Genomic DNA, 57,671 nt, shown 5'->3' with positions numbered 1-57,671 from the left:
GCATCCACGTTAAAGCATCAACTAATGCCACACAAGCACCTGTAATAGAAGCAGTTCGTGTACCGCCATCTGCTTGAATCACGTCACAATCGACGACTATCGTGTTCTCACCCAATAGTTTTAAATCAAGTGCGGCGCGTAAAGAACGAGCAATTAAACGCTGAATTTCTAACGTACGTCCGCCTTGCTTGCCACGAGCGGCTTCACGATCGGAACGAGTGTGGGTAGCACGCGGTAACATGCTGTACTCAGCCGTAACCCACCCTTTTCCCTGTCCTTTCATAAAACGCGGCACACCTTCGGTAACTGAAGCGTTACACAATACCTTTGTGTTACCAAACTCGATCAATACCGACCCTTCTGCGTGGCAGGTGAAATTACGGGTAATAGTGACCGGACGAATTTGGCTTGCGGTTCTGTCGTTTGGGCGCATGGATGACTCCTTTAAATTATTTGCGCGCATTATACCGAAATGGTCGTCAGGGTTCTTAATAAAATACGCCTTAAATAACACTTATCGACCATTGAAATTTGGCCAACCTATGTTAGCTATCGCGCATTGCATTCACAGGGGTATAATGGCACTAAGATTTAATTAAGGAACGAACCTAATGATATACAGCATGACCGCATTTGCCCGCCGCGAACTCAAAGCACAGTGGGGTACAGCCGTATGGGAAATCCGCTCTGTTAACCAACGCTTTCTTGAAACCTACTTTCGCCTGCCGGAGCAATTCAAAAGCCTTGAGCCTATTTTACGAGAACGTTTTCGCAAGCAGCTTCAGCGCGGAAAAGTAGAGTGTGCATTGCGTTTTGTGGCCAACGATGCCGCTGTGGGTAAACTCAGTTTAAATGAAGACCTTGCTCGCCAAGTAATGAGTGCTGCCGACTGGGTACAATCTCACGGGCAATCTGCTGGGGTTAATCCGTTAGACGTACTACGTTGGCCAGGGGTAATTGCCGCAGAAGAAGCGGATATGGAAGGTATTCAGGCCGAAGTACTTACCGAATTTGACGCGACTCTTGGTGACTTTATTACTGCTCGCGCTACCGAAGGCAGCAACCTGTGCGCCATGATTGAGCAGCGTCTTGACGGCATTGAAGTTGAAGTAGATAAAGTAACTAAGCATATGCCTGAGGTTATTCAGTGGCAACGGGATAAAATTCTGGCACGCTTTGAAGAAGCCAAAGTTGAACTTGATGCCAATCGCGTTGAACAAGAAATGATTATGCTCGCGCAAAAAGTCGATGTGGCAGAAGAACTCGACCGCTTAGTTTCACATATTGGCGAAACGCGTAAAATCTTAAAGAAAGGTGGTCCGGTAGGTCGCCGTTTAGATTTTATGATGCAAGAGTTTAACCGTGAATCTAACACCTTAGGCTCAAAGTCTATCAATAGCGACATCACCCAATCAGCGGTCGAGCTGAAAGTTTTGATAGAACAAATGCGTGAGCAGATTGCTAACATCGAGTAAATAAACCCGTTATTTTTACAACTGAGCCTCTACTTTAGAGGCTTTTTTTACGTTTAATTTTGTCTAATGGCAATGAATTTCGAGTTCCGTCAATTTGTATCCACATTTGACGTATTTGTGCACTGTGGAGCTTAACGGGTTTGTATACACTGGCGATAACAGTTATAGGAAGAGCACAAGTAGATGAAGCAAGTACATTTCAGTACGATCAGCGAATATCACCAATTCGCGGGAAGAAAAGCACCTGAGCATCCGCTTTTTTCTATATCTGATACACATACCTCCCCACACAATACTGCGAACACTAGAGCAGATAATTGTATTTTTAGCAGTGATTTCTATGTTATTTCTCTGAAAAAAGTCATCTCAGGTAACATATTTTATGGCAAAAAAAAGTACGACTGTCAAAGCGGAACTATGTTATTCATGGCCCCAGAATAGACGATCAGTGCGAATAGCGTTAGCCTTGAATCTAATGGAAAAATGATACTATTTCACCCAGATTTTATTCGTGGCCATGATATATATTCACGAATTAAAAAGTATTCCTTTTTTAGCTATGCGGTAAACGAAGCTCTGCATTTATCGCCTAATGAAGAAGCTTTGATCGCCAAGATAATCAACAATATATCGGACGAATGCCAAAACGGACACGACGAATTCAGCCGCGACATCATTCTGGCACAATTGTCAGCGTTATTAAGCTACGCAGAGCGTTTTATCGTCGCTAGTTTGCGCTCAGAAGTGAGTCACAATCGTCTATTTTCAACCAATTCATTGCCTGCTTTGATGCGCTTTGTGTCGAGCAAGAAAAAACGCCCGCCGTTAATGAAATATCCACCCTCATGGGAATGACACAGCGTTATTTAAACAATGGACTAAAAGTTGCCACGGGTAAATCAGCCAAAGAGAGTATGCAGTTGCACTTAATCGACCGCTCAAAAGACTTATTGTTAGGTACAAGCCGCTCTGTAGCGAGCATTAACGGCCATGTCGTTAACATCACATCAGTAGGTGGGTTAGTTGGCCAACCATTCAATGAATTTTACTGTGCTGCGAAATTTGCAGTTGAAGGCTACGTAGAATCGGTATCAACGTATATAACGCCCAACTTTGGCATTAATTTTACCAATGTTGAGCCAGGGGGTATTCAGTCAGAATTTGCTAACAATGCACTGGCACAATTCCAAGGCGCTGGTAGCATTACGGATGATGAATACCGACCTATTTTAGAAAAGTATATTGCTGTTGCAGGCAGCCGTACAGCTGGGGTTTATCAAACATCGGAAGAGGTGGCTAAGATTGTCACTGATTCTATTAACAGCCCAACCCATTAGAATACGTACTTCACCGTGGTCTGAGCAGTTCTGCACTTTGAAGACCGACAATGATCCTACTGGTTTAAAACAACAGCAGCAGGTGATCAGCCGTATGCTTTAAGCAATTATGTTGGGCTGTTTTATCAGTGTTAAAACAGCCCACAATTTCATCATCAATAACAGTAACCTCTGTATGTGTTGGCTAACCTAACTAGGCGCCGTTAAATGAACGTATCCCATCATTCAACGCGCATGTACCGCTTCAATAAACGCATTCTTATGTTTCATGTGGAACACGCTTAGCAGCTAGTCAGCAAAGTTGAATTCAATAAATTAACCCTATTCATGCGCTATAGATACAAGCGTTGGTCGTGCAAACTGCATCTTCTAATGGGAACGCTCGGGTAATTTTTTGTTTTTTTAACAACCTATCTGAATATATAAGCCGCAATTCCACTAACGAAATGGTTCTTTTATCGTCAACATTGCTCTAGTATGCGCGCACTGTGAATTGCGCTGGTATTTAGTCAGATTTGACGCAGTCAACAGTATGGGAAATTACACTTTAGTCTATGTCGAATTTTTTAACACTGGTGGTAATAGAATATAGAAAGATATTTTAATCGATTGATTTTTAATATTTTTTATCATTTGGCTTATTATATGCTTTTAGCTTTTTAGCACATTGTAACCGCGTTTCATGTGGGAAAATCCTACGTTGTGGTTGCGTACTTAAATTGAACGATAAATTACTGGTTTAGATGTACAGATGTCTTGTTTAACACGAAAATTACAACAGCAACTCACCCGTTATATTCAACGTAATAGTAATGCGTTAGCTGCCGATGATGCAGAGCAAATTCGCAACGCGTTAGTCAGCAAAGGAGTGTGTCCTTCTGATGTCACAACGGATCAGGTAAAAGTGATTCTACAGGGCGTGCGGAGTAGCTAAATAGCAATAGACTCGTTGAAGTAACGATTGAAGTCTAACTTAAATTCACTGGCCATAACCGCCTTATCAACACGGTACTGTGAGTGCAGTAGATCAATTTCTGCTGGTGGCAAATAATGTCCGCTACGAACAGAATAAAATACTTTCACTCTGGGTTTCAGAGGATGGTTTTCATTCTGTTTAATCACCACAGCAATTTTTTCACTGGATAATTTCACCAAACTGCCTACCGGGTATACGCCGATACATTTAATAAATTGCTCGACCAAATGCTGGTCGTACTTAATCGGTGCGTCTTCATGCAATATTTTTAGCGCTTTTTGCGATGGCATACCTGCCTTGTAACAACGATCTGCTGTAATCGCATCGTAGGTATCCACTATGGCTATCATACGCCCAAATTTGCCAATTTCATCACCTCGCGCACCATCAGGGTATCCGTAACCATCGAGCCTTTCGTGATGCTGAGAAATGGTTTCTATCATGCGCTCGGGAATACCCATATCTTCAAGTACTCGCACACCAAAATAAACGTGATCTCGCATCACGACCATTTCCTGATCAGTTAAACGACCTGGTTTATGTAAAATATCGTCTGGTACTTTTATTTTGCCAATGTCATGTAGAAATCCAGACAAAGACAATTCTTGCACCTCGTCTTCAGGCATATCTAAGTAATTAGCAAAATTAGCCAATAAAATGGCCACATTTAACGAGTGCTCTAACAAGTAACTGTCTTTTTCACGAATTTTTGTCATGCACAATAAAGCGTTGGGATTACGGTCGATTGAGGAAACCAAGTTTTTGGTAAATTCCTGTGGAATAGCAATATCAATTGGTAAGCCTTTATCCACGGCTTGCATCATTCGGCGCTGCAGGACTTTACCTTTTTCATGTAACTTTGCTGCTTTGCCTATTTCATCCGCAAAGGAGATGTCTTGCTCTGGGGACTCTTCTACTTGAGGTGTAGGCTCTTCTATTGGCAGTTGCTTACTCAAATCAATAATCAAGGACACTATCCCTTGCTTTTTCATTGCCGTAATCGCAGCGTAGGTTTTGACTCTTCCTCGACTCTTAATTTGCAGGTTGCCATTTTGCTGGGCAATAGAGTCAACATACATGCCGACTTCCAATTCATTTACTAGGATAGTTTTTAACACTAAAAATAGATTCCAAATAGATGAAATACGAAGGATGCGAGAAAAATAAACGATTTTGCATATTTGCGCAAACTCCTCAGCCCATTAAACAATATTAGCTGCTCTTTCATAACGTTTATTGCCGTTTACCATTTACGGATTAAATCGATCAATTCAGTCGTGTGTTTTCACTAAAATTCATTAATACCGTTGCAAAAGAACAATTCACGAAAAAAAACAAATTAATAACAACTTTTGTTAACGGTAAGTTAAATATAGCCAATTGACATATAGTTAACATGACTTTAACGTAATCCTGCGTTTACATCTTGCTGTTAGTTTGAAGCTATCGGGAACACCAAGGTTCACGCCTCTTTTGATGATTATAAATCAGGATCACAAGGTACACGTTATGAACACACATAAAACTTTTAAAAAGTCATTGCTGACCAGCAGTATTTCATTGCTACTCAGTAGTGCAGTCGTAATGCCGACAATGGCACAAGAACAAGCAGCACAAGAAGATGTAGAAGTTATTCAAGTCAGCGGCATTCGCGGTAGTTTATTACGCGCCATGGATATAAAGCGCGATTCAAGTGGCATCGTGGATGCTATATCCGCAGAAGACATGGGGAAATTTCCTGACTCTAACCTTGCTGAATCATTACAACGTATTACGGGGGTATCGATTGACCGTGCTAGTGGTGAGGGCTCACAAGTGACTGTTCGCGGCTTTGGTGCTGCCAATAACTTGATTACCCTTAATGGTCGTCAATTACCGACCACTACCGGTAGCAGAACGTTCGATTTCGCGAATATCGCTTCCGAAAGTGTTTCCGGTGTGGAAGTGTATAAAACTGCGGATGCTAGCGTCACCTCAGGTGGCATAGGTGCAACCATCAACTTATCGACTCACCGTCCATTTCACTCTCCTGGTACAAAAGCGACTTTCGGGGCCAAATTAGTTGACGATAAATCTACTGACAAAGGAGATATGACGCCAGAAATCAGTGGTTTGTATTCACAAACTTTCGCTGACGAAACTTTTGGTATCTCCATATCTGGTAGTTATCAAGAACGTGAAAGCGGTATGCAAGAATTTATTGATACCCAAGGCTATCGAGCCAGTGAATATACCAATACCGGTTGGGGTGGCGTACCTGCCGGGGCAGAAGGCGGTACAAATCGTCCCACATCGGGTATCTATTCAAACCCCCAGCAGCCTAGATATGTATTTGAGGAACGCCAAAGGGATAGAACCAACGGGCAACTTGTTTTACAGTTTAGGCCCACGGACAATATCACTACTACTTTAGATTACACCTTGATCCGCAACAACATAGAAGAGCAACACACCGACGCTTCAGTATGGTTTGGTTATGCTGGTGATCGTAGTGAATCAATTTGGGCAGGCGAACCAAACGCGGTACCGCTGGTCTATTCAGAAATATATGAAATTAACAGCGACGCAGACTTAGAAGATACTTCATTGACAGTTGGCGCTTGGGGCCGTGAAGAGAGCATTGACTCAATAGGTCTCAATGTAGAATGGCAGGTTAATGACGATCTTGAGTTAACATTAGATCACCACAGTTCGGAAGCTGAAATGAAGGCTTCAGACCCTCGCCATGGTACCCGTAACAATATTCAATTACCTTCTTACACTCGTACCCGTACAGGTTTGGATCTATCAGGCGAGTTACCAGGCATCGCCACAGGCAACATCGAAAACTTCAATCCAAATACCATGCGCTTATCAGGTAGTTGGTTTGCCAATGACTTCTACACATCAGAAGTCGACCAAACCCAAGTGAAAGGTAAATATGTATTAAATGACGACGCCAGTATAGATTTTGGTGTATCTATTAATACAGTAAACAATCGCTACCGCCATACACAAGTACAGCGTGCTGACTGGGGCGGTGTAGGTGTAGAAGGCGACTTTGCTGACGTTAACTGGACCGAAGATACTATTCTCGATAAATTCGATGCAAAAGCGGGGAATTTCGAAGGGACAGCAACCCAAGGTGATTACGATTTATTTAATCGTATTTGGTATGCCGATTTCGATGAAATCGTACGTGCGGCAGAATTTGCCGACCCAGTGGCTAACGTAGATACCGTTTGGGGGGACTGCTTAGCGCCAGAGGGTGCATCAGCGGGTCCAAATGGTGAAGGGCATTTTTGTGCTTCAACCAACTGGGATGCTGAAACCAACCGCTTTACTGAGGAAGAAACGACAGCCGCGTTCGTGCAACTCCACTATGATGGCGAGTTGAGTGACATGCCGTATAATGCTCATCTAGGCATGCGTTATGAAAAAACGGATATTACTTCTACCGCATCAGCGCCAGGGTACAGCAGAGTGGAGTGGTCAGAAGCAACCTCTACGGCTGTAACTGGTGTAACCGGAATTGAAACACTTAAGCAATCTGCAGACTATTCGCAGTTCTTACCCAGTTTTAATTTTAATCTTTCGGTCACTGACGACGTGATCTTACGCGCTGCATTAAGTAAAACTATTTCACGTGCTGGTTATGGAGCCCTGCAAGGCGGCACAACTATCAGCACTGCGGGCAGTTTAAGTGGTTACTCGGGGAATTCAGGGAACCCAGGACTCCGTCCTTTAGAGTCGGTAAATTACGATTTGTCTGCTGAATGGTATTATGAAGAAGGTAGTTATGTATCCCTAGGCTATTTCAGAAAAGATGTCACCAACTGGATAACCACTGGTACCAACAACTCAACAATCTTCAATCTTGCTAACCCATTGGACGGTGAAAAATTTGATGCAGCAGTGGCTGCGTTAGGCGCCGGTGCGACTAACCAACAGTTGCGCACATACATCTTTGAGAACTATGCTGATGATCCAAACGTTACACCAAAATTTGACGAAAATGGCGAGTTAGACGGCGGGACAATATTGGGAGATTCAGCCACTGACAATCTCGTTAATTTTAGAATCAACGTACCGGTAAACGGTGATACCGAACACACCATCGATGGTGTTGAATTTAATGTTCAGCACTTGTTTGGTGAATCCGGTTTTGGCGCAATTGTTAACTACACTATGGTGGACTCAGGTTTAGAGTACGATAAATCGTCCTTAGCTGACACTGAAGCACTTGTTGGCTTAAGTGATACCGCCAACCTAGTTGCCTTCTACGATAAAGACGGTCTTCAAGCGAGAATAGCCTATAACTGGCGTGATGAGTTTTTAAATGAACGCCGAGTAAATGGCGATCTAACTGCCCCCATTTTTACCGATGCTTATTATCAAATTGACTTTAACCTTAGTTATGAGATTAAACAGCTTGAAGGACTGACGGTATTTATAGAAGGTATTAATATTACTGATGAATATATCAATGAATACGGCCGAGATAATCGTTTAATTTATAAACTTACACAATCAGGCGCTCGCTATAACATTGGTGCTAGATATACCTTTTAATTTTTAGCGCTAATCAAAAGTGAAAAATACGCCACGATACTTATGTTTACATAGCTATCGTGGCTTTTGGGTAATACCACGACACATTTTAGGCTGTGGTATTAACCACCAACAACAATAAAAAGTGGGGCTTTTATGGCAAACCATGTGTTACTAAACAACATAGAGCACAGCGATCTACGCGTAATCACTCAGCGTGGCGATGAATTTGGCGACAACCTGTGGTTCTCTCCTACCTTTGTTGATGAAATGCGCAGTGTGCAAGCACATTATCCTATTGTATTTCACAAAGACCAAAACACGGCTCAATTTACACCCGTGGCCCTTTTTGGCTTTCAACAACAGGAAAATTTATTTCTGCAGTCTAATGAATGGGATGCTACCTATATTCCACTCTCCGTGCAGCGCATGCCTTTCTTTATTGGCAGACAAGATATCACTACTGACGGCGTGACCGAGCAGCAACGCGTGATTACTTTAGATACTGACTCTCCCAGAGTCAGTAAAACTCAAGGTGTGGAGTTGTTTTTAGAATACGGTGGCAACAGTCAATATCTAGAAGATATCGCCGCAATGCTTGAAACACTGCACCATGGCCTGCAAGATAACGAAGCGTTTGTAAACACATTGATCTCGCTTAATCTACTGGAATCAATGACCCTTGATGTGACCTTAGATAATGGTGCGAATCATCAGTTGATTGGCTTTTACACCATAAATGAGGATGTGCTGAATAACCTGAGTCCGGATAACATCGTGCAGCTGCATAATGCAGGTTACCTTCAAGCCGCGTACCTGATTTTAGCCTCACAAGTGCATTTTAATGATCTGGTCGCGTTAAAAAACAAGCGGGTCGCGCGAGGGCAATAATCGGAGATCATTGAAATGTCGTTACCACCTGTCAAGTCTGCTATCCAAGCGGTAAAATACCTTGAAGGGATTACACCCAAAAACATTCCGGCGGCTTTGCTTAATAGCCAAGAGCCAATCGTGCTTAAAGGGTATTGTGCCCACTGGCCACTAGTAAAAGCCGCTAGGCTATCTGATGTGGACGCTGCACAGCACCTAGCAAAGTTTGACCAAGGGGCTACATTTCATACCCATCACTTACCCAATACTGAGCAAGGGCGTGTGTTCTATAACCAGAATATGACGGGATTCAACTTCGAATCTAGCCAACAAAAACTCCCTAAAATATTGGATGATATTTTACATAATGCACAAAGCAAAAATGGCAAATGTGTTTACGTTAGTGCCACCAGCCTTGCGCAAAGTTTACCTGGACTACTTGAACAGTTAGAGGCATTACCTGACATCAATATGCCATTGGTGAACATTTGGTTAGGTAATGCTAGTCGTATAGCGGCCCATTATGATTTTGCCCAAAATTTTGCCTGCTGCGTGGTCGGTAAACGTCGTTTCACTCTGTTTCCCCCTGAACAACTTGAAAATCTATATGTGGGCCCTTTAGATAAGGCCCCAGGCGGGCAGGAGATTAGCACTGTTGATGTTCCTAACCCAGATTTCGCGCAACACCCTAAGTTTGCCCGTGCCTTAGCCGCCGCTCAAGTTGCAGAGCTAGAGGCCGGAGATGCGCTTATTCTGCCCAGTATGTGGTGGCACCATGTACAAGGATTAAGTGGACTCAACGTGCTTATCACTCACTGGTGGCGTGATACCCCAACAAAAATGGGCCGGCCAATGAATGCCTTGCTATTAGCCATGATGAGCGTACGAGACTTACCTAGACATCAACGGGATGCTTGGAAAAACCTATTTGATCATTATGTATTTGAACATCGACCAGAGTACTTCTCGCATATCCCGGATGCAGCTAAAAGTATACTCGCTAGCCCAATGGACGATGTCAGCCTAAAAAAACTACGTGCTGATCTACAAAATAAACTCAGGCGATAATGAATTTAACGAAAAACGAGTAATATTTTATGCAACAAGATGCAATCAAAAATGTTGTTATCGCTGGTGGCGGTACCGCAGGCTGGATGACAGCAGCGGCATTTGGAAAGTTATTTGGCAAGAACATCAAAGTGACACTTGTGGAGTCTGATGCTATTCCCACTGTCGGTGTCGGTGAAGCAACGATACCCACATTGCACTTGTTTCACGACCTATTAAAAATCAACGAAGCTGATTTTATGGCTGCCACTAATGCCACATTTAAACTGGGTATAAAATTCGATGACTGGTACAAAAAGCAGCAATCTTATATTCACTCTTTCGGGCATTTTAATCATGGATGTTGGGCTGCGGGATTCCAACATTTTTGGTTACGTGGAAAAAATGTAAATATCGCTTCAGAAATAGGAGATTATTGTCCTGAACATCTCGCTTGTCGGTTAGGTAAATTTGCCACAGCCCCCAAACAAGAACGCAATCATGCATTTCACTTAGATGCTGGGTTATACGCAAAGTTTTTACGCAATATTGCCCAACAATGCGGCGTAAAACGCATTGAGGGTAAAATTAATACGGTTAACCTTGATGAAGACAACGGCTTTATTCAATCACTTATCTTAGATAATGGGCAACACATTGTGGGTGACTTATTTATTGATTGCACTGGTTTTCGCGGTGTATTGATAGAGCAAACTTTGCATACCGGCTACGAGGATTGGAGTCATTGGTTGCCTTGTGACAGTGCGGTCGCGGTGCAAACCGAATTACTGGGTAACAGTGTTCCTTACACCCGTTCGATTGCTCATGATGCAGGCTGGCAATGGCAAATTCCGTTACAAAACCGTATGGGTAACGGTCTGGTTTTCTGCAGCAAATATATAAGCGATGAAGATGCCAAAACACAACTGTTGGCAAATATTCAGGGCAAAACGTTAAATACACCTAGAGTCATCAAGTTTAAAACGGGTGTAAGGCGTAAACTATGGAATAAAAACTGCGTTGCTATTGGTTTGGCTGGTGGTTTTATTGAGCCACTTGAGTCCACCAGTATTCACCTCATACAGCAAAGTATTATCCGTTTGATGCAATCCCTACCAACCAAACGCATGGATCCAGCAATCATAGATAGATTTAATACTTCTATGCGTGGTGAAATCGATAATATTCGTGACTTTATTATTTTGCATTACCATGCCACCGCTCGCAAAGACAGTGCATTTTGGCGCTACTGCCAAAACATACCTATTCCTGAAACACTGCGAGCTCGCATGGAACAATTTGCTCAAAGTGCCCATGTATATCAAGGTAGTGGCGAATTATTTGGAGAAGCTTCTTGGTTACAAGTAATGCTAGGTCAAGGCATCATGCCCAACAGTTATCATCCTATAGTTGATTTAATGTCAGAGCAGGAACTTATTGAATTTTTGGCGACAATTAAATCTCAAACGTCTAGACGGGTCAGCAGTTTGCCTGATCACTTAGATTTTATCCGCCACTACTGTAAAAGCCCATCGGCCCACACTTAAGTGACTATGTCTATGCTGCATACTACCTCTACACTGGGTCCCAATATTGCCATTAATCCAGCTCTCAACATTCAATTAGTGCGTGTGGGTATCAGCCAAACACCAATTTTGGTCATTGATGATTACTTACAAAGTACCGCTGAGTTAATCCACTACGCTCGATTTCATGGAAAATTTAGCCCAGATAACACAAGTTACTATCCAGGAGTACGCAGTAAATTACCGAAAGAGTATGTAGTCGCTTGTCTGAAACCGTTAATGAAACGCTTGTATAGCGTGTTTGCTATTCCTACTCAACTCAGGCCAAACCCCATCGATAATACATTTTCTCTGGTAACAGTAGAGTCAGAAAATTTACTGCCCGTACAAACTTTGCCACATTTCGATACCTGCGACCCAAATCTATTGGCGGTTGTACATTATTTAAACCCCCTTTCACATGGGGGCACAGGGTTCTTTCGCCACAACCGTAGTGCCATAGAGCGCGTAAATCTCGGCGGCGAGCAAGAATATCTAATGGATGTGCAACGTTTGTTAAATAAAAGTCCACATAGTCAAAGTCAATACTGTGCGACATCACACCCTGCATACACCTGTATCTATCAGGTTCCATATCAGCAAAATCGACTGTTAATTTACCCAGGAAACTTACTTCACTCGGCACTAATAAATAAAACGGGTGACATTAATACCGATCCAAGCACAGGACGTCTCACCGCAAACATGTTTATAAAATTTAGTTAGTTTCAGCTTTTGAAGTGAGTAATTACACTCTATCAAGTCTATGTTTTATAACTAACCATTTAACTTCCAGAGCATTTCGTCTAATGTGGGTTGCCACTGAAAAACCCTGAGTTTTACTCGATTTCTAAATACCACTACGTTTTCTTCTTGTAACATCCCGGTTTGGTGTAACGCCTGATCAGACCCAGCAGAAAACGCCAATTGTCCAGATGAACGTATGACACGATACCAAGGGACAAACATGTCTTTTGGAATATAACCCAATGACTTTCCCACTAATCTGGCGCGACCAGGCAAGCCTGCAAGATCCGCGATTTGACCATAACTAGCCACTTTCCCTTTCGGGATAGCACAAACGGTTTGCCAAATTTGGTTATAATGTTGATTCACCATTATATTGACACTATGAAAAGGTTTTTTAGCATATATTATGCCTCTCTTGATCCGAATCTCTATGGGTAATAACAGCTTCGCTGCATTTAAACTCTCCCATCGGCAATTGCAAATCTGGTTATGTTTATGAAAAGGACCATGTGCTTAAATTGTCATTATCCACAATCCGTGTGTATTTGTGACGCGCTATGTACTGTCACCAGTACGCAAAAAGTGATTATTTTACAGCACCCTAGTGAAGTAAAACACGCTAAAAGCAGCGTTAAGTTAATCCGCTTATGCGTTCCCAATAGTGAAATATGGATTGGTGAAACACCAGGCGATTTTGCGCAATTAATCATTAATTTAAAAACACAGCGCAATCAGGTTTGTGTGATGTACCCGAACCAAAATAGCGTCCCACTGGAATCAATAAATGAAAAGCAGAACAGCAATATTACTAGCATTATTCTGCTCGATGCCACTTGGCGGAAAGCTTATAAGATATGGCAATTGAACCCGTGGTTACAACATTTACCCAGCTGGCATTTTGCCATACCGCCGCAATCTGAATATAAAATACGTAAAACGTCAGTATCGTCAGGCTTATCTACGCTAGAGGCTTTAGCCCATACCTTATATCTCACTCAAGGGCTCGACAAAGCCCCTTTACTTACAACATTTACTCGCATGCAACAGCGGGTATTCGCCCAACACTTATCTAATCCCTAGATAAAAAGCCATAAAATCGAAGGCACCATCATAAAAAGCAGACAACTTTTAGGGCAAACCTGCCAAAAAGGTAAAAACACTAACCGTATTTACCCTTTGTCATGCATAATTTGAATTAGTCGTAGATTGGCGACATTTTAAGTTCATCAAAGAACTGATGTTGTTTGTGTAGTTTTGCAACTCTAGGACTAGCCCTAGAGCGTCATTTAAGTATGTTGGTGTTATTTTGAAGTCAGTCTTTTTTTTTCATTTTTTTATTATACATATGTAGTTTCGATATTAAGGCCCAAGGCCCCTTAATTCCGTACTTTTCCGCATCCGATATTATTCACACAGATATTAGTCAGCAGTTAACCTATCAACGCATAGGCAAGGCACAGCTGCCCAACTATCAGGGGCCCCTTGAAGACTGGCTAAAATCGTTTAACAAGCGGGATATGAATGATTTGTTTAAAGACAGGTATGTAACGGCTTTCACTGTCAATAACGACACTCAAAACAGCAAGTGGTTTATCTACCCTAACGGCTCTGTGGTCGAAACCATTCGTATATCGGTTTACAAGGCACACCATGCCGCTTCCTCTTCTATTTCAGGATTAGATCACGACAACAGTTATCCATTACATTACGGTAGCAAAGTCACGATTGCCCCAGGGGAAACCGCCACCGTATTAATATTATTTAGTAGTGATTTTTTCTTCGCTCCGATAAAAATAACATTACAAACCCAAGATGAAATGGAATACCTTGTGGCTAATCACAATGTGATCTTGTTTATATGTTTTGGCATTTGTTTAGCCCTGGGTATATATAATATCTTTGTCTTTATCGTCATGCGCGATAAGCAATATTTGTTTTACGCTCTCTCGACCCTATTTTATGTCAGCGCATGGGCGGCCATTTTCGGCGTGTTTGAATATTTGCATTTATTCAGCGCTAAAGACTGGTTAATGCCGGGGTTTTTACTTGGTTCTGCTTTTTCAGCGTTTTTTCAAATAGAATTTTTTCGCCTTCATGTTACATCCAAGCGCACTATGTATCTTTTGCTTGTCCTTGGCTGCCTGTGCTTACTGTTACTGCCGTTAGCATTTTATAGTCAAGCCATTGGCTTATTACTGGTGTCAATAATGAGCTCAGCCGTGCTGTTGACTGACCTTAGCGTTGGGGTTGTAGCCTGGAAAAAAGGCTATAGGCCCGCCCGCTATTTTGTGTTTGCGCTGCTATGCGTGATAGTGCCAAACATTATCGGCAACCTCCTTAATCTAAGAATACTGCCGAGTATCGGTGTAGATATCTATTTACTTGGCTTTATCGGAATTGCGGCTGATAGCCTAGTTTTAGCTTTCGCACTGGCTGAGAAGATGCGCTTAGTCAACCTGCGTAATACCCAGTTAAAATCACAGCTCGAGCAGACCGTTGAATTTCGAACCTTAGCCTTGCGAGAAGCCAATCAAAAACTTGCCCAATCTAACCAGGAACTGGTAGAAGCTAACTCCGCTAAGGATCATTTTTTAGCCAATATGAGTCATGAAATTCGCACACCGCTTACCGCTATAATTGGATATGCGGACGGAATATTACTTGGTGATATAGATAAAGCTGAGCAGGAACGCGTGACTAACATCATCTATCAAAACGGCGCGCATTTGCTACGGATTATTAACGATATTCTAGATCTTAGTAAAATTGACGCGAACAAACTCGATTTCCACGCTGAAGCTTGCCATTTGTTTTCACTGTTGGGTCAAATTGAATCTGTCGTTGGTAAACGAGCTCGCGATAAAGGCTTAGCCTTTCATGTAGATTATAAATTTCCTTTACCTGAGCAAATAATTACCGATGCTACGCGCCTCAAGCAGATATTATTCAACCTAACCAATAATGCCCTCAAGTTCACTCATAGCGGCCACATCTGTTTGCAGGTAAGCGTTGAGGATGCAATGTTAGTTATTAATATCATCGACTCGGGCGAGGGAATTAGTCAAAGCGATTTGCAAAAATTATTTAACCCCTTTACCCAGGCGGATAGCGTGATTAACCGCCAAGTTAGTGGTACTGGATTAGGATTGAGTATTGCTAAACGCTTAGCTCAGGGCTTAGGTGGTGATATAAATGCCCAGAGTCAGCCACGCAAAGGCAGCACATTTACCATCACTATTAGGCTTAATGCGCTAGACAACACTCGTTGGTTAACTAGCGTACAGGATATCGCCCAAATAAATCATCGCCCTACGATGCCACCATCGATACTGCCTATATATGAGCGCTGTAACGTATTATTAGCTGACGATCATCCGCATAATCGAGAGCTCGTTGCCTTATTATTAAAGCGCATGAATATCACTGTGACAGAAGTCGCTGATGGTCAACAGGCACTCGAAGCGATACACGCAAGGCAGTTTGATTTACTGTTACTTGATATCCATATGCCAACATTAGACGGAGTCGAAACGCTTAAACAGATTCGAAATTCGGGAAACAACACACCCGCTATCGCATTAACGGCTAACACCATGAAGCACGAAGTCGATTATTATCTGCGCATAGGCTTTAGCGATCATCTGGCTAAGCCTATAGAACGAGACCTATTTGTGGCCAAAATTGGTCGCTATTTGAAGCTCACAGTTTCGGTTGTAACCCATATTGCCGACGATAAAATGTTGCCGCTTATTCGTAGATATATCAGTGACTTACGTAATGAGCTAAACAACATAGAGCAAGCTTGGATGAACAAGGATCTAGTATCAATTGTCGAATCAATTCACCGAATTAAAGGGGCTGCAGGTTCTTTCGGATTAGCCAATATAGGCGATATATTTAAGCAAATAGAAAAAGAAGCGATGAATGATGATGAAATAGCGTTGGAAAAAAATATCGCTGGGGCCCTCAGGTATGCCCATACCTGTATAGACCTGCCAGGGGTCGACGTGGCTAAAGCAATTATTCATTTTAATCACGCGTTAACCCCATATTTAGATCAGCTACCGGAGGTATTAACGTCAACTGAAAGCCTGATCGACGATGCACACCAGTTAGCCAAAGTAGGTGATACTGCTGGTGCTGCGGCCTTACTTACTCCTTTAACACAAAAATTTCATGAAAATGCCTTTACCCATTGCTCAAAGTACTTGGAGCAACTCGTTAATTTACTAAATCAGGATGCTTACTGCTCCGAAAGCTACAATGAAGTGATACATCCTATGCGCAACGCACTTGAAAGCCTCTCACAGGCACTAAAAAATAATATTCAGGGGACAGAATATATTTTTAATTAGGTTTGTTTAAAATGCTTTTGAAGGCGTATTTGCAACAATATGCCTTATATGGCGATGATTGCTATATTCAGCTCGTTTCTCACCTATCTAAGCGTCAAATTTAAAACATAAAAAACCCGGCTTAAAGCCGGGTTCCACATGAAACAATATACTATTTCAATTACTTGCGTAGCTTCTGAATCAATCGTAACTGCGCGATGGTTTCTGCTAACTCTGCAGCTGCTTCAGCATATTCGAAATCAGCACTTGGGTTCGCAATGTTATCTTCGAGGCGTTTTTTCGCCTCCAAAACAGCTTGCTCATCTAAGTCGCTTGCACGAACTGCCGTATCAGCAAGTACTGATATATGACCTGGTTGTACTTCAAGTACGCCACCAGCAACATAAATCAATTCTTCCTCGCCGAACTGCTTAACCACATTAACCATTCCAGCTTTTATGGTCGTAAGCAAAGGAGCGTGACCGTACTGAACACCAAGTTCACCTTCACTACCGGTAACTTGGATACTTTGCACTAGTCCAGAAAATATACTGTCTTCTGCGCTTACCACATCCAGTTGAATCGTCATTGCCATATACCCTCCTAACAAAAAAAGTTAAACGTATCCGAAGATACGCTTACATTTTTTTGGCTTTCTCAGATGCTTCTTCGATTGAACCAACCATGTAGAAAGCTTGTTCAGGAAGGTGATCAAATTCGCCTTCAAGAATGCCTTTGAAACCACTAATGGTATCTTTCAACGAAACATACTTACCAGGCGAACCAGTGAATACTTCAGCTACGAAGAAAGGCTGAGACAAGAAACGCTGAATTTTACGAGCACGTGAAACCGACAATTTATCTTCTTCAGATAACTCGTCCATACCCAAAATCGCGATGATGTCTTTTAGTTCTTTATAACGTTGAAGTACTGATTGAACACCACGGGCAGTGTCGTAATGCTCTTGACCGATAACTAACGGGTCGAGCTGACGTGAAGTTGAATCAAGTGGGTCAACAGCTGGGTAGATACCAAGCGAAGCGATATCACGAGACAATACAACGGTCGCGTCTAAGTGAGCAAACGTAGTAGCAGGTGATGGATCGGTCAAATCATCCGCAGGTACATATACCGCTTGGATTGAAGTGATTGAGCCAGTCTTAGTAGATGCGATACGCTCTTGAAGCACACCCATCTCTTCAGCCAATGTAGGCTGATAACCTACCGCAGATGGCATACGACCTAACAATGCAGATACTTCAGTACCAGCAAGAGTATAACGGTAGATGTTATCTACGAAGAAAAGTACGTCACGACCTTCGTCACGGAATTTTTCAGCCATAGTCAAACCAGTCAAAGCAACACGTAGACGGTTTCCAGGAGGCTCGTTCATTTGACCGTAAACCAACGATACTTTATCGAGTACGTTAGATTCGTTCATTTCATGATAGAAATCGTTACCTTCACGTGTACGCTCACCCACACCAGCGAATACAGAATAACCACTGTGCTCGATAGCGATGTTACGGATAAGCTCCATCATGTTTACGGTTTTACCAACACCAGCACCACCGAATAAACCAACTTTACCACCCTTAGCGAACGGGCATACCAAGTCGATAACTTTGATGCCGGTTTCAAGTAGCTCAACTGAACTTGACTGTTCTTCGTAAGTAGGCGCCGCGCGGTGAATAGACATACGTTCTTCTTCACCAATTGGACCTGCTTCGTCGATTGGGTTACCCAATACATCCATGATACGGCCAAGAGTAGCCTTGCCCACTGGAACCTGGATGGCTTCACCGCTATTTTCAACAGCTAAGCCACGGCGCAAGCCGTCAGTGGAACCCATGGCGATTGTACGCACTACGCCCCCACCTAGTTGTTGCTGTACTTCTAGGGTCAAACCTTGCAAATCACCTTCGGCGATACGCAATGCGTCATATATTTTTGGAACCGAATCTTGTGGAAATTCAATATCCACTACGGCGCCAATGATTTGGACGACCTTACCTTGACTCATGTTAATTCCTCTTAAATTCTAAAACCTTTGCCTACACCGCTGCCGCGCCGCTTACAATCTCACTAATTTCCTGTGTGATCGCTGCTTGGCGAGCTTTGTTGTATATCAGTTGTAAGTCATCAATTAAGTCACCCGCGTTATCAGTGGCGGCTTTCATTGCGACCATACGAGCAGCTTGCTCGGAGGCAGCGTTTTCAACCACGCCTTGATATACTTGAGACTCAATGTAACGAACCAATAGGGTATCCAAAATAGGTTTTGGATCCGGTTCGTATATATAATCCCAACGGTGCTTTAATGCTTTGTCGTCAGATTTAGGCAAAGGTAACAATTGATCGATCAGTGGCTCCTGAGCCATGGTGTTGACAAACTTGTTGAACACCAAATACAGGCGGTCGATTTTACCTTCGTTGAAGGCATTAAGCATAATACGCACTAAACCAATCACGTCTTTCACACTTGGTGCATCACCAATACCTGATTCAGCGGCCAACATATTGCCACCAAACCGGTTAAAAAACGCACATGATTTAGAACCTAGTGCTGCAAAATCAACTTCTACACCTTGTTCTTGCCATTTTTTCGCTTCTTTCGTGACCTTTTTGAATTCGTTGGTATTTAAACCACCACACAATCCACGGTCAGTAGAGATAACGATATAGCCGACACGCTTTATTTCACGGTCTTCTAAATAAGGATGGCGATATTCAAGGTTAGCGTTAGCCAGGTGACCGATCACGTTTCGAATATTCTCAGCGTATGGACGACTTGCAGTCATACGGTCTTGCGCCTTTTTCATTTTAGACGCAGCAACCATCTCCATCGCACTGGTGATTTTCTGAGTATTTTTAATACTCCCGATCTTACCTTTTATCTCTTTACCGCTAGCCATAAATCTATCTCCGATTATTCAACGAATGCACTGCCAATAAAGGCAGTGCCATTGATTACCAAGTTTGTGTTGCTTTAAATTTCTCTAAAGCTCCAGCTAACGTGGCTTCAATTTCAGCGTTGAAATTACCTGTATCGTTGATAGTTTTTATCAGCTCAGCGTAATCGCTGTTCATATATGAGTGCAACGCAGCTTCAAAATCTAGGATTTTGTCTAGTTCAACGTCTTTTAAGTACCCTTTTTCAACAGCGAACAATGAAACAGCCATATCAGCCACTGAAAGTGGTGCATATTGGTTCTGCTTCATTAATTCCATAACACGCTCACCATGCTCTAACTGAGCACGAGTCGCTTCGTCAAGGTCAGAAGCGAATTGCGAGAATGCCGCCAATTCACGATACTGAGCAAGCGCTAGACGGATACCACCACCTAACTTCTTAACGATTTTAGTTTGTGCCGCACCACCAACACGCGATACCGAAATACCAGCGTTAACCGCAGGACGAATCCCTGAGTTAAATAAGTCAGTTTCTAAGAAGATCTGACCGTCAGTAATAGAAATTACGTTAGTAGGTACGAATGCTGAAACGTCACCGGCTTGAGTTTCAATTATCGGCAATGCCGTAAGTGAACCTGTTTTACCTTTAACTTCACCGTTTGTGAACTTTTCCACGTAGTTTTCGTTAACACGTGCCGCACGTTCAAGAAGACGTGAATGCAAATAGAAAACGTCACCAGGATAAGCTTCACGACCAGGAGGACGACGCAGCAATAGTGAAATTTGACGATAGGCAACAGCTTGCTTAGATAAGTCATCATATACGATTAACGCATCTTCGCCGCGATCACGGAAGTATTCACCCATAGTACAGCCTGAGTAAGGAGCAAGATACTGCAATGCCGCTGATTCAGAAGCAGATGCCGCAACTACAATGGTGTGTGCCATTGCTCCGTGCTCTTCAAGCTTGCGTACTACGTTAGCGATTGTTGATGCCTTTTGGCCAATTGCTACGTAAACACATTTAACGCCAGAGTCTTTTTGGTTGATAATCGCATCAATGGCCAAAGCAGTTTTACCTGTTTGACGGTCACCGATAACCAATTCACGTTGTCCACGACCAACTGGGATCATAGCATCTACCGATTTGTAACCGGTTTGAATAGGTTGATCAACCGATTGACGTTCAATAACGCCAGGGGCAATTTTTTCTACTGGTTCAAATCCATCAGCTTCAATAGCACCTTTACCGTCGATCGGCGCACCAAGTGTGTTAACAACACGACCTAGTAAACCACGACCTACTGGTACTTCAAGGATACGACCTGATGAAGTAACCTTTGCGCCTTCTTGAAGATCGGCGTAAGGGCCCATAACAACCGCACCTACAGAGTCACGCTCTAGGTTCAATGCGATAGCGTAGCGATTACCAGGAAGCTCGATCATTTCACCTTGCATTACATCTGCAAGGCCATGAATACGGATAATACCGTCGGTAACACCAACGATAGTTCCTTCGTTACGAGCTTCACTTACTACTTCAAACTGTTCAATTCGCTGTTTGATCAGTTCTGCAATTTCAGTGGAATTCAGTTGCATGCTCTTTTCCCCGTTATGCTTGTAACGCGTCTGTGAGACGGTTTAATTTACTTTTAACCGATCCATCAATCACTGTATCACCGGCTTTGATAACAACTCCGGCAATCAGCGTAGGGTCGACGCTACAATTCAGCTTAACTTTTCGTGCAAGACGTTTTTCAAGAGCCGCGCTGATATCTGCTTGTTGTTTAACATTAAGTTCGCTCGCTGATGTCACATCAACTTCGATCTCTTTGTCGAATTCAGCTTTGAATTCATTAAACAATTCTGAGATTTCAGGAAGCGCCTGAAGACGTTTATTTTCAGCCAAAACTTTAACTAAGTTCTGACCATGTTGGTCGAGTTGTTCACCACAGACTTTATTAAAAAGCTCAGCTAACGATTCAGGTGCAACAGCCCCAGACATTAAATTTTTAATTTCTGGGTTTTTTGCTACCTGCGCTGCAAAGACCAGCATTTCCTGCCAGCCTGCGATAATCTTTTGCTCAACCGCATAATCGAACGCAGCTTTTGCGTAAGGGCGAGCAATGGTAGTCAATTCAGACATAGCTCAAATTCCCCTTATAGCTCGGCGACTAGTTTTGCAACTATGTCACTTTGCGCTGCGGCATCAATTTGACGCTCAAGAATTTTCTCAGCACCGGCAACAGCTAACGCTGCGACTTGCTTACGCAAATCTTCTTTTGCACGGTTACGCTCAGCTTCAATTTCAGCATGACCTTGAGCAATGATATTCTCACGCTCTTGGTGGGCACGTTGCGTTTCTTCATCAACAATTTGAGAACCACGCTTCTTAGCCTGCTCGATAATTCCAGCTGCTTGAGTTTTCGCCTCTTTCAACTGGTCTGTCGCTTTCGCTTGAGCCAGTTCTAGATCCTTTTCGCCACGTTCAGACGCAGCAAGACCATCAGCAATTTTCTTTTGACGTTCTTCTATAGCGCCCATAATAGGGGGCCATACAAACTTCATGCAGAACCACACGAAGAATATAAATGCTAGAAGTTCGCCAAATAGAGTGGCATTGATATTCAAAACCGCTCCTCCTATATTCGTTATTGTCTAGTTAGGTGCTTAAACAGCAAACTTCGCGCTTTCAACGAACAATAAGAAAAGAGCGATTGCTACACCGATCATTGCGATTGCATCAATAAGACCAGCAACAATGAACATTTTAACTTGCAGTTGAGGTGCTAGCTCAGGTTGACGAGCAGCAGACTCTAGAAATTTACCACCTAGAAGACCGAAACCGATCGCTGGGCCCAATGCGCAAAGTCCTATCAAAATACCAACCGCGATATAAAGATTTCCTAAGATTTCCATAGATTTTCACCTTTGTGTTTAAGTTAATGTTAAAAGAATAAAACGTTGTAAAACTAGTGTTCTTCACTTGCTAGGCTTAAATACACGATGGTCAACATCATGAAGATAAACGCTTGTAATGGAATAATTAACAAGTGAAATGCAGCCCATAGGAAGTGAATTGGCAATTGCCACACGCCCAGTGTTCCTGCAATAAGAATAAAGATCAGCTCGCCAGCATATAAATTACCGAACAAACGAAGTGATAAAGATAACGGCTTAGCAACCAAAGATACCGTCTCAAGAATAAAGTTGAACCAGTATAACCAAGGCGTATTAAACGGATGTGCATATAACTCTTTCAAGAAGCCGCCAACACCTTTGATTTTTATTGAGTAAAAAATCATCAACGCAAACACACCGAGAGACAAAGCAAAGGTCATATTCACGTCTGTGGTCGGCACAACTTTCATGTAAGTATGAGATTGACCTGCAGCAATAACATCCATAGATTCACCTGCAATCAAAGATGCTAAAATAGGAAGAAAATCAACTGGAATTAAATCCATCAGGTTCATCAACAGTACCCATACAAAAATGGTTAATGCTAACGGTGCGATAAGTGCACTTTTACCGTGATAGGTACTTTTCACCGTGTCGTCGACAAACTCAACGATCAATTCAACACACGCCTGCCATTTGCCTGGCACGCCTGCGCTTGCTTTTTTCGCGACAGCGCGAAAGCTTAAAATAAAAACTAATCCAAGTATCACCGACCAAGCGAGAGTATCGACGTGAAAGGTCCAGAAACCTTCGCCAACCGCTGCATTGGTTAAATGGTGCTGAATATAACCACTAATGGTTTGTTCGCCAGCAGATCCTGCCATTTTGCCACCCAAGTATGTAAAGTTAAAAAATCTGTATTGATCTCGTTAGTGCTTAACGCGACCTAAAAATAGTATTGCGGGCCATTGGCTAACCAAAGTCACCACATAACTCAACATCAATGGCAGCGGCTGTATGTCTTTCCATTGATAAGCCACGATAAAAAGTAAGATGGTGGCGAAGAATTTGAGTTTTGAGCCTTTGTTAAACTGCTGTACTACCAGCTTATTTTTACTGGCGCCAGCATATCTAAATGCAAAGTAAGCGAAAATGGCACTAGGCAGCATACAAATAACACCACCTAACAAGGATGATAGTGCCGAGTTCTGACCAAAAAATACCGCAAAAAATACACTTAGGGCGATGATAATAATCATTTGGCAGATAAAAATGTGTTTTGCCAACGCTCGACCCGGTGCGGTTAAACTCGCTATCAACTTATTCCTCTACTTGCTGATACCTTCAAAAGCGCCGAAAGTATACTTATCTGCGACGAATTTACAACTTAAAAGGGTATTTCGATTGTCTATTTGTAACATTACTTTATGTGCAACAAAATTCCGTCTAATTCGTCTAAACTGGAGAAATTGATCACGACTTTACCTTTCCCCTTCGCATTGTGGGCAATTTGTACCGGTGCACCCAAATTTTCCGACAATTCATTTTGCAAACGCTCCACATCTGGGTCGGGTTTTTTTTCTACTTTTGGACTGGCAGGTTCAAGAAATTTACGCACTAAATTTTCAGTGTCTCTGACGGTCAATCCTTTACCTGACACTATGTGTGCAGCTTCTAATTGAGCGTCACCTTCAAGGCCAAGTAAGGCTCTTGCGTGACCCATTTCAATGTCCCCATGCTCCAAGAGTAATTTTACATCATCATGCAAATTATTTAACCGTAATAAATTAGTAACGGTAGTGCGAGATTTCCCCACAGCAGTGGCAACTTCTTGATGGGTTAATTCAAACTCACTCATTAAGCGTTCTAAGGCCTGAGCTTCTTCCATGGCATTAAGATCTTCACGTTGAATGTTTTCAATCAAGGCGATAGCGACAGCTGCTTCATCTGGTACATCTTTAATCAAACACGGGATTGTATCAAGACCCGCTATCTGAGATGCGCGCCAGCGACGTTCACCAGCAATAATTTCATATTCATTGTTACCAACGGTACGCACGATAATAGGTTGAATAATCCCCTGTGAGCGAATAGAAGACGCCAAGTCCTCTAACGCATCTGGCGACATGTCTTTGCGTGGTTGGTATTTTCCAGGTTTAAGGAATTCGATCGCTATTTGTTGTAATTCACTGTCGTTTTGCAGAACTTGCTCGCCTTCAGCATTACGTGATGCCTGACTCGTCGCCAATAGTGCATCTAAACCTCGTCCTAACCCTCTTTTTTTCGCTGACATGTAATTCTCTATTCAACCCGTATTAATATTCAGTTAACTAACTTTGGAAACGCTATCTTTTTTGCCACGGCGGAGTATTTCTCCCGCTAACGCTAAATAAGCTTTTGACCCAGTTGAGGAGCGGTCATAGTACATCGCTGGTGTACCGAAGCTTGGCGCTTCTGCTAAACGGACATTACGCGGTATTACAGTACGGTATACTTGCTCACCAAAATGGCGTTTTAGTTGCTCAGACACATCATTAGCAAGACGATTGCGCGGATCGTACATGGTGCGTAACACCCCTTCAATTGTTAATTCTGGATTTACCACCGAAGCGAGTTTCTTTATGGTATCCATTAAGGCGGTTAATCCTTCAAGTGCGTAATATTCACACTGCATAGGTACCAGTACGGAATCTGCTGCCGCCATTGCGTTCACCGTTAATTGATTCAGTGAAGGCGGGCAATCGATGAAAATAAAATCGTAGTAATTACGCACGGGCGCAAGCGCATTCCTTAAACGGACTTCTCTGGCAAACACTTCCATTAACTTAATTTCCGCAGCAGTTACATCTGCATTGGCGGCGATTAAGTCATATTTACCTGTGGTGTCTGAAATAACCACGTCTTTGATCGGTTTTTCTTCGATCAGTAATTCATAACAGGTATTGGGTGCATCATATTTATCAACACCGCTTCCCATGGTGGCATTCCCTTGTGGATCTAAATCGATCAACAAGACTTTACGCTTGGTAGCCGCCATAGAGGCAGCAACATTCACCGCAGTAGTAGTTTTACCTACGCCACCTTTTTGATTGGCAATTGCAATGACTTTTCCCAAAATAGTATTCCAGTGGTTATATGTCGCCATTCAGTTGAAAGCAACTGATGCGCAAAGTGAAAAAATTATCTAGCAGAAGATAAAGCTTTTGCTGCAAAAAAGAAATGCTCAATTAAGACTTAACAATCTTAACGAGATGTCTTTCTCCGTCTAATGTAGGTACGTGTAATTGAACAACGTCTATGACAGTAAAGCCCTCAGGTAACTCATCTATCTCTTGTTGGGGCAATTGCCCTTTGAGTGCGACAAATGAGCCATTTTCGTTAATTAAGTGCTGACACCAAGTCAACATGTCATTTAACGAGGCAAATGCCCGGCTCAGCACACCATCCAGTTGATGGGGACTAACAAAGTCTTCTACTCGGGATTGAACTGGCTGAATATTATCTAACTTAAGCTCATAGGCAACTTGCTTCATAAAACGAACACGCTTACCCAAACTGTCAAGTAAAGTGAAATGTGTTTGTGGCAGCATGATCGCTAGGGGGATCCCAGGTAAACCAGGCCCCGTACCTACATCAATGTAATAACTTTGATCCAAGTATGGAGCAACCACGATAGAATCCATGATGTGTTTTAACAACATCGACTCAGGATCGCGCACAGAGGTGAGGTTGTACGCTTTATTCCATTTTTGAATTAGCCGCACAAAACCAATGAGCTGCGTGATCTGAGCATCAGATACCTGTAAATCGGTTTTGCTGATGTGGCCAGCGAGTAAATTGGTTAAATATTCAGTGTTATCTGACATTAGGCTGTTTTACGCTCTGACTTTCTTAATAAACCATGCTTTTTTAAATAGACCAAAAGCAACGATATTGCAGCCGGTGTAATACCAGATATACGTGATGCTAAGCCTAATGTTTCAGGTCTGGCATCGCTAAGTTTAGCCACAACTTCATTAGACAATCCTGAAATTTGACTGTAATTAAAATCAAGTGGGATCAAGGTATTTTCATTTTTACGTGATTTAGCGATTTCATCATGCTGACGTTCGATGTATCCCGCATATTTGATTTGAATTTCTACTTGCTCAGCGGCCTTGGGATCGGTGATCCCTGGACCAAACTCAGTCACCTTCATCAACGTTTCATAGGTCATCTCCGGACGCCTAATCAGATCCTCTAAGGTGTTTTCTTTACTCAAAGGGTTTTTCAACAAAGGATTGAGTATCTCACTCGCTGCGTGTTTGGGATGCACCCATGTTTCACGTAAACGTTGGCGTTCAAGTTCTATTGCTTCTAATTTGATATTGAATGCTTGCCAACGTTCTTCATCAACTAAACCAAGAGCATAACCTTTTTCAGTTAATCGGATATCGGCATTATCTTCCCGGAGTAACAAACGGTATTCTGCACGGCTGGTAAACATGCGGTAGGGTTCTTTGGTTCCCATGGTTGCCAGATCATCGATAAGAACCCCCATGTACGCTTCGTCACGACGTAAGATCAAAGGATCTTTACCTTGGCATTGCAATGAAGCGTTAGCACCTGCGACTAGGCCCTGGGCTCCTGCTTCTTCGTAGCCCGTAGTACCGTTAATTTGGCCAGCAAAAAAGAGACCTTTAATAAATTTTGTTTCTAACGTTTGCTTCAGATCTCTTGGATCGAAAAAGTCATATTCGATCGCATAACCTGGCCGAATAATATGGGCATTTTCAAAACCCTTAATCGAACGAACCAAAGCAAATTGAACATCAAAGGGTAGGCTAGTTGAAATACCATTAGGGTAAACTTCAATGCTATTTAAGCCCTCTGGCTCAACAAATATTTGATGAGAATCTTTATCTGCAAAGCGATTGATTTTGTCTTCAATGGACGGGCAATAACGAGGCCCAATACCCTCAATAACACCGGTATACATGGGTGAGCGATCTAGCCCCCCGCGAATAATATCATGTGTTTGAGTATTGGTATGGGTGATGTAACACGCGATTTGCTTAGGGTGATCTTCTACTTTTCCCATGAATGAAAATACCGGAATAGGACTGTCACCGAGCTGTTCTTGCATGACGCTATAATCGAGGGTTCTTGAGTCTAAACGTGCTGGGGTACCTGTTTTTAACCTAGCTACCCTGAATGGCAATGCACGTAAACGATCTGCTAGGGCAATCGAAGGAGGATCACCGGCACGTCCACCTTTGTAATTTTCCATTCCTATGTGAATGGTGCCACCTAAAAAGGTCCCTACGGTGATTACAACTGCGTTACCACGAAATTTAAGACCCATCTGAGTCACTACGCCAGTGACCCGGTTATTTTCAACGATCAGATCATCGCAGGACTGTTGGAAAATGGTCAAATTTTCTTGATTTTCTATGATGTTGCGTATCTCAGATCGATACAATGATCTATCTGCTTGAGCACGTGTAGCCCTTACAGCGGGGCCTTTGCTGGAATTTAAAGTGCGGAATTGGATCCCACCTTTGTCAATGGCTTTTGCCATACTTCCACCCAGAGCATCAATTTCTTTAACCAAATGGCCTTTACCAATTCCACCAATTGCCGGGTTACATGACATTTGACCTAAGGTTTCAATGTTATGTGTCAGTAACAGGGTTTTTGAACCCATACGGGCAGCCGCAAGTGCCGCTTCTGTCCCTGCGTGACCACCACCAACTACGATTACATCAAACTGTTGTTGATAAAACATTTACTACCTCTTTAATCATGTATATCCCAAAAAAGGGGCACATATTCTATATGTTATTTAGCATAAGTGAAATGCTTAAAATTCATTCAGAAGATCGAACCGATCTTGCTTAATCTTTATAAGATCTATTTAGATCTTTACTTATTATTATTATTATTAGGGATCGCATGATCTGTGTGTAACCGTATATTTATTTGTATTATCAATAGCTTGTGAGCAATGTTTTGTTGTGATCAATCCTTGATCTAAGTTGTATAGCTTGGGGGTAACTAGCGATCTTATCCACAGGGCGATCTAGGCTTAATATTATCCCGTGGATATATCCTTAATATACAGCAGTTATACATAGTTTTATGCACAATTAAGGATAAGGTTTGATCTAACTGTGTATAAAGTGTGATCTCTAATTGCATGATCTAGCGCTAGTTGGCGCGTAGTCTCACTTGTGCATTATGGATCATGATCCTTGATCGCCTTGTGTATAAGTCAGGGATCTAACGAATATTTTTTTTTATGCTGCAATGAAATAAATGCAAAATAGTAAATAATTTGCCGTTATAGCAAGTATATAAGGCGTCAACTGGCTAGAGTCGCTTCTGTTCAAAAGTCAATTTTGCTGAAAATAGGGTTAATATTAACCGATAGGATCCTAGTTTTTAGATCGAGAAAGGTAAGATCTCTTGATTAAGGATCTTACTTTGCTGCGAATGGGTGATCTTTATGCTTGCCTTTAAGACATTATTTTACTTGATTAGGTTGATACCCTGTTGCTCGATGTGATTCGACCTGAGTCGGAATTATTTCCTTTCTGCGACTAGGACCCTCAAATCGTACTTTATAAGTGTCGTATTCCTTAATGGACTCAAAGCAATAGCTACCAAGGGCTTGCTCAAGTTCAGCTAAATTATGATTAGTAATTAATATACAATTTTTATTATGGGCTAAACGTTGTCTAAGAAGGTTACCTAGCCAGCTTTGGGCGTTCTTTTTAAGGGCCGACTCATTAACACATACTTCATCAAGAATTAGTAAGTCGACGTCTAATAGCTCCTGGTTGATTTCTCGGAATTTCTCTCCTACTTTGTCTGTTGCGCTGTAATCGTATGAGAAAAAGCGCATTTCTAAGAGTGTTGATAGCTGACGATACAATACGGTTATTTCATATTGGTTTATCAGTTCATGGGCGATAGCGCCCGCTGTGTGTGATTTCCCGCGTCCGTAGTCGCCGTAAAATATCATCATATGTGAACCACTTTTACGCCATGCAGGATCTTCGTGAGCAGCAATAAAAGAATGCGCGATGCTTATCGCTTCTTTTACGTCGTCACTGTCTTCAATCAAATTATCAAAGGTCCATTTTGGGTTGAGATCAGAACGCCCGTGTAGATCTTGTATACGGCTACGTTTGCCTTCTTTTTGTAATAGACGCACGTCGCGATTAGCTAATGCTTCGTGCTCTATTCTCACGGTTTTATAATCGGTATAAGATTCGGGAATGTGCTTTCTACCGAGTGTTTTACCGAGTTGCTCTATTCTATCTTTCAGACTTTTCATGACAATATTCCACCGGTGATCATGAGTTAGAGGTAGTTTTAAGTTTATTACTGTATTTAGCAACCAGATTTTTTGCGTTCTCGTCCGCTACGACACCTGCTTTTGCAGTAATAACTTGATTACCTACTTTATGGATAGCTTTAATATTTTTGGCAAGACGTTTTTGTTTTACGTTGAATACAAATTTTTGTGTCCATTGAAATTGAGTAAATTGAGTTTGCGGACGTCCTAACCAATATGCCACGAAATCGCCAAGCTCATGTCCGGAAAATGCACTGTCTATAATACCCACGAGTTTGGCTAAATCAGCATACAATGTAGCGTTTGGTGACCAGTCTGTACTCATTTTCTGCCATTGCAAATGAAGCTGACTATAATCATCGGGCGTAATCATAAGTAATGGAAGTAGTAATATTTTGCCGTTGAAGCTTTTATTCAAATCGACTTCATCAATAAAGCTGACTAGTTCTACTTGGCTTAACTCTTTAATTAAGCTATTGACTTGGCGGCCGAGCGTAAACCTACTTTCTTTTGCATTTAGCATGTTTAACAATGATTTATAGTTAAGTGGCTGTGTTTTACCGGTTTTAAGATCAACAGACGGTTTTAAGCCCATTAAATACAGCACTCGAGCGTCGTTACTCAACGCTTGATTTAATGCCTTTTGTTCTGCTTCATTCAACCACTTATCCAAGATCTATCCTCTACTATCTAACCAAATTTCTAACCACTGAATAGCTGAGTGCTCAGGAATAGGTTGATTCAAAACGTCGATATTGAGTGCCGGTGTATCTAGCCTAGCGCCGCTGTTCTTTAGTATTTTTTCAATCTTTAATGCGCCATGACAAAATGTGTCGTAGCTGCTATCACCAAGCCCAACCAGTATAAAAGTAGTGCCGCTTAAATCTGTTGATTCAACCTGCTTGATAAATTTATGAATATTATCGGGAAGGTCCCCAGCACCGTGAGTAGAGGTACAAATTATCCACGTCGCAGCGTTCGATATTTCTGTTAGATCCGGAGATAAATGAACCTGGGAAGTCAATTTGTATTCAGTCAATTTTTCTTCTATGGCTTCAGCAACATATTCACTCGCACCGAGCACACTACCTACTATGATCTCAAAATCTACCATTGTTTTGTTTTCCCACTGTGTCATAAAATCATTGTACATTGCATATATTGGCACGACCATGCTTAACGCAACGTGTCATTTATAATTGGCCGCATTTTATTTGTTTGTAATCAAGTATTAAGTTACCAGTATATTAAAGTTATATATATTTACCTTTATGTTTAATATTGATAACGAAAAGTTCGTTTTAGTATTCTTTGTATAAAAAATTATAATTAATAATCAGCATATTTCATTTTGTTATCGTGAAATGGTTTATGCCGTGCAATTAATTATAGAGTCTGGTTATTTTGTTCTAATTCGGCGGGGGGGAGATAAGGTAAGCCGAATACAACTTACCTTAGTGAGATAATAGACGGTCAATAATAGAATTAATCTAAGGTTATTTACCAATGCAAAAAGAAGAAAATATTTTACCTAATAAATCATCAGAGCTAAATTCGCCGGTAATTTCGCTCAAATATGATTGAGCCAAGCGCAGTTCTTCAGCTAACAATTCACCCGCTAGATTGTCTTCAAGTTGTTGTTTACCTAGTAAAACATGCTCTTCCGCACGTTCAATTGCGTCAATGTGGCGTCTTCGCGCGATAAACTGGCCTTCGTTTGATGAATGGAACCCCATACATTCTTTTAAGTGCTCAGCTAAAATATCAATGCCTTGTTTATTGCTAGCTGAAAGGTTAAAAACATCATAACCATTTGTAATCACCTTACCGACGGTTTCACCAGATAAGTCAGCTTTATTGCGTATGACCGTGAGTCCCATATTCTGTGGTAAGCGCTGCATAAAATCCGGCCAAATTTTGTGTGGGTCGCTTTCGATTGACTCTGTACTGTCGAGCATGAACAAGACGCGATCTGCTTGATCGATTTCTTGCCACGCACGTTCAATACCAATACGCTCCACTTCGTCAGAGCTTTCCCTAAGGCCGGCTGTATCGATAATATGCAAGGGCATACCATCAATATGAATCTGTTCTTTTAGTACGTCACGTGTCGTCCCGGCTATTGCTGTTACGATTGCCGCTTCGCGTCCAGCTAACGCATTTAATAGGCTTGACTTGCCCGCATTAGGACGACCCGCGATAACGACACGCATGCCCTCTCTTAACAAGCTACCTTGCTGGGCCCTCTTTTTAACAGATGAGAGCTGTTCAGTGATGGCGATAAGGTCTTTTTGTACTTTGCCATCACTCAGAAAATCGATTTCCTCATCGGGAAAGTCGATTGCGGCTTCTACGTAAATTCTTAAATGGGTTAACATCTCTACAAGATGGTTAATGTGCCCCGAAAATTCCCCCTGTAATGAACGCAGAGCCCCTCGTGCTGCTTGTTCCGAGCTGGCATCGATAAGGTCAGCGATCGCTTCAGCCTGCGCCAAATCGAGCTTGTCATTTAAATAGGCGCGTTCACTAAACTCACCTGGACGTGCTAAGCGTACATTAGGAATATGTAAGGTAGCTTTAATGAGCATGTCTAAGACTACCTGACCACCGTGCCCTTGTAACTCCAATACATCTTCACCGGTAAAGGAATGGGGAGCTTTAAAAAACAGCGCAATTCCTTGATCAAGGGGTTCACCATCTTTCGACAGAAAAGGAACATATTGTGCGTTTCGCACGGGGGGGATGTGGCCAATTATTTGCTCCGCTACTTTCCCTGCTAACGCTCCGGAAATACGAACGATACCAACTCCTCCGCGTCCACTAGCGGTGGCTTGGGCAACTATGGTGTCTTGATTAAGGGGGGCTTGCTCAGAAGTCACGTTAATTATTAATCTCTAAAGTTAGTAAACTGTAGTGGTTGGTCTAAATCACTACTTTTAGCAAGAGCCATAACTTGCTGTAAATCATCGCGCTTTTTTCCGGTAACTCGTACTTGTTCGCCTTGGATTGAAGCCTGAACTTTAATCTTGGCATCTTTGATTAGTTTAATCAGTTTTTTTGCTGTTGGTTGTTCTATACCTTGCTTAAACGCGATGGCTTGTTTATATATTTTACCTATATGCTGCACGTCTTTTTCCTCAAAAGCAGCTGTATCTACATCACGTTTTACGCAGGTGCCGCGTAAAATATCAAGCATTTGCTTTAATTGAAAATCACTGTCTGATGACATAGTGACTATGCTTTCTTTAAGTTCAAAGCTTGCTTCAACTCCGCGAAAATCAAATCGTGTAGATAGTTCTCTGTTGGCGTTATCTACTGCGTTTCTTACTTCTTCTAAATTGACCTCTGAAACAATATCAAATGAAGGCATGTTGAAATTCCTGTTGATTGAATGGGGCCATTATAAAGCTAGGCGTAGTTATAAAAAAGCCCGCCACTTATAGCGAATAAGAGGCGGGCAATATATTAGTGAATACTTACTTTGTTTTTAAACCACGTTTTTCCATGGATGCGTAAATTATTTTCGCTTGCACCAAGGTTATGATGTTACTGATTAACCAATAAAGAACAAGACCTGCTGGGAATATGAAAAAGAACAGACTCATAGCAACTGGCATGAACTGCATGATCTTCTGTTGCATCGGATCCGTCATGGTCATTGGTTGTAATTTTTGCAATAAAAACATACTTATGCCTGTTAAAATAGGCAATACGAAGTAGGGGTCTTTAACGGACAAATCAGTGATCCAGAAAATGAAGTCAGCGTGACGTAATTCAACACTTTCTAACAACACCCAATATAAGGCTAAAAAGATAGGCATTTGTAAAAGAAGAGGGAAGCAACCACCCATAGGGTTCACTTTATCTTTCTTGTACATTTCCATCATGGCTTGCTGCATCTTCTGCTTGTCGTCGCCATAACGTTCTTTCAACGCGTCCATTTTCGGTTTCAGAGCACGCATTTTTGCCATTGATTCATACTGTGCTTTCGTTAGTGGATACATAGCGCCTTTAACGACAATAGTGATAAGGATTATCGAGAAACCCCAATTACCAATTAAGCTGTGAATGAACTGCAAGAAGGCGAAGAGATATTTAGATATCCACCACAGAAATCCGTAATCAACTGTTAAATCTAAGCCGCGCGCGATTTTTTCTAAGGTATCTTGGTCTTTAGGGCCAAGGTAAAGCGAGCTTTGAATATCAACACTTTGGCCTGATTCGATATCTACAGGTTGACCAATAAAACCGATAATCGCGTTACCGTTTTGAGTCATTTTACTATAGAGAGAGTTGATCTGATCTTGTGGTGGTACCCAGGCAGAAACAAAGTAGTGCTCAATCATTGCTGCCCAACCAGCAGGAGTGGATTGATTTAAGTTTTTGTCTTGCATGTCATCAAAGGAGTACTTCTCGTAACGCTCGTCTTCAGTAGAGAATGCACCACCACGATAAGTTGGCATAAACATGCTTCCGCCTTGATCCACGGTGCTCTGTTTTAACTGTCCGAACTGTTTCACGCTTTTTACATCTGAAGAGGTGTTCTCAACATGATAATTTACTTTCACTTCGTGACTGTTTTTACTGAATATAAATTCTTTAGTCACGCGTAAACCGGATTTAGCTGTATACGTTATAGGTACTGTGAGCGAGTCACCTTCCATAACGAAATTGTCTTGGCCTACAGAATAAGTAGGACGTGAGCCTTTATCTATTCCATTGGTACCGACCAATCCACTTTGAGCCACAAAAATCGTCGGGCCGCTAGGGCGCAGTAAGCTATAGGTGCCCTGTGAACCTTGCTCAAGTGGGTATTTAAGCAAGTTTGCTGAAATAACATCACCACCTACGGTATTAATGCTCAGTTGCAACGTATCAGTAGTCACAGATATGACCTTACCAACAACGCTTTGAGTCGGTAACGCACTTTTATTTGTTGGCGTAGCAATAGGTACATCGCCATTGCTGTTTGGAGCATCGCTGCCCACTGTTTGTTGACTTTCTACTGGCTGGGCAGGTTGAGGACCATAGTCTACTTGCCATTGTTGCCATAAAAGAAAGCTGACCATGGCAAGGCCAATTAATAAAAAGCTGCGTTGGGATTCCATAAAATACTCTATATTAACTACATTATTAATTTAAGTCGTATTGCCGAGGCGACGACCTTCATACAATTGTGAATTTATCCGTACTGGTTATATGGGCAAATTCTAATATTTCAGTGCTTGTTTTGCTTCTTCTTTTCGGGCACAAGATCGATTCCACCAGAATGCAGCGGATGACATTTTAATATGCGTTTGATGCTTAACCAACCACCAATTAACATCCCATGTTGTTTTATTGCTTCAATTGCATAGTAAGAGCAGGTCGGATGAAAACGACAGTTTGGCCCCAGCATTGGTGAAAGCCATAGCTGGTATAGTCTAATCAAACCTATTGGGATTTTTCGCAGCGCTTGGCTAACTTTTTCCATAACTTACTTAAAACTAGGAATAGTTCCTGATTTGAGAGCTTGTCGAGCCCACTTTTACCGACCACTACTATATCAATGTTAGGTAAGCTTTGCTGATGATTGCGAAAACTTTCACGCACTATACGTTTAATTCGATTGCGATCATGGGCTTTCTTAACGCGTTTTTTAGCAATTGTAATGCCCAGTCTTGGATTAAGACGGTCATTATGTCGGGCAAGTAAAGTTAAATTTGGGGATACGGCAGGAGTGGCATTTTTAAAAACAAATTCAAAGTGGGTGGGAGTCAATAGTCTTAACTCCCGAGAAAAAGTATTTTCACCCACTTTAAATGATTAAGCTGTTAAACGCGCACGGCCTTTAGCACGACGATTGGCAATAACCTTGCGGCCATTTTTAGTCGCCATACGGGCACGAAAACCGTGTGAACGCTTACGCTTTAAGTTACTTGGTTGAAAAGTTCTTTTCATGACCTAGTTATCCGCTACATAAGGTTAAAAACAAATGAGCACTTACATGCTCAAAAAGGACGCTGAATTCTATTGATCTGCTCATCATTTGTCAATCGGTTATCAAGATCATTGTGTAATTAATGATCTTTAACATAATTTAGCCTCGTTTGGGTAACTAGTTGCTACATAGCCTAGTTATCCACAATAGATAATTATTTTATGTTTTATTTATCTCAAACTGGCCTGATTATTGATTTTCTTAGTTTTGTTATTAAGAAAGTTAATTTTATATTTTTTAAAAATATACATATTTATCAATAGCTTACTATTTTGTTTTTAGATCGAATATAAATAAATAAATACCATATTTACTTATGCACAGTTTAAAGGGATAATTCAGCCTGATTTAACCATTTGTGTTGAATATTTAATCGTTAAACAGCCCAGTTTTTTTCTGTAATCTATTTCTTCTTTGTTAAAATTGGACGTGATTTTTCCTTTCTACTGTTGGCTCGGAGTAGTTTTTTAATGTCTTTATGGAATCGTTGCCTTGAAAGGCTTCAGCAAGATTTGCCGACTCAGCAGTTTAGTATGTGGATAAGACCATTAATTGCTAATGAAGAGAATGCCTCAGTTACCCTTTTTGCACCTAATAGGTTTGTACTCGATTGGGTGCGCGATAAATATATAGCGCAAATTGAAGCACTGTTTGTTGAGTTTTGCTCCAATGACTCCGTTCCTCAATTAAGAATTGAAGTGAAGTCTGCTGCAGCTACGCAACCAATAGGACAGTCGTTTAATTCCACACCTAGCACAGTGCAATCTTCTGCGGTTGAAAACAGTATTCGCTCATTGCAAAAACATCAAACTGCCCGCAGTAATTCACAGGCGGACAATAGTGCTCCGATACCAAATCTTAAAATAGCTGCTTCTCATAAAAGTAACATCAATTTTAACTATAAGTTTGATAATTTCGTTGAAGGTAAGTCCAATCAACTTGCTCGGGCGGCATCAAGGCAAGTATCTGATAATCCTGGTAAAGCTTATAATCCGTTATTTATATACGGAGGCACTGGTTTAGGCAAAACACACCTGTTGCACGCTGTGGGTAATGGCATCATAGATAATAAGAAAGATGCAACCGTGGTGTATATGCATTCCGAGCGTTTTGTACAAGACATGGTAAAGGCTCTACAAAATAACGCTATTGAAGAATTCAAGCGTTATTATCGTTCAGTCGATGCACTGCTTATTGATGATATTCAGTTTTTCGCCAATAAAGATCGTTCCCAAGAAGAATTTTTTCATACTTTCAACGCTTTGTTAGAGGGTAATCAGCAAATCATTCTTACCTCTGATCGATATCCAAAAGAAATTGACGGGGTGGAAGATAGATTGAAATCTCGTTTTGGTTGGGGGTTAACAATTGCAATCGAACCACCGGAACTTGAAACTCGTGTAGCAATTTTGATGCGAAAAGCGTTAGAAAATAAAATCGTATTGCCCGATGAGGTGGCCTTTTTTATTGCCAAACGGCTTCGCTCTAATGTACGAGAACTCGAAGGCGCATTAAACCGCGTTATTGCAAACGCTAATTTTACTGGGCGTCCGATCACCATCGATTTTGTTCGAGAGGCTTTGCGTGATTTATTAGCGCTACAGGAGAAGCTCGTTACCATCGACAACATCCAAAAAACGGTGGCAGAGTATTACAAGATCAAAATGGCAGACATATTATCTAAACGCAGAAGCCGAAGTGTTGCTCGGCCTCGGCAAATGGCTATGGCATTGTCTAAAGAGCTAACTAATCATAGTTTGCCTGAGATAGGTGATGCGTTCGGCGGCCGAGATCATACGACTGTGTTGCACGCGTGTCGGAAAATTGTGCAGCTTAGAGAAGAAAGTCATGATATAAAAGAAGACTATCAAAATTTAATTCGCACCTTATCCTCATAAAAAAGTTACGAGAATTTAGATGAAATTCAGCATAAGCAGGGAAAACTTCTTACAGCCGTTACAGTTAGTTTCTGGCGCTGTGGAACGCAGACATACGTTACCGATTCTTTCTAATGTATTGATTAAGGTAAGCGAAAACGCATTGTGGTTAACAGGTACAGATTTGGAAGTTGAGTTAATTTCTAATGTCACGCTTACCGGTGACTTTGAGGAAGGTGAAATTACGGTACCGGCTAAGAAGCTTTTAGATATCATCCGTGGTTTAACCGACGGCAGTGAAATTAGTTTTCAGCTTGATGGTAACAAAGCAATCTTGCGCTGTGGACGGAGCAAATATAGTTTATCCACCTTATCCGCTAATGATTATCCAAATCTAGAAGATTGGCAGGGTGAACTTGAGTTTGAAATTTCTCAATCGAATCTTAAGCGCTTGATTGATAGTGTACATTTCTCTATGGCACAACAAGATGTTCGATATTATTTAAACGGCATGTCGTTAGAAACCGAAGATAATGTTATCCGCACGGTGGCAACTGACGGTCATAGACTTGCTCTATGTCGCTTAAATTATACTGAAGCCACGTTGCCGAACCGTCAAGTTATTATCCCCCGTAAGGGCGTTATGGAGATTATTCGGTTAATCGAAGACAATGACAAATCTTTAAAAGTACAGGTTGGCTCTAACCATATCCGTATATTTTCGAATGATTTTATTTTTACCAGTAAGTTGGTCGATGGGCGCTTCCCTGATTACCGTCGAGTATTACCTAAAGACGGTGATAAAAATATCGTGGCCAGCAAACTTGGACTTAAAAATGCGTTCTCTAGAGCCTCAATATTATCTAATGAAAAATTTAAAGGCGTACGTTTAAACCTATCATCCGGCGAGTTGAAAATCACCGCTAACAATCCAGAGCAAGAAGAGGCCGTGGAAATTGTAGATGTTGACTATCAGGGTGGGGATTTGGAAATTGGGTTTAACGTCGCTTATCTGATTGATGTACTCAACGCGTTAAGTGCTGAAGAAGTGAAATTTACCCTGGCTGATTCTAATAGTAGTGCATTAATTGAAGATGGATCCGATGATTCTGCACTGTACGTTATAATGCCAATGAGACTGTAGCGTTATTTGTTGATCCTATTATGAAACTGGACACGGTCCAGATACGCAACCTGCGAAATCTGCAAAACGTTATACTAAAACCAAGTCATAGCGTTAACTTTATTATCGGAATAAATGGTAGTGGAAAGTCTTCTATTTTGGAGGCTGTCCATTACCTCGGCTTCGGCCGCTCTTTTCGAACGTCCAAGCACAAACACGTTATTCAAAACCAAGCGGAATCTTTTACTGTTTTTTGTGAGTGTACCGAACAGGATAGTAATTACAGATTGGGGTTATCGCGTCATATAGATGATAGCGTTAATGTGAGTATTAACGGTCTTAAAAGTAATAAAATTTCTGAGTTGGCGAGTAAGCTTCCTGTTCAAATTTTCACGCCACAGAGTTCTGACATTCTTCTTGGTGCACCGAAGTTACGCCGTAAGTATTTGGATTGGTGTTTGTTCCACGTGGAACATTCATTCCTAATTTGCTCGAATAGTTACGCTAAGTTATTAAAACATAATAATGCACTGTGCCGAAAACATCAGGCAGGATATGCGGATCCCCAGCGTAGATACTGGTCAGAAATGTTAGCAAAGTTCGCTAATGAGTTGACTGAGTTCAGAATTCAAATGATGTCTCGTTTGATACCGCTAATTACTTCTAATCTAACGCATTTTTTACCTGAGTTTTACGTGGAAATCTCGTATTATAGGGGATGGGAAAAAGGCCTTAGTATCAGTGAAGCGCTAGAAAAGTCAGCCGATCGTGATTATAAAAATGGTTTCATTAGTGTTGGTCCTCATAAGGCCGACATAAGATTTAAAATAGACGGCAAGCCTGCACATGAGGTTTTGTCTCGAGGACAGCTTAGAATGCTTGTAGCGGCTTTACAACTAGCGACTACACAGTGTTTGATGTCTTACACCGAAAAGACCTGTATTTTCTTACTAGATGATGTTGGGGCTGAGTTAGACGCAGCAAAACGAGAAGTGTTTATTGATAAGCTTCTTGAATCTAACACTCAACTTTTCGTCACTGCGATTGAAAAGCATCAGCTAGAATTTATAGATAAATACCAAAATAAAAAAATGTTTCACGTGGAACATGGCCAGGTGAGAGAGGAGATTTAATCAAATGGCAGAAGAGCATAAGTACGATTCGTCGAGTATTAAAGTATTAAAAGGACTAGATGCGGTACGTAAGCGACCTGGAATGTACATCGGCGATACCGACGATGGTACAGGGCTACATCACATGGTCTTTGAAGTGGTAGATAACTCAATTGATGAAGCGTTAGCTGGGCACTGTACCAACATAAACGTAAAAATACATACCGATGGTTCAGTTTCTGTCAAAGATGATGGTCGAGGAATACCCACAGAAATCCACGAAGAAGAAGGCGTTTCTGCGGCCGAAGTTATTATGACAGTCCTCCACGCTGGCGGTAAATTCGATGATAATTCTTATAAGGTATCTGGTGGTCTACATGGTGTTGGTGTATCCGTTGTAAATGCGTTATCTCACAAACTTCAGATATTGATCCGTAGAGCCGGCGAAGTACACGAACAAGAGTATCGACATGGGGTACCACAAAAACCGCTAGAAGTTATTGGCGAGTCTGATACGACCGGAACAAGTATTCGCTTTTGGCCCAGTGAAGGTACCTTTAACGGTGTAACGTTTCACTACGATATTTTAGCCAAACGTCTTCGGGAGCTGTCATTTCTAAACTCAGGAGTGAGCATCATTTTAGAAGATGAGCGCGACGGAAAGCGAGATCACTTTAAATACGAAGGTGGTATTAAGGCATTTGTCGAATATTTGAATCAAAATAAAACACCAGTACATCAACAGGTTTTTCACTTTAATAGTGAACGTGATGACGGTATATCTGTTGAAGTAGCTCTACAATGGAATGATTCATTCCAGGAAAATGTTTACTGCTTTACTAATAATATACCTCAGCGCGATGGTGGCAGTCACTTAGCGGGTTTCCGCGGTGCTTTAACTCGCACGCTTAATACTTTCATGGAAAAAGAAGGTCATAATAAGAAAAACAAAACAAGCGCTAGTGGGGATGATGCACGAGAAGGATTAACAGCGGTTGTGTCTGTAAAAGTACCAGATCCTAAGTTCTCATCTCAAACAAAAGATAAGTTAGTTTCGTCAGAAGTACGCCCTGCGGTAGAAACTGTTATGGGTGAGAAGTTAAATGAATTTCTTTTGGAAAATCCAGCTGCCAGTAAAATAATCATAGGTAAGATTATCGATGCTGCTAGAGCGCGAGAAGCTGCACGTAAAGCGCGTGACATGACACGAAGAAAAGGTGCGCTGGACCTTGCAGGCTTACCGGGTAAGTTAGCTGATTGCCAAGAAAAAGATCCCTCGTTATCTGAGTTATATATAGTGGAAGGGGACTCTGCTGGCGGTTCAGCCAAGCAGGGACGGAACCGTAAGAATCAGGCTATTTTACCGCTTAAAGGTAAAATACTTAACGTTGAAAAAGCTCGCTTTGACAAAATGTTATCCTCTCAAGAAGTGGCTACTCTGATAACTGCACTTGGCTGTGGTATTGGACGTGATGAATATGATCCTGAGAAGTTACGTTATCATCGTATTATTATAATGACCGATGCTGATGTTGACGGCTCGCATATTCGTACCTTATTACTTACCTTCTTTTATCGTCAAATGCCTGAAATTATTGAACGAGGTTATATCTATATCGCTCAACCTCCTTTATATAAAACAAAGAAAGGTAAACAAGAGCAGTACCTAAAAGACGATGATTCGTTGACTAAGTATCTAACCGCTATTGCACTAGATAATGCATCAATTCACGTTAACGAAGACGCTCCTGGGCTTAATGGCGCTAGTCTTGAAAAACTGGTTAATCAATATCAAAACTGTATGAAAATGATTAAACGCATGAGTCGTGTTATGCCTGAAGTTATTCTATCGAGTCTTATCTACAGTAAAGTGATTGATTTATCGGATTTGCAAGACGATAGTAAACTCGAAATAGTTGCTAAGAGTTATACCGACAGTCTTACCCGGAATGAAATTGATGGCGCTACTTATCGCTATGAAGTCAGAGTAAACAATGAACGTAAAAACTGGTATATCGCGCTTATCATACGCTTACATGGTATTGATACTGAGTACAAAATAGACCAAGAGTTTATTGAATCGATTGAATATACTCGTCTACGTGAGCTTAATGAATCTATTAATGGATTAATAGAAGAGGGTGGCTACGTTAAACGTAATGATAAAGTTAAACCCATTACGTCGTTCGCCGAGGGACTTGAATGGCTAATGGCTGAATCTAAAAAAGGTCAGTACATTCAGCGATATAAAGGATTGGGCGAAATGAACCCGAGTCAACTTTGGGAAACCACAATGGACCCAGGCTCTCGTCGCATGCTTCAAGTGAAAGTAGAAGATGCCATTGCAGCTGACCAGCTATTTACCACACTTATGGGCGACCATGTTGAACCAAGGCGTGCGTTTATTGAAGAAAACGCACTAAGAGTTGCTAACCTTGACGTGTAGCTAGGCTAGGATACCTAGTGTCTTCTTTCGTAATCCTAAAACCCGCTTTATAGCGGGTTTTTTGTTAAGTGAGTTAAGAAGCGATGTAATCAGTAAGGTGGTATAGGGATAATGGTGGTAACTGGTTCTATGCTAAATAACAGATTATGGTGTCAATTAGTGGCACGTTAACCAAATAAAGGATACATATATGAAAACAATTGGCCTGCTGGGAGGGATGAGTTGGCAGTCAACGGTTCACTATTATCAACATATAAATAGCGAGGTTAATAGCACGCTAGGAGGTCTTCGCAGCGCAAAAATTGTGTTAAACAGTGTAGACTTCCAATATATAGCCGCGCTGCAGCAAGAAGAAAACTGGCATGATTTGGGGCTAGTATTAGCTCTGGCAGCCAAGAGTACCGAAAAAGCTGGGGCTGATTTTTTAGTTATCTGTACTAACACCATGCACAAAGTGATTGATGAAATCTCTCAGTCTATCTCTATACCTATTTTACATATTGCAGACGCTACTGCCGAAAGGTTATTAGCGGATAATGTCAAACGAGTCGGTTTACTGGGAACGGCGTTTACCATGGAGCAAGACTTTTACCGAAGGCGAATAAGTGAAAAGTTTGGCATTGACGTTGTCACTCCGAATGAAAAGGATAGAGCTTTTGTGCATAGGGTGATCTACCAAGAGTTGTGTCAGGGGATAATCAAAGAAGACTCTAGAGAGCGATATTTACGTATTATTGGCAAATTAGCAGAGGATGGTTGTGATGGCGTTGTTTTAGGCTGCACCGAAATATCGTTATTGGTTAAGCAAGGTCAAACTGATGTTACTTTATATGATACCACTGAAATACACGCCAAAGCTGCGGTAAAGATGGCGCTACGTAGTGCTAATCTATAATACCGTTGACGGAACAAAACATTGGTATCTATTTCCAACTTGGATCGTATATTTCAAAATGGTCACGTCCATTTTCTTTTACTCGATACATGGTTTTATCCGCACAAGCGAGTAAATCTTTGGTGTTATTAGCGTGAATGGGAGCTATCACTACACCTATGCTGCCGCCAATTGAACAGCATATTCCATCAGATATTTCGATAGGGTGACGTAGGCTATCTAGAGTAGATTGAGCGAGCGTTTGGATTTCATTAATATTGACTTCATTTACCACGTAAGCAGCAACAAACTCGTCACCACCCCATCGACTGCAAAGCTCATCTCTACCGGCAAATACTGTCTGTAAGCGTTTACCGACTTCAATAAGAACACGATCTCCAGCATCATGACCGTGAGTATCATTAACGGGCTTAAATTTATCTAGATCGATCATAAATAATACTAAACCCATATCTAGCAAATTTACTGTCTGCAATAAATTTTCGATTTCACTTTCGCCCGCACGTCTATTTTTTAGATGAGTAAGTGCATCATGATCTGCTTGGAATCGCGTTTTTTGTTCTTTCTCCGCTCGTACTGTCACATCGTACATTATGACTTCAATAAGGCTTCCTTCCGAATCAACCGGCGACGGTGGGCGAGCTTGGGAACGTTGATTAGTTACCCGAGAAAATAAGCAATGTACCCACCTTTTAGCTTCGCCGAGCTGTGATTTACACTTTAGATCGATTGACAGGTGGTTGACCGATTCTTCATTACGGATCCTAATAAGTAAGCTTGCTAGTTGATCGGGATTTTCAAATAAGTAAGTGAAAGCGATGCCGTTTAACCAATTTGGTTGAATATTGTTGAATGCCGGATTTGCAGCGGTAATCATATTATCAGCGTCTATTAGGCAGATCCCGGCGCTTGCTTGCTCGAATATAAGTCTAAATTTGCTCTCTAAGGCTTGGGTTTTTATGCGTAAATCCGTTTCGTTTTCTAGGGTGATTTTCAACTCACCCATGAGATCGTTTATACCTTGAACGAGTTGACCAATTTCATCATTCTTTTTATGAATTAATGTGCGCATTGTCTCGGTATTGCGCGGATCTATTTTTAGGAAGCTAGCGGTTAAGTTTTGTATGGGCTGAGTAAGAAGTTTATGGATCAACACAGAAACGAACAGAGCCGCGATAGCGGAATAAAGGAGTAATAAAAGTGCATCGTTTATCGCATTCTGTTGGGCGATACTTTGTATGTAGTGACGGTTAGGATGGATCAGTAACTGGCCGATGTATTGATTAGGAATGAACGGATGCTGTATTTGGGTCTTCACTAAGCCTTTATCATCAGAAAGATCACCATAACTCACGTCTAAACTTAAGGGGTCAGACAGTTCGGCACCGGCAATAAGATCATTAATCACAAGTCCTTGGACAATTTCCTGAGCGAGTTCTTTGTCTTGCACATACAATGCAATTGAAGCTGTGCTTCGAATAGTCGCAGCTACTTGCTCAATTAGGGCTTGGGCTTTGCTTTGTTCGCTACTAACGGCATTAAAATATAGAAATACAGAGGTAACTAACGAGGTGCCGATTGCACCAATAACGATAGCTAAAGCAACTTTAATATAAATTTTACCGGTTATTTTTATCAAAATATGAGGTCACCATCTGCTTTCATAAATTAACTAATTGATATTTATGAATAAATATTTCAGTTCACAATTTGGATACTTTAACTATTGGCTTATCTATATTTGAAAAATTGATGGAGAATTCGTACAAGCCGGTTTCCTTAGGTACAAACTTAAAGTTTTCGTCTGTAGTATTACAATCGGCATAGGTTGTTTCACCCAACGTGATATTTTGATCGCGGAATCGATTTTTATAACCGCAACTTGAACCTGGTGTCCAGTTTTTGTCTGCGAACTTAAAGTCATAGGGTTGACCATCAGCAATTAATTCAATCGCGGTAGCATAGGTGCTACCGCCTTTGAGCGTAAGCTGATACTGGGGGTCGGCTTCCCACCAGGTGAACACGCCCCTCAAATACATATCAGGCAGTTGCTGTATATCTTTATAGGGCTCTACGGTATAGCTGGCACAACCGCTGAGGAGAGAGATTGCACAGGCGCCATAGAATTGTTTAAGTTTGGTCATAAAATAGTTACCTAAAACACACGTATTCAGTTAGGTCTTACTACTACTGCTGATTTAAAATCGAAATATCAGCAACGAGTAAGAATAGCATTCTCAACTTCGACAACAAGGCAAGCCGATTGTTTCTTATCCTTTCATCTTCGGCCATTACCATCACGTTGTCGAAGAAATTATCTACTTTGACGTGTAATGTGGCGAGTTCTGCAAATACTCCCTGATAGTTGGCATCGTTAACGAATACACTCACGCTCTCTTCAATACTTTCTAACGCTTCAGCCAAGCCTTTTTCATGTTCGTTTTCAAATAACGATGGCTCAATAGCTGCGGTATCCGTTACCTTATTTTTGGCTAAAATATTGGCTACGCGTTTGTTAGCAGAAGCAAGGGCAAGGCCTGAAGCAAGACTTTTGAAACCAGATACGGCTTCAATTCGCGCAGCAAAATCCGCCGGCTTGGTAGGGCGCCTTGCCGCAACTGCCTGAATGACGTCGACGTCAATACCTTGCTCCTGATACCAAGCTCTAAAACGACCTAAAATAAAATCCACAACTTTTGTTTCTAAATCTTCAGGTTGGGTTAGTTTATCGCCGAATAATGAGATGGAACTGCGTACTAAATCCGTCAGATCTAGCGGTAGTTTCATTTCGACAATAATACGTAAAACCCCAATGGCAGCGCGCCTAAGAGCAAAAGGATCTTTATCCCCTTTAGGAACCTGTCCTATTCCAAATATGCCCACAAGCGAATCGATTTTATCCGCTAGGGCTACGGCACAACTGATATGAGAAGTGGGTAACTGGTCACCTGCGAAACGAGGCATATATTGCTCGTTTTGTGCTAAAGCAACTTCGTTATGTTCCCCATCAAACTTAGCGTAATGCATGCCCATAACACCTTGAACATCAGGAAACTCCATAACCATATTCGTCATAAGATCGGTCTTTGATAACAAACCCGCTCGAGCGGCGAGTGTTGTATCACTCCCGAGCATGGACGCGATGTTTCCAGCTAGTTCAGATATACGTAGCGACTTTTCGTAAAGCGTACCTAACTGCTTTTGAAACAGTACGGTTTTCAAGCTTTCTAATCGTGACTCAAGTGTGTTCTTTTTATCTGTATTAAAGAAAAACTCGGCATCCGCCAAACGGGGGCGAATAACTTTCTCGTTACCACTGATTATTTGATAAGCATCTTTGCTTTCGATGTTGGTGACAAATACAAAGCGTGATTTGAGTTGACCGTCTTTATCCAGCAAAGGGAAGTATTTTTGATCGTCTTTCATGGTATAGATTAATGCTTCTTTGGGCACGGCTAAGAAAGATTCATCAAAACTTGCAGTCAATACCACAGGCCATTCAACTAGGGCGGTAACTTCATCCAGCAGGGCATCGCTCATATCAGCCAATGCATTTTCTTGCTCTGCCGTTGTTGTGACTTGTTGTTTGATTTTAGCCTTACGCGCAGCAAAGTCAGCTAATACATAATGCGCTTCCAACTGTTCTAAATAGTTATCTGCATGGGTAAGGTTAAACTGTTTCTCACCATGGAAGCGATGACCGTAGATAACTCGATCTGACGCAATACCAAGTATATTTCCATTAACAATTTCTTCGCCAAATAGCATGCATACCGTATGCACAGGACGGATAAACTGAATTGGGCTACTTCCCCAGCGCATAGGTTTAGGAATAGGTAGCTTTTTAAGGGCCCCTTCAATCATCGCAGGTATAAGTGTGGCGGCTTGTTCGCCTTTGACTTCACCTTTAAATAAAAGCCACTCACCTTTTTCAGTGGTTAAGCGTTCAGCTTGCTCCACTGTGATACCGTTTGACCGAGCCCAGCCTTGGGCCGCTTTGGTCGCTTGGCCAGTGTCATCAAAAGCAACAGAAACGGCAGGGCCTTTCTTTTCAATTGATTTGTCTTCTTGCTGCTGCGCAAGCCCAATGACATTAACCGCTAGGCGACGAGGGGAGGCAAACCACTTTACTGAAGTGTATTTAAGTTCTGCATCATCCAGTGCCGCTTGTACGTTATCAGCAAATGCTTGTGCCAATTTGCTTAAGGCTTTTGGTGGTAATTCTTCGGTACCAATTTCAACTAATAGATTTTCGTAACGCATGAATCAAGCCTCCTTTTTACACATAGGGAATCCAAGCTTTTCTCGCGCTTGATAATAGGCCTCTGCACAGGCTTTTGATAACGCACGTACACGCAATATATAGCGTTGGCGTTCTGTCACTGAGATGGCGTGGCGGGCATCTAGCAGGTTAAACGCATGGGATGCCTTCATTACTTGTTCATAAGCAGGAAGCGGCAACCCAGCTTCAATCATTTTTTGGCTTTCTTTCTCGCAGTGGTCAAACGTACCGAATAGGGCGTCTACATCGGCATATTCAAAATTGTAAGTCGACTGTTCAACCTCATTTTGATGGAATACATCGCCATACGTCACTTTGCCTAGGGGGCCGTCGGTCCAAACCAGATCGTAAATGCTGTCTACACCTTGAATGTACATAGCTAAGCGCTCTAACCCATAGGTAATTTCGCCGGTGACGGGAGAGCATTCAATTCCGCCTACTTGCTGGAAATAGGTAAACTGGGTGACTTCCATACCGTTTAACCATACTTCCCAACCGAGTCCCCAAGCGCCAAGCGTAGGAGATTCCCAATTGTCTTCAACGAAACGGATATCGTGTACCAAAGGATCGAAGCCTAGTTCTTTCAGCGAACCTAAATAAAGTTCTTGGATGTTGCTGGGAGATGGCTTAAGCATGACTTGAAACTGATAATAATGCTGCAATCTATTCGGGTTTTCACCATAGCGCCCATCTGTTGGACGACGACAAGGTTGCACGTAGGCGCTGCTTATTGGCTCAGGACCAATAGAGCGTAAAAACGTCATAGGGTGAAAGGTACCTGCACCAACTTCCATATCCAGAGGTTGAATGATCACGCATCCTTGTCTTGCCCAGTAGTCTTGGAGTGATAAAATCAGTCCTTGGAAGGTTTTACTATCAAACTTATTCATTAATTGCTGCCACAAAAATAATTCGAAAAAACGCCGGACAGTATACCTGCTGTGTATCGATCAATGTAGGTTAAATAGCCATATTAATGAGCAATGACACTTAAAAGGACGAAAAATGCAACATACTCGCTGCGCCTGGGTTTCTCAGGATCCTATTTATCAAGATTATCACGATCATGTTTGGGGCCGTCCTGTGCGCGATAAACAGGAGCTTTTTGCAAAATTGTGCCTCGACGGTCAGCAAGCAGGCTTAAGCTGGTTAACGATTTTAAAGAAGCAAGATAACTACTATCAAGCGTTTCATAATTTTAACCCCCAGCATATCAGTGCCATGACAGAACAAGATGTCGAGCGGTTGATGCACGACAAAGGGATTGTGCGTAATAGGTTAAAAATTAATTCTATTATTAAGAACGCCAAAGGTTTTCTTGCGCTAGAGCGTGAAGGGATCGATTTCGCTGATTTTATTTGGTCGTTTGTAAACGGCCAACCAATAGTGAATGCCTGGGAGGGGAAACATCAGGTACCGACAACATCAGCTGCATCAGAAGCAATGGCAAAAGCGCTGAAAAAACGCGGATTTTCCTTTGTCGGCAGTACCATTTGTTATGCATTCATGCAGGCCGTCGGATTAGTGAACGACCATACCGTTGATTGCTTTTGTTATGTAAACCAAAACGCCTAAGGCGTAAAAGATTGTAGTTTTACAACGTCGCGCAGTATTTGGCTTTCAAGTTCCGTTTCGGCCGTTTCCCTAGCGTTGTCCTGAGTTTTTCGATCAAGCGTCGTAAGCTTGTTTCTTGCCTCATGTGTAGGCAAGTTACTCACCTTCGTATATAACGTATACAGGCCTGGATATTGAGAAGCATAATCCGGCTTATTGTCGATCGGTAAACTCTCGTGTAAGTGATATAAACGAATGCATCCCTCAGACAAATTACACTGCTGCTGCTCCACAGCCATGGCGATCGTATGAATACTCTCCATTAGCCGTGAAACTCTTTGTTGTTTCGTTTGCGTCATTTTTTTATTTTGCTTGTTCAGCATGAATAAAAGTTTGCCCGCGTAGAAGGCTAAACCTGCAATGATAAACAGTGCAATGACGATAAATGAAATAGCAATAGAACTCATTTTAAAAACTTATTTAAACTTGTTGATATCAATAGACTCGAATTGAGCATATAGATCATCTTCTGACGGATCTGCGGCTGAATCGTCTTCATTGGCTATACCAAGCAAATCACACAACTCTTGGTGCCTAGCTGTCAACTTGTTGACGAAGATACGCTCTTCTTTACTCAGTGACTCGTCTGCATCAAGTTTTTCAAGTAGTAGTCCAAAGCGCTCATTCTGCTCAATGCTCTCAAGTTCCTGAGCAGGAGAGAAGAACTTAGGCTTAGCCGTTTTAACCTTGGGTGCATCATCGATGATCAAAGGAATGGGTTTCTTGCTGCCAATCCTAGGATCTTTAATACTCTTTCCTTGTTTATTCGAAGTACTGGTTTGCTCTGGGTTATTTCGAGTTCCAGAGGGCTTCCCCAAAGTTTTCTTATTTCGTTTTGGGGCAGTTGCTGCCGGCTTACGTTTTGCTTTCGGCGCTAAAGGTGTGCCGATTTGACCAATTTTTCGAGACTTCTTTTTTCTAGGCATAAATAACCTCCACTATATTTGCGCGGATTTTACCCTAAAACAGACTGGTTAAATATGGTTCACGAGGCACGGAGTGAAATTTAGATAAGAAAAAGGGCGATAGCTAAGCTATCGCCCTTCATATCATAGATGTGTCCTTAGACACGAATCCCGACAGTCGTTCATCCTGAACAGTTAGTGGTGGTCCTTCATGTTTTCTCTTTTTATTAATTTTAACGAAAACATAATATAGTTTTAGGTCTTCCTGACACTTTATTATTATCGTCCATGCCTTTTCACCAAAGGTTTAAAGTTTTAGCACTGCTTGCTAATTATCTTCCATGAGCAAACGGTTTGTTTGCAGTCCTTATTGTTTTTCTGCGTCAGAGAATACACGATAACTAATGGTTTACAACTCATTTACATAGTGTTGCGTTAATACATTGTAAACATTCACCTACAATTACAGAAAACGACCCAAAAGGGTCGTTGAAAAGAAGGTTAATAAAGACCTGCAATATATTTTGATAAAATATCAATATCTTGGTCAGTTAAACGCTTCGCAATATCTTCCATCATACCATTATGTGAATTCGCGCGTTGTCCAGACCTGAACGCTTCTAGCTGCGCTTTCAAATAGGTTGTATGTTGACCGCTGATATCAGGGAAACCTGAGAGGCTGGTACCGTTACCACGAGGACCGTGACATGCAGTACATGCCGTAATACCACGCTCTAAATCACCACCTCTATATAGTTTTCCGCCTTGTTCGATTACATCTTCAGGTGCTTCACCTTCTTTTGCTGTTTGGCTTGTAAAGTATGCGGCTATATCTTGCATGTCTTGTTCTGACAACGCGGCAGCCATACCATTCATCACGGCATTGTTACGACCTTCTTCACCACCAGTCTGTGCGGCGAGTTTAAATTCTTTTAATTGCTTAACGAGGTAGCCTGCGTGTTGACCCGCTAATTTGGGATTCATATCAATCATGCTATTACCATCAGCACCATGACAAGCCCCACACGCAACAGACTTTGCTTTGCCTGCTTCAACATCACCTGCTGCCAACGCACTAGCAGATAAACCTAAAAAAACGCTAACTAACAAAACCATTATTTTCATATTCTTTCTCATTAAGCTGCTGATTAATTGACCATTATCAGAATAGTAACTGTGTATTTTACACATTTACAGCGCCAGTAAAATATATTCCATAGGATAAGGGCAATATTATACGACATAACAACCACTTTCGATTTGAATTTACCTGATATAATGGACTCATCAATAAAGGTAATACCAAAAATCGTTTTGTCAGTAGGAGTATGTGTGAGCCATTATAGCCAAGCTAAGTTTAATTTGAGTGCACCGGATATCAGTCATTTATGTGCAGATGAAGGAATTGAGGTTGCCTTTGCTGGTCGTTCTAATGCGGGGAAGTCGAGTGCGCTTAATCGCTTGACGCGTCAAAAAAGCTTAGCGCGCACAAGTAAAACACCTGGACGAACTCAGTTAATTAATGTGTTTGATTTGGACGAGCAGCGACGCCTTATTGATTTGCCTGGTTATGGGTACGCAAAAGTACCTATGGCGATTAAACTCAAATGGCAAAAATCACTCGGCGAATATTTGCAGAAGCGCGATAGCTTGAAAGGGTTAGTGGTATTAATGGATATACGCCACCCTTTTAAAGATTTGGATCAAGAATTGATTCAGTGGGCAGTCGCAGCAGAATTGCCAGTTTTGGGCTTACTAACAAAAGCAGATAAACTCAAATCGGGTAAACGCAAAGCACAATTATTAATGGCCAGAGAAGCATCATTAGCGTTTTGTGGTGATGTGACTATCCATTTGTTTTCGTCATTAAATGGTTTGGGGTTAGATAATTGTGAGCGAGTATTGGATCAGTGGTTTGGTTACGCCCAACGAGATGTGCCAGAGCAAGAATAAATAAGCAAAAAAAAACCTTGTCGAAGGACAAGGTTTTAAACATCTAGAACACACACAATAATTCAGAGTGTATCCGTTCACATTAGTTCACCGCGATGGAAAATAGTTTCAGAAGGCTGGAAGCGGGCGTTTATTGATAAAAACGTCTATGGATATTTTTCTGACATAAAAAAACCCCAGCAAATTGCTGGGGTCGAAGCAAAGGTCTGAAAATACATACCTCTGTACCCTACAGCACAGATACTATGCAAAGTTCATTAAAATGCCAACCGCTTTCTGTAATTAAATTACATAAAGCGCTTATTAATTATCGTGAACGGGCGTTATCCTAGTGAGCTTGGTCCCAATTCTCGCCAATTCCAGCTTCAACGATCAAGGGAACGTCTAATTTTACCGCGTTTTCCATCAAATCAACGATTATATCCTTATGCTCGATAAGATTTTGTTCTTTTATTTCAAAAATAAGTTCATCGTGCACCTGCATGATCATTCTCGTTTGATCATAGGGCAACGAGTCTATCCACGCATCGACTTTTAACATGGCTTTTTTGATGATGTCCGCTGCTGTTCCTTGCATCGGTGCATTGATCGCTGCGCGCTCGGCTCCTTTACGGCGCAAACCATTACTGGCGTTTATATCCGGTAAATAAAGGCGTCGACCAAATACGGTAGATACATAACCCTGATCTTTGGCAACCAGCCGTGAATCCTCCATATATTTAAGGACACCCGGGTAGCGCTCGAAATACATATCCATATAGTGCTGAGCGTCATGGCGGGGTACGTTGAGCTGTTTCGCTAAACCGAACGCCGACATGCCGTAAATCAAGCCAAAGTTAATCGCTTTGGCATTGCGTCTTTGCTCGGTTGTTACTTGCGCTAATGGCACATTAAAGACTTCGGCTGCAGTTGCGCTGTGAATATCTTTTCCTTCAGAGAATGCTGTGAGTAAGCCTTGGTCTTGTGAAAGGTGAGCCATAATACGCAGCTCAATTTGAGAATAATCTGCTGCGACAACTTTATAACCTGGGCGGGCAATAAAGGCTTGGCGTACACGTCGGCCTTGTTCTGATCGGATCGGAATGTTTTGCAAGTTAGGATCGGTAGAAGATAATCGGCCCGTTGCTGTGATCGCCTGATGATAAGATGTATGAACACGTCCTGTGCGCTCATTTATCATCTTAGGCAGCTTGTCGGTATAAGTGTTTTTTAACTTGCTCAACACCCTATATTCCATTAATAACTTCGGCAGTGGGTATGTAAGTGCTAACTCTTGAAGTACTTCTTCAGATGTTGATGGAGCGCCCTTTGGCGTTTTTTTCAATACTGGTAAGTCTAATTTTTTAAACAGTATTTCTTGTAATTGCTTGGTTGAACCTAAGTTAAACTCTTCGCCAGCCATTTCCTGCACTTCCGCTTCCAACTGCATTATTCGGGCTGCGAGGTCTTGGCTCTGTTGACTTAATTTTTGACTATCGATTAATACACCAAATTGTTCCATTTTGGCTAATACCGATGCTAATGGTACTTCAATGTCAGTAAGGACAGCTGCGAGCTTTGGTTCTAAAGATAATTTTTGCCAAATATGATTATGTAGTCGCAGTGTAATGTCCGCATCTTCAGCGGCATAAGGTGCTGCTTGCTCAAGTGGGATTTGATTGAAGGTCAGTTGCTTCGCACCTTTACCCGCAATGTCTTCAAAGTGAATAGTGGTTAAACCTAAATAATGTTGTGCCAAGCTATCCATATCGTGGCGAGTGCCGACGCTATTAAGCACATATGACTCTAGCATTGTATCGTAGGCGATACCCTGAAGATGAATGTCATAGTTGGCTAGCACATTTTTATCGTATTTTAGATGTTGGCCTACTTTGGCTTTGCTTGCGTCTTCGAGTAATGGTTTGAACAATGCTAAAACGTCCTTGCGATCTAGTTGTTCGGGAGCGTCAACATAGTCGTGAGATAAAGGAAGATAAGCCGCTTCGCCTTCTTCGATACAAAAAGACATACCGACTAATTCTGCTTGCATATAATTCAAACTGGTTGTTTCTGTATCAAAGGCAAAAAGCTTCGCGGCGTTAAGCTTTGTTAACCAATGCTCGAGTGCTTCTTGCGTTAATATGGTTTGGTAATTTAGTTCAGGTGCGGGTTTGTCAATAGTCTCAGCTTTCGTTGAGGCCGATTGGTTGGTTTGTTGGCCAGTGTTTAATGCATCGGTGGCATCCTTTAACCAACGTTTAAACTCCATTTCAGTGAATAACTCTTGCAGGACACTGTAATCAGGATCAACCGGTTTTAAGTCGATAGGGCTACAGTCCATTTTTACGTCTAACTTAATGGTGGCTAAGGTGTAAGAAAGTCGCGCTTGCTCCTCGTACTCGCGCATTTTGTCAGCCATTTTCTTAGCACCACGGAAATCAAGCTGCGCTATTTTTTCTAGATTTTTATAAATCTCGTCTATGTTACCGATGCCTTGCAATAAACCCAACGCACTTTTATCACCTACACCAGGAACGCCTGGTATGTTATCGACCTTGTCTCCTTTAAGAGCGAGAAAGTCGATGACCAATTCTGGGGGAATACCAAACTTTTCGACAACGCCTTGTGGATCCATCACATGGTTATTCATAGTATTGATTAAGGTGACGTGCTCGTTTACTAGCTGAGCCATGTCTTTATCACCCGTGCTGATCAAGGTCGGGATCCCTAACTTACTTGCTTGGTCTGCTAATGTGCCGATCACATCATCGGCTTCAACGCCTGATTCAACGATGATCGGTAAACCCATGGCTTTTATGATCTTGTGTAGTGGTTCTATCTGGCTTCGAAGTTCTTCAGGCATAGAAGGGCGATTAGCTTTGTACTCACTATATATTTCATCACGAAATGTTTTTCCTTTGGCATCGAATACGACAGCTATGTGAGTAGGATTAAACTGCTTAATCAAACTACGAAGCATGTTAATCACACCATAGACCGCGCCAGTATCCTGACCCTTGGAATTCGTTAGGGGTGGCATGCCGTGAAATGCACGAAATAAATATGAAGATCCGTCAACTAAGATAAACGGATTGTTCGGAATTACGGGCATAGGAGAGGGTTGTGAATTGCTCATAGGATATTTTAGGTCTCAGGATTTATATAAACGCGTAAAGGATGCCACACACCGACATTTTCATCTACGCAGAGATCGGATCAATTTGTGGATAACTCTGTTGAATAAAATTCTAGGTTGGGTGCGCGCCGATCATACAGGATCTATTCATCGATCCACAGCCCTTGATTTTATTGGGGTGAATTTAAATACTATAAATAAATTTCGATTACTAAGAGGGAATTTCCAATGTGGATAACATATTTAATAATTATTTAGGGCTATCCAAAAGGGGAGGTGACTTTACACGCAAATTACCAGAGAGGGAAGGTGAAATGTTAAACTATTTTTGTGTGAAAATAATACAATTTATCTGTTGAAAAGCATAAGACAGAATTGATAAGGGATAGGGAGGTGTGCGATTACATTTATTTTACATTTACTGCATTTCTTTTTGCATTTTACGATATATATGAGGTTTTTAAGGGGGATTAGCTAATCAGAATTTGTTAAACTTTTGTTTTTTTAGCTAGGCATTTATCTGTTTTTATTCTTTTAGGTTAAAAATTTATGCATTCAATTTCCTCTCACGGAATATCGCTATTTCGATAAAGGTTAACGCACCCTAGCTAGCAAGGCTAAGTTATTGCCTGCGCTAATAAAAGCCTGTTTGTACTATTATTCAGCTTTGTGTATTGCTTTTGATTTTGTTGGGGCGGACAATCAACTTACACATCTTGGTAAATAATAAATTTAAGAAAGAACGATTACTAATGTTGGTATTTTTAAAGCGTATTAGGTTGCGTAATTTAGTCGGTAAAAATTAAGCTATGCAATACCGAACGATCACTCGGATATTAGGCTTACTTGTTGCGCTGTTTAGTGTGACCATGATCCCTCCAGCTATCATTTCTTTGTATTTCAACGATGGCAGCGGTCTTCCCTTTTTCCTCGCTTTTTTATTGTGTTTAGTGACCGGTTTGTTGTTCTGGTATCCCAATCGCCTTCATCGGAAAGATCTGCGCGCGAAAGAGGGTTTTCTGATTGTCGTTTTATTTTGGACTGTATTGGCGAGTTTTGGTGCGTTACCGCTGCTCTTGCTTGAACAACCTGAAATGTCAGTCTCTGATGCATTTTTTGAAGCTTTTTCAGGTTTAACAACCACTGGCGCCACCGTGATCCAAGGGATCGACTATCTGCCTAAGGCGGTTCAATTTTATCGGCAGCAATTGCAATGGCTCGGAGGGATGGGGATCATTGTTTTAGCCGTCGCCATATTGCCCATTTTAGGTGTGGGAGGAATGCAGTTGTATCGGGCTGAGACGCCTGGCCCGGTTAAAGACTCTAAAATGACGCCGCGTATAGCAGATACCGCCAAGCACCTGTGGTACATCTATTTAACGCTGACAATTTGCTGTGGTGTGGCTTATTGGCTGGCAGGAATGAACTGGTTTGATGCCCTATGCCATGCGTTTTCGACAGTGGCGATAGGTGGATTTTCTAATTACGATGCAAGTATTGGCTACTTCGATAGTCCTTGGATAAACATCGTTTGTGTGGTTTTTTTATGGATTGCCGCTTTAAATTTTGCACTGCATTATGCCGCAGCGAGTGGCAGAACCTTGATGGGTTACTTTTATGATCCTGAACTCCGTGCTTTTTTCTTGATCCAATTCGTGTTGGTCGCTGTGTATTTTTTTATATTAATGAAATTTAATTGGTTTGATAATGCAGGTATTGCCCTAGATCAGGCCTTGGTACAATCTGTTTCATTTAGCACCACGGCTGGTTTTGCCACGACTGATTTCTCCCATTGGCCGGCATTTTTGCCCATTATGCTGATTTTTTCGAGCTTTATCGGCGGATGCGCAGGTTCTACTGGTGGTGGTTTGAAGGTGGTGCGCGTACTGTTACTCTATTTGCAAGGTAAGCGTGAAGTCGATCGATTGATTCATCCTAAGGCTGTTTATACCGTCAAACTCGGGGATCGCGCCGTACCTGATAAGGTCGTTGAAGCCGTATGGGGATTCTTTTCGGCTTATGCGATGATCTTTGTTGTCATTATGGTCTGTTTGATTGCCACAGGGATGGATGATGTCTCCGCCTTTACCGCAACTGCTGCAACGCTAAATAACTTGGGCCCCGGCTTAGGTACGGTATCAGGCTCGTTTGCTGATGTATCTGATGTAGGGAAGTGGTTATTGATATTGGCGATGCTATTTGGTCGATTAGAGGTATTTTCATTGCTGGTGTTATTTTCACCGACATTCTGGCGCAGCTAGGTTTACATTTTGTCAGCATAACCATCCAATCGTCTTCTATCCAACAGATTTAGTTTAATATACTCCC

The 57,671-nt window shown here is 41.8% G+C and carries 52 protein-coding genes (1 of these 52 running past the window's edge); 19 read left to right on the top strand and 33 right to left on the bottom strand.

Annotated features, from left to right (window positions below; translation table 11 throughout):
• Positions 1 to 433: the 5' portion of a ribonuclease PH gene (gene rph, locus GPLA_RS01330; protein ID WP_007102995.1), read on the bottom strand. The gene continues 281 nt to the left of window position 1, outside the view; 433 of the gene's 714 nt are visible here — the first part of the coding sequence; the start codon lies at positions 431 to 433; its stop codon lies off the left edge, out of view.
• 178 nt (positions 434 to 611) lie between these two features.
• On the opposite strand from rph, the gene GPLA_RS01325 reads away from it, so the two are divergent.
• From GPLA_RS01325 to GPLA_RS01310, 4 genes are all read left to right on the top strand, one after another.
• A complete protein-coding gene (locus GPLA_RS01325) occupies positions 612 to 1,475 on the top strand; it encodes a YicC/YloC family endoribonuclease (protein ID WP_007102994.1) in 864 nt (287 codons plus the stop codon).
• A gap of 483 nt (positions 1,476 to 1,958) precedes the next feature.
• The gene (locus GPLA_RS22860; RefSeq protein WP_007102993.1) at positions 1,959 to 2,330 is read left to right on the top strand and encodes a hypothetical protein; all 372 of its coding nucleotides are present in this window, start codon (positions 1,959 to 1,961) and stop codon (positions 2,328 to 2,330) included.
• Complete coding sequence (locus tag GPLA_RS01315; protein WP_007102992.1) at positions 2,321 to 2,812, top strand: SDR family NAD(P)-dependent oxidoreductase; 492 nt, start codon at positions 2,321 to 2,323, stop codon at positions 2,810 to 2,812. The genes GPLA_RS22860 and GPLA_RS01315 overlap by 10 nt, the downstream gene beginning before the upstream one ends.
• Before the next feature lie 751 nt (positions 2,813 to 3,563).
• Entirely contained in the window at positions 3,564 to 3,746 is a 183-nt protein-coding gene (locus GPLA_RS01310; protein WP_007102990.1) for a hypothetical protein, read from the top strand.
• On the opposite strand, the gene GPLA_RS01305 is transcribed toward GPLA_RS01310, so the two are convergent.
• Positions 3,743 to 4,906 (bottom strand): HD-GYP domain-containing protein, encoded by a 1,164-nt coding sequence (locus tag GPLA_RS01305; protein ID WP_040513736.1) that lies wholly within the window; start codon positions 4,904 to 4,906, stop codon positions 3,743 to 3,745. The two genes, GPLA_RS01310 and GPLA_RS01305, sit on opposite strands and share 4 nt — an antisense overlap.
• 391 nt (positions 4,907 to 5,297) lie before the next feature.
• Between GPLA_RS01305 and GPLA_RS01300 the strand changes: the two genes are divergently transcribed.
• The 5 genes from GPLA_RS01300 to GPLA_RS01280 all read left to right on the top strand — a co-directional run bounded on the left by GPLA_RS01300 (position 5,298) and on the right by GPLA_RS01280 (position 12,526).
• The gene (locus GPLA_RS01300; RefSeq protein WP_007102988.1) at positions 5,298 to 8,339 is read left to right on the top strand and encodes a TonB-dependent receptor; all 3,042 of its coding nucleotides are present in this window, start codon (positions 5,298 to 5,300) and stop codon (positions 8,337 to 8,339) included.
• Between the two features lie 135 nt (positions 8,340 to 8,474).
• Positions 8,475 to 9,209 carry a SapC family protein gene (locus GPLA_RS01295; RefSeq protein WP_007102987.1) on the top strand — a complete coding sequence of 245 codons (735 nt, stop codon included), beginning with the start codon at positions 8,475 to 8,477 and terminating at the stop codon, positions 9,207 to 9,209.
• Positions 9,210 to 9,224: 15 nt separating this feature from the next.
• On the top strand, positions 9,225 to 10,256 hold the full coding sequence (locus GPLA_RS01290) for a cupin-like domain-containing protein (RefSeq protein WP_007102986.1): 1,032 nt from the start codon (positions 9,225 to 9,227) through the stop codon (positions 10,254 to 10,256).
• Between the two features lie 29 nt (positions 10,257 to 10,285).
• The gene (locus GPLA_RS01285; RefSeq protein WP_007102985.1) at positions 10,286 to 11,782 is read left to right on the top strand and encodes a tryptophan halogenase family protein; all 1,497 of its coding nucleotides are present in this window, start codon (positions 10,286 to 10,288) and stop codon (positions 11,780 to 11,782) included.
• Between the two features lie 12 nt (positions 11,783 to 11,794).
• Positions 11,795 to 12,526, top strand: coding sequence for a DUF6445 family protein (locus tag GPLA_RS01280; protein ID WP_007102984.1), 732 nt, complete (start codon positions 11,795 to 11,797; stop codon positions 12,524 to 12,526).
• A gap of 51 nt (positions 12,527 to 12,577) precedes the next feature.
• Here the strand turns inward: GPLA_RS01280 and GPLA_RS01275 are convergent, their stop codons facing one another.
• Positions 12,578 to 12,919, bottom strand: coding sequence for an MGMT family protein (locus GPLA_RS01275; protein WP_007102983.1), 342 nt, complete (start codon positions 12,917 to 12,919; stop codon positions 12,578 to 12,580).
• Between the two features lie 126 nt (positions 12,920 to 13,045).
• On the opposite strand from GPLA_RS01275, the gene GPLA_RS01270 reads away from it, so the two are divergent.
• Entirely contained in the window at positions 13,046 to 13,630 is a 585-nt protein-coding gene (locus tag GPLA_RS01270) for a tRNA-uridine aminocarboxypropyltransferase (RefSeq protein ID WP_040513732.1), read from the top strand.
• Between the two features lie 437 nt (positions 13,631 to 14,067).
• On the top strand, positions 14,068 to 16,905 hold the full coding sequence (locus GPLA_RS01265; protein ID WP_007102981.1) for an ATP-binding protein: 2,838 nt from the start codon (positions 14,068 to 14,070) through the stop codon (positions 16,903 to 16,905).
• Between the two features lie 160 nt (positions 16,906 to 17,065).
• Here the strand turns inward: GPLA_RS01265 and GPLA_RS01260 are convergent, their stop codons facing one another.
• From GPLA_RS01260 to rpmH, 22 genes are all read right to left on the bottom strand, one after another.
• Positions 17,066 to 17,479: a F0F1 ATP synthase subunit epsilon gene (locus tag GPLA_RS01260; RefSeq protein ID WP_007102980.1), complete on the bottom strand. Its 414-nt coding sequence runs from the start codon at positions 17,477 to 17,479 to the stop codon at positions 17,066 to 17,068.
• A 43-nt stretch (positions 17,480 to 17,522) separates the two neighbouring features.
• Positions 17,523 to 18,908, bottom strand: a complete 1,386-nt coding sequence (gene atpD, locus GPLA_RS01255) for a F0F1 ATP synthase subunit beta (protein ID WP_007102979.1) — start codon at positions 18,906 to 18,908, stop codon at positions 17,523 to 17,525.
• 31 nt (positions 18,909 to 18,939) lie between these two features.
• Positions 18,940 to 19,800: a F0F1 ATP synthase subunit gamma gene (atpG, locus tag GPLA_RS01250; protein ID WP_007102978.1), complete on the bottom strand. Its 861-nt coding sequence runs from the start codon at positions 19,798 to 19,800 to the stop codon at positions 18,940 to 18,942.
• Positions 19,801 to 19,855: 55 nt separating this feature from the next.
• On the bottom strand, positions 19,856 to 21,397 hold the full coding sequence (atpA, locus tag GPLA_RS01245; protein WP_007102977.1) for a F0F1 ATP synthase subunit alpha: 1,542 nt from the start codon (positions 21,395 to 21,397) through the stop codon (positions 19,856 to 19,858).
• A gap of 13 nt (positions 21,398 to 21,410) precedes the next feature.
• Entirely contained in the window at positions 21,411 to 21,944 is a 534-nt protein-coding gene (gene atpH / locus GPLA_RS01240; RefSeq protein ID WP_007102976.1) for a F0F1 ATP synthase subunit delta, read from the bottom strand.
• A 14-nt stretch (positions 21,945 to 21,958) separates the two neighbouring features.
• Entirely contained in the window at positions 21,959 to 22,429 is a 471-nt protein-coding gene (gene atpF, locus GPLA_RS01235; RefSeq protein ID WP_007102975.1) for a F0F1 ATP synthase subunit B, read from the bottom strand.
• Between the two features lie 39 nt (positions 22,430 to 22,468).
• Positions 22,469 to 22,717 (bottom strand): F0F1 ATP synthase subunit C, encoded by a 249-nt coding sequence (atpE, locus tag GPLA_RS01230; RefSeq protein WP_006994918.1) that lies wholly within the window; start codon positions 22,715 to 22,717, stop codon positions 22,469 to 22,471.
• Between the two features lie 53 nt (positions 22,718 to 22,770).
• The gene (gene atpB, locus GPLA_RS01225; protein ID WP_007102974.1) at positions 22,771 to 23,583 is read right to left on the bottom strand and encodes a F0F1 ATP synthase subunit A; all 813 of its coding nucleotides are present in this window, start codon (positions 23,581 to 23,583) and stop codon (positions 22,771 to 22,773) included.
• A gap of 45 nt (positions 23,584 to 23,628) precedes the next feature.
• A complete protein-coding gene (locus tag GPLA_RS01220; RefSeq protein ID WP_007102973.1) occupies positions 23,629 to 24,018 on the bottom strand; it encodes an ATP synthase subunit I in 390 nt (129 codons plus the stop codon).
• A 101-nt stretch (positions 24,019 to 24,119) separates the two neighbouring features.
• A complete protein-coding gene (locus tag GPLA_RS01215) occupies positions 24,120 to 24,992 on the bottom strand; it encodes a ParB/RepB/Spo0J family partition protein (RefSeq protein WP_007102972.1) in 873 nt (290 codons plus the stop codon).
• 33 nt (positions 24,993 to 25,025) lie between these two features.
• Positions 25,026 to 25,814, bottom strand: coding sequence for a ParA family protein (locus GPLA_RS01210; protein ID WP_007102971.1), 789 nt, complete (start codon positions 25,812 to 25,814; stop codon positions 25,026 to 25,028).
• 112 nt (positions 25,815 to 25,926) lie between these two features.
• Entirely contained in the window at positions 25,927 to 26,565 is a 639-nt protein-coding gene (gene rsmG, locus GPLA_RS01205) for a 16S rRNA (guanine(527)-N(7))-methyltransferase RsmG (protein ID WP_007102970.1), read from the bottom strand.
• Positions 26,565 to 28,466 carry a tRNA uridine-5-carboxymethylaminomethyl(34) synthesis enzyme MnmG gene (gene mnmG / locus GPLA_RS01200; protein WP_007102969.1) on the bottom strand — a complete coding sequence of 634 codons (1,902 nt, stop codon included), beginning with the start codon at positions 28,464 to 28,466 and terminating at the stop codon, positions 26,565 to 26,567. Before mnmG ends, rsmG begins: the two co-directional genes overlap by 1 nt.
• Before the next feature lie 738 nt (positions 28,467 to 29,204).
• Positions 29,205 to 30,020, bottom strand: a complete 816-nt coding sequence (locus GPLA_RS01195) for an ATP-binding protein (RefSeq protein WP_007102968.1) — start codon at positions 30,018 to 30,020, stop codon at positions 29,205 to 29,207.
• A gap of 19 nt (positions 30,021 to 30,039) precedes the next feature.
• The gene (locus GPLA_RS01190) at positions 30,040 to 30,714 is read right to left on the bottom strand and encodes a DnaT-like ssDNA-binding domain-containing protein (protein WP_007102967.1); all 675 of its coding nucleotides are present in this window, start codon (positions 30,712 to 30,714) and stop codon (positions 30,040 to 30,042) included.
• Positions 30,715 to 30,717: 3 nt separating this feature from the next.
• Complete coding sequence (mioC, locus tag GPLA_RS01185; protein ID WP_007102966.1) at positions 30,718 to 31,155, bottom strand: FMN-binding protein MioC; 438 nt, start codon at positions 31,153 to 31,155, stop codon at positions 30,718 to 30,720.
• Between the two features lie 382 nt (positions 31,156 to 31,537).
• On the bottom strand, positions 31,538 to 32,920 hold the full coding sequence (gene mnmE / locus GPLA_RS01180) for a tRNA uridine-5-carboxymethylaminomethyl(34) synthesis GTPase MnmE (RefSeq protein ID WP_007102965.1): 1,383 nt from the start codon (positions 32,918 to 32,920) through the stop codon (positions 31,538 to 31,540).
• Positions 32,921 to 32,928: 8 nt separating this feature from the next.
• A complete protein-coding gene (locus GPLA_RS01175; RefSeq protein WP_007102964.1) occupies positions 32,929 to 33,411 on the bottom strand; it encodes a YajQ family cyclic di-GMP-binding protein in 483 nt (160 codons plus the stop codon).
• Positions 33,412 to 33,517: 106 nt separating this feature from the next.
• Positions 33,518 to 35,149 (bottom strand): membrane protein insertase YidC, encoded by a 1,632-nt coding sequence (gene yidC, locus GPLA_RS01170; RefSeq protein ID WP_007102963.1) that lies wholly within the window; start codon positions 35,147 to 35,149, stop codon positions 33,518 to 33,520.
• Between the two features lie 110 nt (positions 35,150 to 35,259).
• The gene (gene yidD / locus GPLA_RS23030) at positions 35,260 to 35,514 is read right to left on the bottom strand and encodes a membrane protein insertion efficiency factor YidD (RefSeq protein WP_083881967.1); all 255 of its coding nucleotides are present in this window, start codon (positions 35,512 to 35,514) and stop codon (positions 35,260 to 35,262) included.
• Positions 35,475 to 35,837 (bottom strand): ribonuclease P protein component, encoded by a 363-nt coding sequence (gene rnpA, locus GPLA_RS01165; protein ID WP_040513724.1) that lies wholly within the window; start codon positions 35,835 to 35,837, stop codon positions 35,475 to 35,477. Before rnpA ends, yidD begins: the two co-directional genes overlap by 40 nt.
• A gap of 9 nt (positions 35,838 to 35,846) precedes the next feature.
• Positions 35,847 to 35,981 (bottom strand): 50S ribosomal protein L34, encoded by a 135-nt coding sequence (gene rpmH / locus GPLA_RS01160; protein ID WP_006994903.1) that lies wholly within the window; start codon positions 35,979 to 35,981, stop codon positions 35,847 to 35,849.
• 510 nt (positions 35,982 to 36,491) lie between these two features.
• On the opposite strand from rpmH, the gene dnaA reads away from it, so the two are divergent.
• From dnaA to GPLA_RS01135, 5 genes are all read left to right on the top strand, one after another.
• Positions 36,492 to 37,919, top strand: a complete 1,428-nt coding sequence (dnaA, locus tag GPLA_RS01155; protein WP_007102960.1) for a chromosomal replication initiator protein DnaA — start codon at positions 36,492 to 36,494, stop codon at positions 37,917 to 37,919.
• A 19-nt stretch (positions 37,920 to 37,938) separates the two neighbouring features.
• On the top strand, positions 37,939 to 39,042 hold the full coding sequence (gene dnaN, locus GPLA_RS01150) for a DNA polymerase III subunit beta (protein ID WP_007102959.1): 1,104 nt from the start codon (positions 37,939 to 37,941) through the stop codon (positions 39,040 to 39,042).
• A gap of 20 nt (positions 39,043 to 39,062) precedes the next feature.
• The gene (recF, locus tag GPLA_RS01145; protein WP_007102958.1) at positions 39,063 to 40,154 is read left to right on the top strand and encodes a DNA replication/repair protein RecF; all 1,092 of its coding nucleotides are present in this window, start codon (positions 39,063 to 39,065) and stop codon (positions 40,152 to 40,154) included.
• A gap of 4 nt (positions 40,155 to 40,158) precedes the next feature.
• The gene (gene gyrB, locus GPLA_RS01140; protein ID WP_007102957.1) at positions 40,159 to 42,579 is read left to right on the top strand and encodes a DNA topoisomerase (ATP-hydrolyzing) subunit B; all 2,421 of its coding nucleotides are present in this window, start codon (positions 40,159 to 40,161) and stop codon (positions 42,577 to 42,579) included.
• A 190-nt stretch (positions 42,580 to 42,769) separates the two neighbouring features.
• Positions 42,770 to 43,474, top strand: a complete 705-nt coding sequence (locus GPLA_RS01135; RefSeq protein WP_007102956.1) for an aspartate/glutamate racemase family protein — start codon at positions 42,770 to 42,772, stop codon at positions 43,472 to 43,474.
• Positions 43,475 to 43,502: 28 nt separating this feature from the next.
• On the opposite strand, the gene GPLA_RS01130 is transcribed toward GPLA_RS01135, so the two are convergent.
• The 4 genes from GPLA_RS01130 to glyQ form a co-directional block, all read right to left on the bottom strand.
• A complete protein-coding gene (locus GPLA_RS01130) occupies positions 43,503 to 45,113 on the bottom strand; it encodes a sensor domain-containing diguanylate cyclase (RefSeq protein WP_007102955.1) in 1,611 nt (536 codons plus the stop codon).
• A gap of 64 nt (positions 45,114 to 45,177) precedes the next feature.
• On the bottom strand, positions 45,178 to 45,618 hold the full coding sequence (locus GPLA_RS01125; RefSeq protein ID WP_007102954.1) for a hypothetical protein: 441 nt from the start codon (positions 45,616 to 45,618) through the stop codon (positions 45,178 to 45,180).
• Positions 45,619 to 45,661: 43 nt separating this feature from the next.
• The gene (gene glyS / locus GPLA_RS01120) at positions 45,662 to 47,737 is read right to left on the bottom strand and encodes a glycine--tRNA ligase subunit beta (RefSeq protein ID WP_007102953.1); all 2,076 of its coding nucleotides are present in this window, start codon (positions 47,735 to 47,737) and stop codon (positions 45,662 to 45,664) included.
• 3 nt (positions 47,738 to 47,740) lie between these two features.
• Positions 47,741 to 48,646 carry a glycine--tRNA ligase subunit alpha gene (gene glyQ / locus GPLA_RS01115; RefSeq protein ID WP_007102952.1) on the bottom strand — a complete coding sequence of 302 codons (906 nt, stop codon included), beginning with the start codon at positions 48,644 to 48,646 and terminating at the stop codon, positions 47,741 to 47,743.
• A 115-nt stretch (positions 48,647 to 48,761) separates the two neighbouring features.
• Here glyQ and GPLA_RS01110 point away from each other — a divergent pair, with 115 nt between their 5' ends.
• Positions 48,762 to 49,331, top strand: coding sequence for a DNA-3-methyladenine glycosylase I (locus GPLA_RS01110; RefSeq protein ID WP_007102951.1), 570 nt, complete (start codon positions 48,762 to 48,764; stop codon positions 49,329 to 49,331).
• On the opposite strand, the gene GPLA_RS01105 is transcribed toward GPLA_RS01110, so the two are convergent.
• The 3 genes from GPLA_RS01105 to GPLA_RS01095 form a co-directional block, all read right to left on the bottom strand.
• The gene (locus tag GPLA_RS01105) at positions 49,328 to 49,777 is read right to left on the bottom strand and encodes a DUF2489 domain-containing protein (RefSeq protein ID WP_007102950.1); all 450 of its coding nucleotides are present in this window, start codon (positions 49,775 to 49,777) and stop codon (positions 49,328 to 49,330) included. The genes GPLA_RS01110 and GPLA_RS01105 overlap by 4 nt on opposite strands.
• 9 nt (positions 49,778 to 49,786) lie before the next feature.
• Positions 49,787 to 50,296 (bottom strand): Der GTPase-activating protein YihI, encoded by a 510-nt coding sequence (yihI, locus tag GPLA_RS01100; RefSeq protein ID WP_007102949.1) that lies wholly within the window; start codon positions 50,294 to 50,296, stop codon positions 49,787 to 49,789.
• Positions 50,297 to 50,776: 480 nt separating this feature from the next.
• Complete coding sequence (locus GPLA_RS01095) at positions 50,777 to 51,400, bottom strand: c-type cytochrome (RefSeq protein WP_007102948.1); 624 nt, start codon at positions 51,398 to 51,400, stop codon at positions 50,777 to 50,779.
• 207 nt (positions 51,401 to 51,607) lie between these two features.
• Between GPLA_RS01095 and yihA the strand changes: the two genes are divergently transcribed.
• Positions 51,608 to 52,228 (top strand): ribosome biogenesis GTP-binding protein YihA/YsxC, encoded by a 621-nt coding sequence (gene yihA / locus GPLA_RS01090; RefSeq protein WP_007102947.1) that lies wholly within the window; start codon positions 51,608 to 51,610, stop codon positions 52,226 to 52,228.
• Positions 52,229 to 52,556: 328 nt separating this feature from the next.
• On the opposite strand, the gene polA is transcribed toward yihA, so the two are convergent.
• Positions 52,557 to 55,343, bottom strand: coding sequence for a DNA polymerase I (gene polA / locus GPLA_RS01085; RefSeq protein ID WP_051997619.1), 2,787 nt, complete (start codon positions 55,341 to 55,343; stop codon positions 52,557 to 52,559).
• A gap of 809 nt (positions 55,344 to 56,152) precedes the next feature.
• Here polA and GPLA_RS01080 point away from each other — a divergent pair.
• Positions 56,153 to 57,604 carry a TrkH family potassium uptake protein gene (locus GPLA_RS01080; RefSeq protein WP_007102944.1) on the top strand — a complete coding sequence of 484 codons (1,452 nt, stop codon included), beginning with the start codon at positions 56,153 to 56,155 and terminating at the stop codon, positions 57,602 to 57,604.
• The last annotated feature ends 67 nt before the right edge of the window (positions 57,605 to 57,671 follow it).

This window comes from Paraglaciecola polaris LMG 21857, from assembly GCF_000315055.1.
Taxonomy (GTDB): Bacteria; Pseudomonadota; Gammaproteobacteria; order Enterobacterales; family Alteromonadaceae; genus Paraglaciecola; species Paraglaciecola polaris.
This window is presented reverse-complemented; position numbering and strand designations above follow the sequence as displayed.

Coding starts and splice junctions, on each gene's coding strand:
- GPLA_RS01325 (WP_007102994.1), top strand. CDS start 612: ATGATATACAGCATGACCGCATTTGCCCGCCGCGAACTCAAAGCACAG.
- GPLA_RS22860 (WP_007102993.1), top strand. CDS start 1,959: ATGATACTATTTCACCCAGATTTTATTCGTGGCCATGATATATATTCA.
- GPLA_RS01315 (WP_007102992.1), top strand. CDS start 2,321: ATGGGAATGACACAGCGTTATTTAAACAATGGACTAAAAGTTGCCACG.
- GPLA_RS01310 (WP_007102990.1), top strand. CDS start 3,564: ATGTCTTGTTTAACACGAAAATTACAACAGCAACTCACCCGTTATATT.
- GPLA_RS01300 (WP_007102988.1), top strand. CDS start 5,298: ATGAACACACATAAAACTTTTAAAAAGTCATTGCTGACCAGCAGTATT.
- GPLA_RS01295 (WP_007102987.1), top strand. CDS start 8,475: ATGGCAAACCATGTGTTACTAAACAACATAGAGCACAGCGATCTACGC.
- GPLA_RS01290 (WP_007102986.1), top strand. CDS start 9,225: ATGTCGTTACCACCTGTCAAGTCTGCTATCCAAGCGGTAAAATACCTT.
- GPLA_RS01285 (WP_007102985.1), top strand. CDS start 10,286: ATGCAACAAGATGCAATCAAAAATGTTGTTATCGCTGGTGGCGGTACC.
- GPLA_RS01280 (WP_007102984.1), top strand. CDS start 11,795: ATGCTGCATACTACCTCTACACTGGGTCCCAATATTGCCATTAATCCA.
- GPLA_RS01275 (WP_007102983.1), bottom strand. CDS start 12,919: ATGGTGAATCAACATTATAACCAAATTTGGCAAACCGTTTGTGCTATC.
- GPLA_RS01270 (WP_040513732.1), top strand. CDS start 13,046: ATGAAAAGGACCATGTGCTTAAATTGTCATTATCCACAATCCGTGTGT.
- GPLA_RS01265 (WP_007102981.1), top strand. CDS start 14,068: ATGAATGATTTGTTTAAAGACAGGTATGTAACGGCTTTCACTGTCAAT.
- GPLA_RS01260 (WP_007102980.1), bottom strand. CDS start 17,479: ATGGCAATGACGATTCAACTGGATGTGGTAAGCGCAGAAGACAGTATA.
- atpD (WP_007102979.1), bottom strand. CDS start 18,908: ATGAGTCAAGGTAAGGTCGTCCAAATCATTGGCGCCGTAGTGGATATT.
- atpG (WP_007102978.1), bottom strand. CDS start 19,800: ATGGCTAGCGGTAAAGAGATAAAAGGTAAGATCGGGAGTATTAAAAAT.
- atpA (WP_007102977.1), bottom strand. CDS start 21,397: ATGCAACTGAATTCCACTGAAATTGCAGAACTGATCAAACAGCGAATT.
- atpH (WP_007102976.1), bottom strand. CDS start 21,944: ATGTCTGAATTGACTACCATTGCTCGCCCTTACGCAAAAGCTGCGTTC.
- atpE (WP_006994918.1), bottom strand. CDS start 22,717: ATGGAAATCTTAGGAAATCTTTATATCGCGGTTGGTATTTTGATAGGA.
- atpB (WP_007102974.1), bottom strand. CDS start 23,583: ATGGCAGGATCTGCTGGCGAACAAACCATTAGTGGTTATATTCAGCAC.
- GPLA_RS01215 (WP_007102972.1), bottom strand. CDS start 24,992: ATGTCAGCGAAAAAAAGAGGGTTAGGACGAGGTTTAGATGCACTATTG.
- rsmG (WP_007102970.1), bottom strand. CDS start 26,565: ATGTCAGATAACACTGAATATTTAACCAATTTACTCGCTGGCCACATC.
- mnmG (WP_007102969.1), bottom strand. CDS start 28,466: ATGTTTTATCAACAACAGTTTGATGTAATCGTAGTTGGTGGTGGTCAC.
- GPLA_RS01195 (WP_007102968.1), bottom strand. CDS start 30,020: ATGAAAAGTCTGAAAGATAGAATAGAGCAACTCGGTAAAACACTCGGT.
- mioC (WP_007102966.1), bottom strand. CDS start 31,155: ATGGTAGATTTTGAGATCATAGTAGGTAGTGTGCTCGGTGCGAGTGAA.
- GPLA_RS01175 (WP_007102964.1), bottom strand. CDS start 33,411: ATGCCTTCATTTGATATTGTTTCAGAGGTCAATTTAGAAGAAGTAAGA.
- yidC (WP_007102963.1), bottom strand. CDS start 35,149: ATGGAATCCCAACGCAGCTTTTTATTAATTGGCCTTGCCATGGTCAGC.
- yidD (WP_083881967.1), bottom strand. CDS start 35,514: ATGGAAAAAGTTAGCCAAGCGCTGCGAAAAATCCCAATAGGTTTGATT.
- rpmH (WP_006994903.1), bottom strand. CDS start 35,981: ATGAAAAGAACTTTTCAACCAAGTAACTTAAAGCGTAAGCGTTCACAC.
- dnaA (WP_007102960.1), top strand. CDS start 36,492: ATGTCTTTATGGAATCGTTGCCTTGAAAGGCTTCAGCAAGATTTGCCG.
- dnaN (WP_007102959.1), top strand. CDS start 37,939: ATGAAATTCAGCATAAGCAGGGAAAACTTCTTACAGCCGTTACAGTTA.
- recF (WP_007102958.1), top strand. CDS start 39,063: ATGAAACTGGACACGGTCCAGATACGCAACCTGCGAAATCTGCAAAAC.
- gyrB (WP_007102957.1), top strand. CDS start 40,159: ATGGCAGAAGAGCATAAGTACGATTCGTCGAGTATTAAAGTATTAAAA.
- GPLA_RS01135 (WP_007102956.1), top strand. CDS start 42,770: ATGAAAACAATTGGCCTGCTGGGAGGGATGAGTTGGCAGTCAACGGTT.
- GPLA_RS01125 (WP_007102954.1), bottom strand. CDS start 45,618: ATGACCAAACTTAAACAATTCTATGGCGCCTGTGCAATCTCTCTCCTC.
- glyS (WP_007102953.1), bottom strand. CDS start 47,737: ATGCGTTACGAAAATCTATTAGTTGAAATTGGTACCGAAGAATTACCA.
- glyQ (WP_007102952.1), bottom strand. CDS start 48,646: ATGAATAAGTTTGATAGTAAAACCTTCCAAGGACTGATTTTATCACTC.
- GPLA_RS01110 (WP_007102951.1), top strand. CDS start 48,762: ATGCAACATACTCGCTGCGCCTGGGTTTCTCAGGATCCTATTTATCAA.
- GPLA_RS01105 (WP_007102950.1), bottom strand. CDS start 49,777: ATGAGTTCTATTGCTATTTCATTTATCGTCATTGCACTGTTTATCATT.
- yihI (WP_007102949.1), bottom strand. CDS start 50,296: ATGCCTAGAAAAAAGAAGTCTCGAAAAATTGGTCAAATCGGCACACCT.
- GPLA_RS01095 (WP_007102948.1), bottom strand. CDS start 51,400: ATGAAAATAATGGTTTTGTTAGTTAGCGTTTTTTTAGGTTTATCTGCT.
- polA (WP_051997619.1), bottom strand. CDS start 55,343: ATGAGCAATTCACAACCCTCTCCTATGCCCGTAATTCCGAACAATCCG.
- GPLA_RS01080 (WP_007102944.1), top strand. CDS start 56,153: ATGCAATACCGAACGATCACTCGGATATTAGGCTTACTTGTTGCGCTG.